Below are 56076 nucleotides of genomic sequence, written 5' to 3' on the forward strand. Positions count from 1 at the left end.
GTGTCCGGGGTCGCCGGGGAGGAGATGGAGGCCGAGGCGTACTCGGCCACCGCGTCGACGCCCACCGCCCGCAGGCGCAGCGCGGCGACCCCGGCGGCATACCGGGAACTGCCCATGCCGAGGAAGACCACCCGCCGGATCCCGGCCGGTATCCCGTCGAACGGGTCGTCTGTCTCCAGGGCGCTCGCCAGTCCGGCCAGTGCGGACGGCTTGGCCTCCAGATCGGCGAGGTACAGCTCGGGGTCCACTATCTCTCCTTGGATTCGGTCAGCGGTGATGAGGATCGGGCACGACCTCCCGGCGGACGGCGCGGTCACGGCGGCCGGGACGGTACGGCTACGGGTACCAGGACCGGAGGACGCCCATGGGGGCGTAACGCCAGCGGGGAAGGTGGCGGGCGGCGTAGATGAGCTCCCTGCACTCCTGCTCGATCTCGAACGGGCGCACCAGGGAACGGTCCAGCAGGGCGGTGTGACCGAGTTCGGCGAGACGGGCGAGGTAGGCGGACTCCAGGGCGTCGCGGGCGGTGACGGTCCACGCGGCGATCACCAGGGGATGGGCGTCCCGGCGCCTGACGGCGACCTGCCCGACGTGTTCGAGGCTGGTGATCAGCTGGGCGAGGTCGCGGGCGGCGGGCTGGAAGGGGTCGGCGCCGGTGACCGTCGGGTTGCCGTCGAAGTCGATCACCGCGTAACCGTCCCGCCAGCGGAGTATCTGACCCACGTGCAGGTCGCCGTGGATGCGGATCAGCGGGGTGGCGTCCGCCCAGCTCAGTGGGGTGAGCTCGGCGCGGAGCGCATCGGCGTGGGCCGCGAGCCAGTCGCCGTCCTCGCCGCCGGTCAGCGCGAGCGCCTCGTCCAGGGCCTCTCCGGCACGGACGGACCAGGCGGTCGCTCCGGCTGCCGGGACGGCGGGCGCCTGCCGCAGGGGGTCGGGGAAGGTCGTGGACGGGGTCGCCATCGCGGCGTGCAGGTCGGCGGCCAGGACGCCCAGGTCGGTGGCGAAGCCGACGTGACCGGAGACGGCCTCGTCCACGCACCACTCCCAGCCGTCCCGGGCATCGGGCAGATAGGCGGTGACCAGGGCGAGCAGCAGTCCGTCGCCGTCGTCGTCGTTGCGGGACACGGACGCGTACGGCGTGGCGGTGGCGGTGAAGCCGACCGAGGTCAGATGGGCGAATACGTCCGGGGTCGGCTGGGGGAGCGGCGCCGGTGGGGTCAGCCACTTGACGACCACGCTTTCGCCGACCACCACTGACCGGTTGGTCTGGTCGACGTCGAAGCCCCGTTCGGGTGCCGGTGAGACGCCTGCGGCGGCCGATAACAGTTGAACATCAGTTGAAAAGACGGAAGTCGATGTGCCGGGCAGCGGGTGGAAACGGCGGACCGTGAACAGGTCTGGAACATCGCAGCTCAGAGCGGTGACCAGTTCGCCGGTTCTGCCGTCGCCAGGGCTCGGTACAGTTCCGAGCCGATCCCATATTGAAGACGGATTCAACAGGCAAACCAAACTCTCGCGAGGTAATGTCCGGGCAAAGTCTTGCTCAAGTTATTCTTGGCTGCAACACTCCTGCTTTGGTCTGCCGTGTCCGTTACGGCCGGTCTACCCCAATTACACTTGAAATTTGAAGGAGCAGCGGCCGTGTCCCGTATCCGGTACACCCGTCGTCTTCCGGCTGCCGCCCTGGTCGCCGGTCTTGCAATCGCCGTTTCGGCCTGCGGCGGAGGGTCCACGGGCACCACCGCCGCCGCCCCGGCCGCGAGCGCCTCGTCCGCGCAGCTCGACCCGAACATGGACCTGTCGAAGCAGAGCATCACCATCTCGGTCTGGCCGGGCTACACGCCCGAGGACCTCCCCAAGAAGGTGAAGGACACGCTCAAGACCGACCTCAAGGTCAGCCTGCACGACACCAACGAGATCATCATGGGCAAGCTGACCGCCGGGGCCGACACCGATCTCGACGTCGCCTTCGTCTCCGGCCAGTACGCCCAGGCCCTCAACGAGGCCGGGCTGCTGGAGCCCATCCACCCGGAGCTGATCCCCAACCTGGCCAACCTCTACCCCGAGGCCAAGGAGCTCTCCTACGACAAGGGGAACGTCTTCTCGGTCCCCTACACCTGGGGCACCACGGGCATCTGCTACCGCACCGACCTGATGAAGACGCCGCCGACGAGCTGGAACGACATCCTGAGCCCGCCGGCCGAGGCGAAGAAGAAGGTCACCATGATGACCACCGAGCGCTGGCTGGCCCTGCCCGCCGCCAAGGCGCTCGGCAAGTCGGTCAACACCAAGAGCGACGAGGACCTCGCCGCGATCAAGGCGAAGCTGCTCGAGGCCAAGCCGAACGTGTTCTACGACGACGTCACCTTCGGCGACCGCCTCAAGACCGGTGAGACCGTGATGGCCGAGGCGTGGGACGGCTGGTGCCCGACCACGGAGAAGAACATCAAGTTCGTGGTGCCGAAGGAGGGCAGCGACCTCTGGGTGGACACGATGGTCGTGCTCAAGAGCTCCAAGAACAAGGAAGCCGCGCACGCGTTCATCAACTTCATCCTGGACCCGGAGATCCACAGCTGGGCCGCGGAGAACATCCTCTACAAGGTCCCCAACAAGGCCGCGATGGACGCCCTCCCCGCCAAGCTCAAGGAGGACAACGCGCCGCTGCAGATGACCCCGTCGCAGCTGCTCGCCGGCGAGTCCATCATCGACCTGGGTGAGGACTCCACCAAGTTCACCCGTCTGGCGACCGAGGTCAAGGCCGCGAAGTGACACGTTCCACCGTCTCCGGCGCGACCGCGAAATCGCGGTCGCGCCGGTCGCGGGTGCTCGGGCGGCTGGCCTTCCTGGGGCCCGGCCTGACCTATCTGATCGTGCTCCTGCTGATCCCGCTGGCCCTGGTCCTCAGCTACGCGTTCTTCCGCAGGGGCCGTTTCGGCGGCGTCATCTACGAGCTGACCGGGGAGAACTTCACCCGGCTGTTCGACCCGCTCTACCTCGACGTCCTGCTCGGCTCGCTGAAGCTGGCCACGGCCGCCACGCTGATCGCCCTGCTCTTCGGCTATCCGACGGCCTACCTCATCGCCCGGCTCCCCGCCAAGTGGAAGACGATCGCGCTGATCGCGATCGTGCTGCCCTTCTGGACGAACTTCCTGATCCGCATCTACGCCTGGATCGTCCTGCTCAGCGGCCCCGGACTCGTCAACACATTGCTGGGCAAGCTGGGCCTGGGGCCGTTCGAGTTCCTCTACAACGACGGCGCGATCGTCACCGGCCTGATCTACTCCTATCTTCCGCTGATGGTGCTCCCGCTCTACGCGGCGATCGAGAAGCTGGACCCGCAGCTCCACGAGGCCTCGGCCAACCTCGGCGCGAAGCCCGCCCGCACCTTCGTCTCGGTGACGCTGCCGCTGACCCTGCCCGGTGTGATCACCGGATGCATGTTCGTCTTCGTGCCGAGCTTCGGCAACTTCGTCATCCCCGAGCTGCTCGGCGGTGGGCGCTCGATCATGGTCGGTAACCTGATCAGGGACCAGTTCCTCACGGCCCGCGACTGGCCGTTCGGCGCCACCCTCGCGATGGCGCTGATCGCCGTGCTGATCGTCCTGCTGCTCCTGCAGTCCTGGAGTGCTCGTCGTGCGTAAATCGCGCCTGCTGTACGTCCCCTTCTGGGTGACCTACATATTCCTGTACACGCCCATCGTGGTGCTGGTCGCCATGTCGTTCAACGCGGGTAAGTCGCCCTACAACTTCGAGGGCCTCAGCCTGAAGTGGTACGGCAAGCTCGCCGGGAACGCCACCGTCCGGGAAGGCCTGGTCAACACGTTGATCGTGGCCGCCGGGTCCACGGTGCTGGCCACCGTGCTGGGCACCCTGCTGGCCGTGGGCCTGGCCCGCCACAGCAGGTCGCGGCTGCTGGACGGGCTCGGTGTGCTGCCGGCCATCCTGCCCGACCTGGTGCTGGCCATCGGCCTGCTGGTGTTCTACTCCACGGTCAAGGTGACCCTCGGCCTGCACTCGGTACTGCTGGCCCACACGGTGTTCGGCATGGCGTTCGTGACGGCGGTGGTCCGCACCCGGCTCACCCACAGCGACACCTCCCTGGAGGAGGCGTCCAGGGATCTCGGCGGGACACCGGTCACCACGTTCGTGCGCATCACGCTGCCCCAGCTCATGCCGGGCATCACGGCGGGCGCCCTGCTGGCGTTCACGCTCTCCATCGACGAGTTCGTGATCGCGTTCTTCACCGCGGCGCCGGCCACCCCCACCCTGCCCATCGTCATCTACTCAATGGTCCGCTTCGGGGTCACCCCAGAGATCAACGCGCTGGCGACGCTGCTGCTGGCCGTGAGCTTCACCGTGGTGATCGTGGCCCAGCGGATGACCCGACTGACGGAGTCGCTGTCCTAATGCTGAAGATCACAGGTGTCAGCCGCCGGTTCGGCGACGTCACGGCGCTCTCGGAGGTCTCCCTGGACATCCGGCAGGGCGAGTTCTTCGCGCTGCTGGGCCCCAGCGGGTGCGGCAAGACCACCCTCCTGCGCATTCTGGCGGGCTTCGAGGCCCCCGACTCGGGCACCGTCACGCTCGACGGCGACGACCTGCTCGGCCAGGCCGCGCACCGCCGCCCGGTCAACCTCATGTTCCAGTCCTACGCGCTGTTCCCGCACATGAGTGTGGCCAGGAACGTCGCCTACGGACTGGAGCGGGAGAGGCTGCCCAGGGCCGAGATCCGTGAGCGGGTCGGCGAGGTCCTGGAGAAGGTCGGCCTGGCCGAGATGGCCGGGCGCAGGCCGCAGCAGCTCTCCGGCGGCCAGCGGCAGCGGGTCGCGCTGGCGCGTGCGATCGTGAAGCGGCCGCGCCTGCTGTTGCTGGACGAGCCGCTGTCCGCGCTGGACAAGAAGGTCCGCGCGGAGATGCAGCTGGAGCTGAAGCGGCTCCAGAACGAGGTCGGCATCACCTTCGTCGTGGTCACCCACGACCAGGAGGAGGCCATGTCGCTGGCCGACCGGATCGCGGTCTTCAACGCGGGCCGGGTGGAGCAGGTGGACAAGCCGGCGGCGCTGTACGAGCGGCCCCGCACGCCGTTCGTCGCCGACTTCGTGGGCGCCAACAACCTCTTCGAGGGCAAGGTGTGCGCGGGGGGTCTGGAGAGCCCCGAGCTGGGTGTCCTGCCCGCGGTGTCCGAGCTGGCGGCCGGGACGCCCGCGCTGCTCGCCGTACGGCCGGAGCAGCTCAAGCTGAACAGCCTGAAGCGCGCGAAGCGGGTAAAGCGCCTTAACGGCATAAAAGGCCTGAACAGTCCGGAAGACGTGCTGCGCGGGAAGGTCGCCGACGTCAGCTTCTACGGCGGTGTCTCCCATGTCTCGGTCCTGGTGGACGGGCGCCAGACGCCGATCCTGGTGGCCACGCAGGGGACCACCCAGGTTCAGGCGGGCTCCTCGGTCGCCCTCACCTGGGGCGCCGAGGACGGGGTGCTGATCCCTCAATGAGACGTCTTGAGCGGGTTGCCCGTGGCGGTCCTGGCGTAGGCGAGGATCAGTTCCGCCGCCTCCTGCGGGCCGATCACCGGGTGGCGGGCCGTTATGCGATAACCGTACGCATCCTCGAGCGCGACCAGGTTGCGCGCGATGACAAGGGAGTCGCCGGCCAGCGTGAAGGTCCCCAGGGCGGACCCGGTCTCCAGAACGCTCTGGTACATGGAGACCTGCCGGTCGTAGAGCGTGGTGAGCAGGAGGGCGTACATCCGGTTGCGGGCGGCGGCGCCGCCGAGCTCGTTGAGCAGTCGCACGTCCGGGTCGTCCGGCCCGTGCGGCAGGCCCGAGCGGATGGTCACGACGAGCTTCTCGGCGGGGTCGCGCAGGCCGCTGATCCGCTTGAGACGCTGCTCGTAGAAGCGCTCCATCCCGGCGTGGTGGGCGTCCACCAGCAACTCGCCCAGGTTGGGGTAGTGGTAGAGGACGGCGCCGGAGGTCAGGCCGGCCTCCTCTGCGACGTGGTTGAGATGCACGCCATCGGTGCCGTGCCGGATGATCGCCCGATGTGCGGCTGCAATGAGATCCAGGCGACGATCCGCCCTCCCCTTGCGTGTCATAATCCCCCGCTCATTGAAAACCAGGCTCTGTGCCGGGGTCCATAGTGGCCCCTTTTCAGCACTTTAGCTAGATCTAAGAATTTAACCATTCTTCAAAACCGGAATTTCCTCTCAACTGGAGGCGCGGTGTCTCTCACGATCCTGTTCATGCCGGAGAGTGCCTACGGGCCGACGAACAACTGCATCGGCATCGGCGACATTCTCCTCAAGCGCGGCCATCGGGTTGTTTTCGCAGCTGAGGCCTCCTGGAAGGGGAAATTGGAGGCCCTTGGATTCGAAGAGGACCTTGTCGATCTCGCACCGCCCTCGGAAGAGGAGCAGGATGCGGGGCAGTTCTGGAAGGACTTCATCCGAGACACCGCGCCGGAATACCGGAAGTCGACCTCGGTGCAGCTTGAGACGGTGACCAGGCCGATCTGGGATGCGCTCATCGACGGCGTGAAGTACTGCGAGCCGCAGTTGAAGGCGATTATCGAACGGGTTCGGCCGGATGTGATCGTCGAGGACAACGTCATCACCTTCCCGGCGCTGCTCACCGCCGGCAAGCCCTTCGTCCGCATCGTCTCCTGCAACCCGCTGGAGGTACGCGGTGCGGACATCGCCCCGGTCTTCTCCGGCCTGCCCGCCGACGACCGGTCCGGGTGGGACGCCTTCCGCGCCGAGTACGACCGGACCCACCGCGAGGTCTGGAGCGCCTTCAACGAATGGTCCGTCGCCCAGGGGGCCTCGCCGCTGCCGGATCTCGACTTCATCCACGAGGGAGACCTCAACCTCTACGTCTTCCCCGAGATCGTCGACTACACCGACGCCCGGCCGCTGGGCGACTCCTGGCACCGCCTGGACTCCTCGGTCCGTGAGACCGACGGCGGCTTCGAGCTGCCCGCCTCGCTCGCCGGGCGGGACGGCGCACTGGTCTACTTCTCGCTCGGGTCGCTCGGTTCGGCGGACGTGGAGCTGATGCAGCGGGTCATCGACGTGCTGGGCGCCACCCCGTACCGCTTCATCGTCTCCATGGGACCCCTGCACGAGGAGATCAAGCTCGCCGACAACATGTGGGGCGCCGAGTTCGTCCCGCAGACCAAGATCATCCCCATGGTGGACCTGGTGATCACGCACGGCGGCAACAACACCACCACCGAGGCGCTGCACTTCGGCAAGCCGATGATCCTGCTGCCCCTGTTCTGGGACCAGTACGACAACGCGCAGCGGATCCACGAACTGGGCTACGGCGTCCGCCTGGCCACCTACACCTTCACCGACTCCGAGCTGACCGGCGCGCTGGAGCGCCTGATCGGTGACGCGGGGCTCCGCGAGCGTCTGGCCGCCGCCGGCGAGGAGATCCGCCGCCGTGACGGTCTGCGCAAGGCCGCCGACCTCATCGAGCGGGCCGGCGCCTGAAAGCCCCGGTACCACCATCACAAGGGACGTTCCATGGGTAAGTTGATCAACCCGGCAGACGGCGGGTCGCTGCGCGAGGTGCCGGACACGCCGGTAGCCGAGGTGGCGGCCGCCGTACGGCGGGCACGGGCGGCGTATGAGGAGTGGAACGGGGCCACCCCGGCCGAACGGGCCAAGGTGATGCTGCGCTTCGCCGACCTCGTCGAAGCCGACACCGAGGAGCTCACCCGGCTGGAGGTCGCCGAGACCGGTAAGCCCGCGACGGTGTTCCGCGACGGCGAGCTGCCGTTCGCGGCCGACAACCTCCGCTTCTTCGCCGGGGCGGCCCGCTCGCTGGACGGCACCGGGGCCGGGGTGCTCAGCTCCGGCTACACCTCGGTGCTGGTCCGCCGCCCGGTCGGCGTCGTCGGGTCGATCGCCCCGTGGAACTTCCCGCTCGTGATGGCGGTCTGGAAGCTCGGCCCCGCGCTGGCCGCGGGCAACGCGGTGGTCATCAAGCCCGCCCCGCAGACGCCGGGCACCACGCTCCGGCTGGCCGAGCTGTTCGCCGGGGCGGGAGCGCCCGAGGGCCTGCTCCAGGTGGTCCTCGGCGACGCCGAGGTGGGAGAGGCCCTGGTCACCGACCCGGGTGTGGACATGGTGAGCGTCACCGGTTCCACCGAGACCGGCCGCGCCGTCATGCGCGGAGCCGCCGGCTCGCTGAAACGGGTGCACCTGGAGCTCGGCGGCAAGGCTCCGGCGCTCGTCTTCGGCGACGCGGACCTGGCCGAGATGGCCAGGGGCGTGGCGATGGGCGCGACCTACAACACCGGGCAGGACTGCACGGCCGCGACCCGCGTCTACATCTCCCGCGAGGTGTACGGCGAGGCGGTCGAGGCGCTGCACGCGACACTGGCGCAGATCACGGTGGGCGACCCCTGGGACGCGACGACCGACATCGGCCCGCTGATCTCGGCCGGTCACCGGGCCCGCGTGCACGGCTACGTCGAGCGCGCCGTCGCCTCGGGCGCGTCGGTGCTCTGCGGTGGCGCCCCGCTGGACGGCCCCGGCTTCTACTACCCGCCGACGCTCATCGCCGGCGCCCGCCAGGACAGCGAGATCGTTCAGGGCGAACTGTTCGGCCCGGTTCTGGTCGCCCTGCCGTTCGACGGCGAGGACGAGGCCGTACGGCTGGCCAACGACACCCCCTACGGCCTCGCCTCCTCGGTCTGGTCCGGGGACGTGGCGAGGGCACTGCGCGTCTCGCACCGCCTCGACGTGGGGGTCACCTGGGTCAACGACCATCTGCCGATCGCCTCGGAGGCCCCGCACGGCGGGGTCAAGGGGAGCGGGTTCGGCAAGGACATGAGCCAGGAGGCCGTCCAGGAGTACTCCGTGACGCGCCACCTGATGATCAAACACCAGGCCCCTGAGGCGAGGGCATCTTTTCGGCCCGCCTGAAATTCAGGGCGATATATCCCTTTTGTGGTGATATGTCGGCACTTACTCCATTCGTAGTGACATAAAGGATGTGCTCAAATTGCTTTCGCCGCATCCGTACCCGGCGAGGGGTTAAAGCCAGTGATGACACAAGACCGCCGGAGCCATCGTGCATCAGGAGTCGGTAGCCGGCTCCTGCCGTCGAACTGGCGCGTCCGTCCTCGTCTGGTCGCGCTGATCCTGCTCCCCACCGCCGCGGCCGTGGGGCTGACCGGCCTCCAGCTCACCAACTCGCTGGCCAGCGCCGGGGAGTACCGCAAGATGACGGAGGTCGCCTCGCTCGTCGAGCAGCTCGGCACCCTCTCCCACGAGATGGCCGAGGAACGCGACCTCACCGCCTGGTACATCGCAGACCACCGCGGCCCCCGCCGGTTCGCCAAGGTCAAGCAGCAGCGCCAGGTGGTCGACCAGGCCAGTGAGCAGGTACAGAAGTCGATCGACGGTCTCGACCCCGGGCAGGCGGCCCGAGTTCTCGCCGAGACCTCCCAGGTGAGCAGATGGCTCAAGGGTCTGCCGGGTCTCCGCAAACCCATGGAGGGAAGCGTTCTCCCGCGTGCGGCCCTCGGGATCTACACGCGGATGATCGGCGACTTCATCACCCTCCACGACGACCTGGGCCGCAGCGGCGGCGACGAGCGCCTGATCGGCGACGCGCTCGCGCTGGGTGCGCTGACCCGGGCCAAGGAGCAGGTCGCCAGGCAGCGAGGCGTCCTGCTCGTCGGTCTGGAGGAGCGCAAGTTCGACTTCGACGACCCCGCCGAGTTCCTGGGTGCCTACAAGAGCCAGATCAGCGAGGTGGCCTCCTTCCGCGCGACCGCCTCTCCCGGTGACATCAAGAGCTTCGAGCAGGAGGTCAGCGGCCAGAACGTCGACCGGGCCGACTTGACGACCGCCCTCGTCAGGTCCCGCATGCGCGAGGCCCTGCCGCTGCCGCCCACGGGCCCCAAGGGGATCAACAACTGGTTCACCTCCTCCACAGCGGTCGTGGACGGCATGCGGACCGTCGAGCGCGCTCTGAGCGCCGCGGTGGTCGCCCGCAGCCAGGAGATGCAGAGCAACGAACAGCGCAGCGCCATCATCTCCGGCGCCGCGATCCTGATCCTGCTGATCCTGATCCTGCTGATCACCGCCTGGGTGGCCGGCACGCTGGTCCGGCCACTGCGCCGGCTGCGCAGCGAGGCCCTCGAAGTCGCCGACACCCGGCTGCCGGAGACCGTCCGGGTGCTGCGGGAGTCCGGTGAGCTCGCGCCGAACGTGGAGGTGCCCTCCATCGGTGTGGCCTCCCGAGACGAGATCGGGGAAGTGGCCCGGGCCTTCGACGAGGTCCACCGCGAGGCCATCCGGCTGGCGGGTGACGAGGCCCGGCTGCGGAACAACGTCAACGCCATGTTCGTCAACCTCTCCCGGCGCACCCAGTCGCTCGTGGAGCGGCAGATCGACCTCATCGACGACCTGGAGCAGGGCGAGCAGGACGACAATCGGCTGTCCAGCCTCTTCAAGCTGGACCACCTGGCCACCCGCATGCGCCGTAACTCCGAGAACCTCCTGGTCCTCGCCGGTCAGGAGCAGAGCCGCCGGTGGAGCGAGCCGGTACCGCTGAGCGACGTCGTACGCGCCTCGCTGTCGGAGGTCGAGAACTACGAGCGGGTGTCGCTCCGGGTGGAGTCCGGCACCTCGATCATCGGTTCGGCCGTCAACGACATCGTCCACCTGATCGCCGAGCTGGTCGAGAACGCCATCTTCTTCTCGCCGCAGGACACAAAGATCATAGTTAGCAGTAACGGCAACGAGACGGGCGCCATCATCCTGGCGGTCACCGACGCCGGCATCGGCATGAGCGACGAGGAACTGGCCGAGGCCAACCGGCGGCTGGCCGAGCCTCCCGCGGTGGACCTGTCGGTCTCCCGCAGGATGGGCCTGTTCGTGGTCGGCCGGCTGGCCATGCGTCATGGCATCCGCGTCCAGCTCCGTCGTCCGGAGGCCGGCGGCCTGAGTGCCGTCGTCCTGCTCCCGGTGCAGGTGGTCGCCCAGCTCCAGCCGGCCATGGCCGGTCAGGGCGCGTCCCAGCCGTCGCTCGGCATCGGGGCGCGCCCGGATCCGTTCGGCGCCGGCCCGGACCCGGACCCGTTCGGCACCTTCTCCGGCCGAGGGGGCGCAAGCCGGCCGTCCCCGGTCCAGGACGCTCCGGTCCCGGCTCCGGCGGCGGACCTCTGGTCGGCGCCGGTGGTGTCGGCCTCCGCGGTGGAGGACCTGTGGTCGTCACCCTTCACCTCGGTCTCGTCGCCCCCGCCTCCGGTGCCACCGGTTTCGCAGTCGTCGTTCCCGTCCTCCTGGCCGGAGGCCCCGCCGATCGATCCGTGGACGCCGCAGCGGCCGGAGACGGTAGAGAACCCGTGGGCGCCGCAGCGGCCGGAGGCTGCGGAGAACACCCAGAACATGCCCGTGGTCGAGGTGTCGTCGACGGAGCCGGAGCCGGACGAGTTCCTGCCGATCTTCGCGGCGGTGGGCTCCGACTGGTTCCGCAGCAGTTCCTCCACCGAATTTCCGCCCGAGCCCGGAGACGAGTCCGCACTCTCGTCTGATCCCGCCGGTCCCGCTGAGATCGCAGCCAGGCCCAAGCCGATGGAACAGCCGGTCCAGGAGGCCCAGCCACTGCCGGTCCGGAAGCCCCGGCAGGACCCGTCCGCCGAGAGGCAGCCGTGGAGCACCCCCGCAGACCAGGGCTGGGCCGCGGCCGAGGTGGCCAAGAAGCCCGTCGAGGGCGGCACCACCGGAGCGGGCCTGCCCAAGCGGGTCCCCAAGGCCAACCTCGTCCCCGGATCCGCCTCCGCGGCGCCGGCGGCACCGCCGCCCCCGATGCCTCCGATCTCGGCGGACCGGGTGCGCAGTCGTCTGTCCAGTTTCCAGCAAGGCGTACGGCAGGGCCGCGCTGAGATGAGTGAGCGGTCCAACGCCGTCGAGGGAGAGAAGCAGTGAACCACCAACTCAGTCAGGCCGCACGCGGCTTCAATTGGCTGATCACCGAGTTCGTCAAGGAGATGCCCGGAGTCGCCCACGCGGTGATCGTCTCCGCGGACGGTCTTCCACTGGCGTACTCGCAGGGCTTCCCGAGGGACCGCGCCGACCAGCTCGCTGCGATCACGGCCGGCCTGATCAGCCTGACCCAGGGGGCATCCCGGGTCTTCGAGGGCGGCCCCGTCGCCCAGACCGTGATCGAGATGCAGCGCGGCCTTCTGTTGACCATGTCGATCAGCGACGGTTCCGCGCTCGCCGTACTGGCCTCGCCGGACTGCGACATGGGCCTGGTGGCCTACCAGATGACTCTGCTTGCAGAGCGTGCCGGGCAGGCGCTCACGCCTGCACTCAGGGCCGAGCTGCAGTCAGCTCAGCGATAGGGAGGTGATATGGACGCACCGGGATGGCGTGGACCGGGGGAGGAAAACCCGAACACGTCTCAGGCCAAGAGCGGGCGAGATCGTTTGATTCGCCCCTACGCTGTTACCGGGGGAAGGACCGCCCCTCGGATGCAGCTCGCACTCGAGGCGCTGGTCTCCTCGGCGACGTTCGTGAGCGTGGATACGGGCACGCTCTCCACGGAGTATCAGGCCATCATCTCGTTGTCCCAGCAAGTGCGTTCGGTTGCGGAGCTCTCGGCTCTGCTGCGCATGCCGCTGGGCGTGACCCGGGTCCTGATCGCGGACATGGCGGCCGAGGGCCTGGTGCAGATCCACCAGCCGTCACTGGATGCCGGAAAGCCGGATCTCAACTTGCTTGAAAGGGTGCTCAGTGGGCTTCGCAGGCTCTGACGCCGGAATGACGTCGACGAAGATCGTTGTCGCCGGAGGATTCGGTGTCGGCAAGACGACCTTCGTCGGCGCGGTCTCCGAGATCATGCCGCTGACCACGGAAGCGGTGATGACAGAGGCCAGTGCGGAGGTCGACGACCTTTCGCACATCCCGACCAAGCGGACCACCACGGTGGCCATGGACTTCGGCCGGGTTTCGCTGGACCGTGACCTGATCCTGTACCTGTTCGGTACGCCTGGTCAGCATCGGTTCTGGTTCATGTGGGACGACCTCGTGAAGGGCGCGATCGGTGCGATCGTGCTGGTCGACACCCGGCGGCTGGCTGACAGCTTCCCGGCGATCGACTACTTCGAGGAGGCCGGCCTACCGTTCGTCGTGGCCCTCAACGGCTTCGGCGGCTCGCACATCCACGGTGAGGAGGAGGTGCGGGAGGCTCTGACGATCTCCCCGCACATTCCGATCGTCCGGACCGACGCCCGGTCCCGCGACGCCGTGAAGTCGACCTTGATCACATTGGTCGAGCACGTCCTCACCCTCCGGGTGTGACCCGCGGCGTGGGTCCACGGCCACCGAGCCTCATGGCTCGCCTCCGGCTGTGGGCCCACGCCGCGGCTCTCCGGAACGGCTGGTCTCGTCGTTCACGTCGCCTCCGGGGTGCTGCCGTCAGCCCTTCCCGCCGGCGCGGTGCCAGGCGAGCATGCGCCGCTCGAAGCTCAGGAAAGCGGTGTTCAGCACGAGCCCCAGCGTCCCGAGGAGCACGATGGCGGTCCACATGGACAGCACGTCCACCTGACTCTGGGCGATCAGCATGCGGTAACCGATCCCCTCGGTGCTGCCGACGTACTCCGAGACGATCATCATGATCAGGGCCAGCGCGACGCTGATCCTCAATCCGGCGAAGATCTTGGGGGACGCGGCGGGAAGGATGACCCGGATCAGCCGTTCCCTCCTGGACACGCCGAACACCTCGGCTGCCTCCAGGTACCGCCGGTCCACGTAGCGGGCGCCGTCCAGCGCGTTGAGGAGGACGGGCCAGGAGACACCGAAGACGATGGCCGTCAGCTGAAGCGGCGTGCCCACGCCCGTCATGGTCATGAAGATCGGGATCAGCAGGGGCGGCGGGACCGAGCGGAAGAAGTGGACCAGCGGGTTGACGACGTCGCACAGCACCGGCGACCGGCCCAGCGCGACCCCCGCCGCGATCGCGACGACGCAGGCGCCCGCCCAGCCCAGGACCAGGCGGCCCAGACTGGGCAGCAGGTGATCGAGCGCCTCCTGGGTCAGGAAGGCGTGGAGAAGCGGTCCGGAGAACCACAGTTCGTGCAGGCGCACCAGGATGGCCGAGGGCGGCGGGAAGTAGACGGCCCCGGCCGTCCTGGAGACCGCCTCCCACGCGAGGAGGGCGGCCGGCACGATCCACATCCAGGCGATCCGCAAGATGATCGCTCTCATGTCGCCTCCTCTCCGGCCTGGGTGCGGTGCCAGCGGAAGACCCGCCGTTCCGCTCCGGCCAGCACCGAGTTGACCGCCAGGCCGATCATCCCCGTCCACAGGGTGGCCGCGATCATCAGGTCGCGGCGGTTGCCCGCAGCGGCGCCGGTCACGAAGGTCCCGATGCCCTCCCCGCCCGCCACCAGCTCCACGCTCACCGCGACGATGAGGGCGACCGAGCTCGCGATCCGCACACCCGTGCCGATGAACGGCGCCGCACTCGGCAACGACACCAGGCGTACGACGGCATAGGGGCCGAAACCGAAGCCGCGCAGCGTCTCCTTGGCGAGAGGGTCGACGTCGTGCAGGCCGTACAGCGTGTTGATGAGCAGCGGCCAGCAGGACGTGTAGACGACGAGCGCGATCTTCCCCTGTTCTCCGGAGGAGAACAGGAACATGGCCAGGGGCAGCAGGGCGACCGAGGGGATCGGCCGCAGGAACTCCACCAGCGGCCGTACGGTGCGCTCGACCGTGGGCAGGGTGCCCATCACCACGCCGGACGGCACGGCCACCACGACGGCCAGCGCCAGACCGATCACGCAGGAGGAGAGGGTGACACCTACCGCGAGGAGGAACTCGCCGTCGGCGAGAAGACCGGCCGCGCCGACCAGGACGGTGGAGGGGAGCGGGACCAGATAGGGATCGACGGCTCCGGTCCTGCCCAGGACCTCCATGACGAGGAGGAGTCCCGCGACGCCCAGGGCGCCGCGGAGCGCCCTTCCGGCCGTCATCGCGGGGTGGCGGCCACGAGGGCGGTGGCGTCGATCTTCGACTTGGTGATCTGGAACTCGCTCAGCAGATCGGCCACACGCTGGATGCGGGCCGGGTCGAGCGAGGTGGAGAAGGTGCCCATGGTCATGGTCGAGGCGACCTCGGCGGGAATCCGGGTGAAGGTCGGGATGACCTTGTCGAGCTCCTGCCGGTCGGACGCGGCGATCTGCTGCGCCTTGCCGATCGCGCGCTGGAAGGCGGCGGCGGTCTTGGGATACTTCGACACCCAGTCCGCGGTGGTCGCCCAGCCGTCCAGCGGAAGTCCCTCGGCCGGGCCGGACAGGGTGTCGATCAGCAGGCGGCCGCCGAGGTCCTTCTTCGCGGCGGATATGTAGGGCTCGGTGAGCCATGCCGCGTCGACGGTGCCCGCCTTGAGTTGGTTGAGCTGTTCGGCGAAGGGCACCGGCACGAAGGTGACGTCACCCGGGGCCAGGCCCTCGGCCTTCAGCTGCGCGCGGACGGTCACCTCGCCCAGGGCCTTGAGCACGTTCACCGCGATCTTCTTGCCCTTGAGGTCCTTCGGTTCCCTGATCGGAGAGTCCTTGGTGACGACGACCCCGTTGACGCCCGGGGCGCCCTGCTGCGACTCCGCGAGCATCTTGAGCTTGGCCACGCCGGAGTCGCTGATCGTGATCAGTGACACGTAGCTGGTCAGGAACGCGTCGATGCCACCGTTGAGGATCCTCGGCATCACGGGCTGGGGGGCCTGGATGGTCTCCGTCTTGACGGTCAGGCCCTCGGCCTTGAAGAAGCCCTTCTCCTGTGCGATGAAGAGGGGAGCGGAGGAGGGCACCGGGACGACGCCGACGGTGAGCTCGGTCTTCTCCAGGCCTCCGGGGTTGGCGGGTCCGGCCGCCTCGGTTCCGGAACCGCCACAGGCGGCGAGCGTGAGGGCCGCCGTGAGGCCAATCAGGGAATTACGGACGACGCGTCTAGTCCTCATGGATTCTCCCGAGCTGAAGGAAACCGCGCTTCACCGGTATACGAGATCATCGGAGTCGTCGGGGAGGTCGCGGAACAACCGCGTGTCAGTTTAGCGGACAAAGATCGTCAGACCCAGTTATGCGGCTGGGAAGGCATATGCCGAATGGGACCTTGACAGCACTCCCTCATGTCCACTGAAATTGGAAATGTGGGAATTCCGATTACGATTCGAGTGCGATTCGAGTGCGATTCGGATGCGAGGAGTGTTGTTTTTCGGGAGTCCGGGCGCACCGTATTCGTCCGCGCCGGCCGGATTCCGCCGGAACGCGCGACCGGATGGGCGGCGGAGTGGTCGCGAATCGGTGGATTCGGGGGTGATGAGGATCACCGGGACCGCCGTTTCGTGAAATCGGCGGGAAATCTGAATTTTTCATCAGGAAAATCGCTCATGCACGAGACGCGCATGGCTTGAGCTGCGGTCCGGGGGCGTACGCCTCCGCCGCAGCTTTTGGATGACCGTTCAGATCGTCACGAGGTGACGGCCGCCTGGAACCCCCTGACCAGGCGCCCGACCTCGGCGCGGAGCCGGACGAACTCCGGATGCTCCCTGGTGGAGATCTGGTTACGGGGACCTGAGAGGTTCACGTCCAGGTCGCCGACGACCTTCGCGGGCGCCTTGGACAGCACGACGACCCGGTCCCCGACGTAGACGCTCTCGTCGATGTCGTGGGTGATCAGGACGATCGTCATCTTGTGGTGCTCCCTGACCTGCAGGACGAGATCCTCCAGGTCCTCCCTGGTCTGGGCGTCGACGGAGCCGAACGGCTCGTCCATCAGCATCAGCGCGGGGCGGTAGGCCAGCGCGCGGGCGATCGCCACGCGCTGCTGCATGCCGCCGGACAGCTCGAACGGATACTTGCCCGCGGCGGCGGGCAGGCCGACCTGTTCCAGTGCGTCCTGGGCGGCCTCCTTGCGCTGCTTGCGGTCCATGTTCCGCCGGCGCAGGGGCAGGGCGACGTTGTCGCCCACCGACATCCAGGGGAACAGGGAACGGCTGTAGTCCTGGAAGACGACGGCCAGGTTGTCGGGCGTCTGCCGTACCGGGACTCCGCCCACTTTGATGTCTCCGCTGGTCGGCTTGATGAGGCCGGCGATGGAGCGCAGCAGAGTGGACTTCCCGCAGCCTGAGGGGCCGACGATGCAGAGGAGTTCACCTTCGGCGACGCTCAGTTCGAGCCCGTCAATGGCCCGGTGCGCGTTCTCGCCACTGCCGTAGGTGTGGGTGAGGTTGGCGATCTCAAGCAAGGTGATTCCTAGGATGCGATCAGCTGGTGCGTGTGCGGGGACTCTAGCGGAGTTCAAATACCGCAGTCACGGTATGTCCAATTTGTGCCCGTGTGTCAATCGTTGCCGCTAATGACACTAAGTAGGAAATTTGGTACTGAAGTGTCAGAAGTCATTTCATGGACATGTATGTGCGCTACGATCCTCACCATTCCCTTCTCGAAGATCGTTTCTTCATGCTGTGCGGTCTTCTCTTGCTGTGCGGTCCTGGAGGATCCATGAAACTCCGCTCGTCAATCGTCGGGGTCCTGGCGTTGGCACTTATGGCGGTCGCCGGATGTGGTGGCGCCGGCGAGCCCACCAAGGCCTCCGCCGGTGGCTCCGGCCTGGAGAAAGCTAAGATCAATATCGGCATGATGCCGGTGGTCGACACTGCCCCGCTGCAGATCGCCATGGACAAGGGCCTGTTCAAGGCCGAGGGGCTCGACGTCTCGATGGTGAAGCTCGCGGGTGGCGCGGAGGCCATCCCGAAGCTCAAGGGCGGCAGCCTGGACATCAGCTTCGGCAACTACGTCTCCTTCTTCGCGGCCTCGGCCAAGGGAGTCATCGATCTGAAGATCGTTTCCGACGGCTTCCAGAGTGCGCCCAAGACTCATGTGGTCTTGGTTTCCAAGGACAGCAAGATCCAGACCATGGCCGACCTCGCGGGCAAGACCATCGCGATCAACACCAAGCGCAACGTCTCCTCGATGCTGGTCCGCGTCGCCGCCAAGGCGCACAACGTCGAGCTCGACGAGGACAAGAACTTCGTGGAGGCCCCCTTCCCGGAGATGGAGGGCCTGCTGAAGGCCGGTACGGTCGACGCCGCCCAGGTCGTCGAGCCGTTCGGCACCTTCATCGGCCAGAACATCGGCGCCCGCGTCATCTGGGACACCTCGCAGGGCCCGACCGCGGACTTCCCGATCGCCGGCTACGCGGCCACCTCGGAGTTCGCCAAGGCGAACCCCAACACCGTGGCGGCGTTCCAGCGGGCGATGTCCAAGGCCCAGGCGCTGGCGGCCGACCGGGCGCTCGTGGTCGCGGCCATTCCGAAGTACACGACGATCCCGGCCGCCGTGGCCGGCAGCCTCGCCATCGGCGGCTTCCCCACCACGCTTAACGCCACCCGGCTCCAGCGGGTCGCCGACAGCATGAAGGAGTACGGCCTCCTCGACGCGCCGCTGAACGTCCAGGACCTCATCGTCGCCGACAAATGAACAGAACCCGTGTCATCCGAGGGGTGATCGGCGTCTGCGCGGCGGTGGTGCTGGCCGAGGCGGTCGCCCGGCTGGGGATCATCGATCCGGAGATCGTTCCGCCGATCTCCGCCGTGCTGCTCCGATCCGTCACGCTGGTGGGGGACCCCGTGTTCCTCACCGGCGTGGCGGACACGGTTCTCGCTTGGCTGGTCGGGCTGGCGCTGGCCGCTGTCGCGGCGGTCGTCCTCGGCGTACTGCTCGGATCGGTCCCGTGGCTCAGCGCGCCGAGCCGGATGGTGGTGGAGTTCCTCCGCCCGATCCCCTCGGTGGCGCTGATCCCGCTGGCGATCCTGCTGTTCGGGTCGGAGATGGAGATGAAGGTGTCCCTCATCTTCTACGCGGCGATCTGGCCCATCCTGTTCAACACCCTGTACGCGCTCCGGGATGTGGACCCGGTGGCGAAGGACGCGATGCGCAGCTTCGGGTTCGGCCCCCTGGCCGTGCTCTGGCGGGTCTCCCTGCCGAGCGCCGCACCGTTCGTCGCCACCGGGGTGCGCGTCGCGGCGGGCGTGGCGCTGGTCGTGGTCGTGGGCGCCGAACTGCTCAGCGGCGGCCAGAGCGGCCTCGGCATCTTCCTCATCGACGCGGGCAGCGCCGGAGGCAACACCGACGTGACGCTGGCCGGCGCGGTCTGGGCGGGAGCTCTCGGCCTCATCGTCAACATGCTGCTGGTCCGGGTGGAGCGCAGCGCGTTCCGCTGGCACTTCGCGCGCACGGAGAGGATGCGATGATGAGCTGGACCGGTCCGATGGCGCGCGGCGTCCTCGCCGTGCTCTCCCGTCTGTGGCTGGCGGCCGTGCTGTTCGCGGCCTGGGAGGTGGTGGCCCGGATCATCCGGGAGAGCTACTTCCCGCCGCCGTCGGAGATCGTCGCGGCGATGCACGAGCTGTGGTTCTCCGGTCCGGCAGGCCGGCTGTTCCTCACCGACAGGGCGCTGGACGACTTCGGGCACAGCCTGTACAACCTCTTCGGCGGCTGGGTGCTCGCCTGCCTGGCCGGGATGGCCGTGGGCATCGCACTGGGCCTGTCGCGCACGCTGGCCGACTACGTGGAGCCGATGGTCCACTTCGGGCGGGCGATCCCGCCGCCCACCCTTCTCTCCTTCTACATCGCGGCGTTCCAGCTCGGGACGCCCATGCAGGTGGCGACCATCGTCTCCGGAGTCGTCTGGCCGGTGCTGCTCAACACCGTCGACGGTGTCCGTACGGTGGACCGGCTCCACCTGGAGAGCGCCGAGGTCTTCGGGGTGCGGGGGGTCCGCAGGCTGCTGTGGGTCGTCATCCCCGCCGCGTCTCCCAAGATCGTGGCCGGGGTCCGGATCAGCCTGGGCATCGCCCTGATCCTGATGGTCCTGTCCGAGCTCGTCGGGAGCACCGCGGGCATCGGCTCCCTTCTCATCGGCGCTCAGCGCAGCTTCGACCTGCCCCAGATGTGGGCGGGAATCGTGCTTCTGGGCCTGCTGGGATACCTGTTCAACGCCGTCTTCGTGACGGTGGAGAAGCGGGCGCTCAGGTGGCATCTGAACGCACGGGGCGCGTCATGAGCCTCCGGCAGACATCGAGGAAGTCATGAGAGTACTGATCATCGGCGGCGGCATCGGAGGGCTCACCACCGCGCTCAGCCTCCATGCCGCGGGCATCGACTGCGAGGTCGTGGAGTCGGTGGTGGAACCGCGCCCGCTCGGCGTGGGCATCAACCTGCAGCCCCATGCGGTCCGCGAGCTCACCGAGCTCGGCCTGGGGGAGGCGCTCGCCGAGATCGGCGTCCCGACGAGCCACCTGACCTACGCCGACAGGTTCGGTGGGGCGATCCTGTCGCTTCCCCGCGGGAGGTTCGCGGGGTACGACTGGCCCCAGTACTCCATCCACCGCGGCGAACTGCAGATGCTGCTCCTGGAGGCGGCGCGCGAGCGTCTCGGCACCGTCAGGACGGGGCTGTCTCTGGAGGACTTCGAGCAGGACGGGACCGGGGTCACGGTGTCACTGCGCGACGTGCGGACCGGTGAGCACCTGAAGGAGACGGCCGACGTCCTCGTGGGCGCGGACGGTATCCACTCGACTGTGCGCGCCCGGTTGCACCCCGACGACGGGCCGCTGCTCTGGAACGGGATCCGGATGTGGCGCGGGACGATGGAGGGGGAGCCCTTCCTCGACGGTGCCACGCTGATCGTCGCCGGCTCCAACCTGTCGGCCAAGTTCGTGGCCTATCCCATCTCGGCCCGGCTCCGGGCCCGCGGGCGAGCGCTGATCAACTGGGTGGCCGAGGTGACGGTCGCCGAACCGGGTCCCGTCCCGGTGGCCGACTGGTCCCGGCCCGGCCGCCTGGAGGACGTGCTGCCGCACTTCGACGGCTGGCGGTTCCCCTACCTGGACATACCCGCCCTCATCTCCGGCGCGGAACGGATCCTGGAGTACCCCATGGTGGACAAGGACCCGCTCCCCCGATGGGGGGACGGCCGGGTGACCCTGCTGGGTGACGCCGCGCATCCGATGTATCCGGTGGGCTCCAACGGCGGTTCGCAGGCCGTGCTGGACGCCCGAGTCCTGGCCAGGGAACTGGCCTGCGCGGCCGATCCGGTCGCGGGACTGGCCGCGTACGAAGAGGAGCGCAGGACCGCCACCACCGGCCTTGTGCTCGCCCATCGCGAACTGCCCATGGAGGAGACCATCGCGGTGGTCACGGAGCGAGCGCCCGACGGGTTCGACGACATCGCCGACGTGCTCACGCCGGAGGAACTGGCGAACATGGCCGCCGCCCAGCGGCGGACCACCGATATGGACATAAAGGCCCTTAATAGTCGTTCTTCCTGGAATGTTGCATATAAGGCGCAGCGGTGATGGGGCGTCGGATGGGCGGCATGGGCGCCGGAAGTCGCTGGCGAGGGAATTAAGCAGATATGGATATAAAGTCCGATTTGAGGGATTTAGAGGCATTGGCTGAACTCGTGGAGCTGTGCTCCAATAACCCTCACCCCATGGACGCGTCGGTGTCCCATACCGCCCAGGTGTGTGACGTGATCCTCTCCGCACCCGGCCGCCCGATGAGAGGCAGCGGATACCTATGAGGACATCATCACCGCGTGAGGACCCCGTCGCCGGTCCAGCCGAGACGCCGGCGCCCAGTGATCAGGACACGGAAGGAGCCGCCGGACACGGTGGCTCCCGCGCCCGGCGTGGCCGCAGGCTCGCGCTGCGCAACTGGCGCGTGCGGTCCAGGCTGATCGCCCTCGTCCTCATCCCGACCCTTGCCGGCGTCGTCCTCGGCGGCCTTCGGATCGTCTCCTCGGTGTCCAGCGCCGCCGACTACGGGCGTGCCGGGAAGATCGCCGAATTCGCCATCCACCTGAGCACCCTCACACACGAGCTCGCCCTGGAGCGGGACCTCTCCACGCGCTACATCGCCGAGCACCGCACCCCCAGTGGGCGCATGGCGGTGAAGAAGCAGCAGACGGTCGTCAACGCCGCCGCCGCCGAGGTCCGGTCGATGATCGACTCGGTCGAGCTGGCCAGCATGGACAGCGCGGGCGGACTGCGCGTCCGCGACGAGATCGCTCAGGTGCGCAGCCGGCTGGCGGAGCTGGCGGGTATGCGTCAGACCGTCGCGAACACCCAGCTGCTGGCCCAGCCCACCCTGGACATGTACTCCCGGGCGATCCAGGACCTGCACGCCATCCACGACGAGATCGGCCAGGACGTCACCAACGACGAGGCCCTCACCGGCAGCGTCTCCGCGTTCGCCGCGCTGACCCGCGCGAAGGAGCAGGTCTCCCGCGAGCGCGCCGCCCTTGCGATCGTCATCGCCTCCGGCCGCTTCAGCGGTGAGAGCTTCGACACCTTCGTCTCCGCCCGCGCGCAGCGCGACAGCGAGCTCGTCACCTTCCGGAGCGAGGCCTCGCTCGCCCAGCGCCAGGCCTACGACGACACGGTGAGCGGCCAGAAGAAGGACCGGGCCGAACTGTTCCGCATCCGCGCCCTGGTCTTCCCGACGCTGACGCTGAAGCCGGGCACCCCCTCCCTGATGCCTCCGTCGCAGGTCAACCGATGGTTCGACTCCGCCAGCGACGTCATCACGCGCATGCGTGACGTCCAGAAGAGCATCGGTGACTCGATCATCTTCCGGACCCAGGAACTCCAGAAGGCCGAGCAGCGCAGCGCGCTGATCGTCGGCGTGGTCGTCACGGTCCTGCTGCTCCTCGTTCTCGTCATCACCGTCCTGATGGCCCAGTCGCTGGTCCGGCCGCTGCGCACGCTGCGCACCGAGGCCCTGTCGATCGCCGGTCGCCGGCTCCCCGAGACCGTGCAGAAGCTGCGGGAGACCGGGGAGACGACCGAGCTCGATCAGATCCCTCCGATCGGGGTCAACTCCGACGACGAGATCGGGCAGGTGGCACGGGCCTTCGACGAGGTCCACCGCGAAGCCGTACGGCTGGCGGGCCAGGAGGCCACGCTGCGGAGCAACGTCAACGCGATGTTCGTCAACCTCTCCCGACGCAGCCAGACCCTGGTAGAGCGTCAGCTCTCCCTCATCGAGAGTCTGGAGCAGGGCGAGCAGGACGAGAACCGTCTTGGCAGCCTGTTCCGGCTCGACCACCTGGCCACCCGCATGCGCCGCAACAGCGAGAACCTCCTGGTCCTCGCCGGCCAGGAGCCCGCGCGCCGGTGGAGCCAGCCGATCGCGCTGATCGACGTGGTCCGTGCCTCGCTCTCGGAGGTCGAGAACTACGAGCGGGTGGACCTGCGGATCCCCGGCGGCGTGTCCGTGGCCGGCACCTCGGTCAACGACATCGTGCACCTGATCGCCGAGCTCGTGGAGAACGCGATCTCCTTCTCCCCCAGGGAGACCAAGGTCATCGTGTCCAGCAACCGCATCGACGGCGGCGGCCTGATGGTCTCGGTCACCGACATCGGCATCGGCATGACTCCCGAGGAGCTCGCCCAGGCGAACTGGCGGCTGGCCAACCCGCCGGTGGTGGACGTCTCGGTGTCCCGCCGCATGGGCCTGTTCGTGGTCGGCCGATTGGCGCTGCGGCACGGTATCCGTGTGCAGCTCCGCCAGCAGGACAGCGGCGGCCTGACCGCCATGGTGCTGCTCCCCGACTCGCTGCTCTCCGTGTCCAACGCCCCCGCGATGCCGGCCGGGCCGGCCATCGGCGACTGGGCCGGGTCCATGGCCCCGATGGACCGGTCGTCCGTGCTGGCCAGCCCCACCGGGCTTGGCCCGGCCCATCCGTCGTTCGCCTCCTTCGAGGCCGCCCATCCCTCGCTCGCCTCCCTCGACATGGGGCAGCGCTTCAACTCCTTCGAAGCGCCGCGGCCCTCCCCGGGAGACGGCGGCCACTTCGGCCAGGCGCCGGTCGACACCCCCTGGCCCGGCAACATGCCGCCGCCGGGCGCAGACCCCGGCTGGCCGAGCATGTCCCAGGCGGACACCGGAGTGTGGCCGGACCCGCCGTCGCGGGGTGGTGATTCCGGAGTGTGGCCGGACCCGCCGTCGCGGGGTGGTGACTCCGGGATGTGGTCGGACCCGCCATCCCGTGACCGGGACTCCCGGGGGTGGCCGTCCGCCGGAGATTCGGGGTCGTTCCAGCGGCGCCCCTTCGAAGCGGCCGACAACACCGGCCCGCTGCCCGTGGTCCGCGACTCCTCGCCCATGGAAGAGGCGAAGGAGGAGTTCCTGCCGATCTTCGCCGCGGTCGAGTCCGACTGGTTCAGGAAGGCCGAACCCGCGGTCCCCGACCAGGCGGCGGCCGAGGAGCCCACGGCCAAGGCGCCGGCACCGGCTCCGTCCCAGCCCGCATCGGCACCCGAGGCCTGGTCCTCACCCGCCGACGCCGGCTGGCAGGCGGCCCAGGCGGCGAGCGAACCCACGCTCGGCGGGATCACCGGCTCCGGCCTGCCCAAGCGTGTGCCCAAGGCGAACCTCGTGCCCGGCACGGCCGCGCCCGACCTGAGCGCGGCACCTCAGACCCCCGCTCCCCGGCCCGCCGTCTCTCCCGAGGCGGTACGCAACAGACTGGCGAGCTTCCAGCAGGGAGTACGGCAGGGCCGCGCCGCGGCCAAGGGCGAAGCCGGTGACGAGCAGGCATATCCCGACTTCGGCCGGGGCGTTGAAGGAAACAAGGAGGACCGGTGAGCGAGCTCATCATGGTCGCCAAGGAGGATGACACGTGCGCGAAATGAGCCAGGCCGCCCGGGGGGTCAATTGGCTGATCACCGACTTTGTGAACAACGTCCCAGGCGTGGCACACACGGTCGTGGTGTCGGCGGACGGTCTGCCGTTGGCGTATTCCGACGGATTCCCCCGCGACCGGGCGGACCAGCTGGCGGCGGTGGCGGCCGGTCTGATCAGCCTGACCCAGGGCGCCTCCCGGGTCTTCGAGGGCGGTGCCGTCACCCAGACGGTGGTGGAGATGCAGCGAGGGCTGCTCCTCATCATGTCGATCAGCGACGGCTCCTGCCTCGCCGTACTGGCAGCGGCCGACTGCGACATGGGTCTGGTGGCGTATCAGATGACCCTGCTCGTGGAACGGGCCGGTCAGGTGCTGACGCCCGCCGTCCGCGCCGAACTCCAGGCCTCCCACCCCCGGTGAGGACGATGACCCTAGGAGGATGCCGTGGCAGGCCGCGGCTGGGCTGGTGAAGGTGACCCGCTGGGCGGGTCGCCTTACCCATCGATGGACGACCCCTACCGACAACAGGGTGGTCCTTCACATCTCATGCAACCGGCACCGGCGGAACAGAGTTCCCTGGTCCGGCCATATGCCGTGACCGGGGGGCGGACCGCCCCCCGGACCCAGCTCGCCATGGAGGCGTTGGTCTCCTCGGCGACGTCCATACATCATGATCTATCCACCCGCACTCCGGAATATCAGGCGATCAGTGCCCTGTGCCGGCAAGTGCGTTCGGTCGCTGAGATCTCCGCGATGCTCCGCATCCCGCTCGGCGTGACCCGGATCCTGGTCGCGGACATGGCGGCCGAGAATCTGGTCCAGCTGCATCAGCCGCAGCTGGACGCGGGCAAGCCGGATCTCAACCTGCTGGAAAGGGTGCTCAGTGGACTTCGCAGACTCTAGCCGCGGCGGCGGCGGCCTGACATCGACGAAGATCGTCGTCGCCGGTGGATTCGGTGTGGGTAAGACCACGTTCGTGGGAGCGGTCTCGGAGATCCTGCCGCTGACCACGGAGGCGGTGATGACCGACGCCAGCGCCGGCATCGACGATCTCGGTCTCACGCCGAACAAGACCACCACCACGGTCGCGATGGACTTCGGCCGTGTGTCGCTGGACCGCGACCTGATCCTCTACCTGTTCGGAACGCCGGGCCAGCACCGCTTCTGGTTCATGTGGGACGACCTCGTCCGCGGCGCCATCGGCGCGATCGTGCTGGTCGACACCCGGCGGCTCGCCGACAGCTTCCCGGCGATCGACTACTTCGAGGAGGCCAAGCTCCCGTTCGTGGTCGCGGTCAACGGCTGGGACGGAACCTACCTGCACGGTGAGGAAGAGGTACGGGAGGCCCTGACGCTGGCGCCGCACATCCCGATCTCACGGACCGACGCGCGGTCACGGGACGCGGTGAAGGCCACGCTCATCACGCTGGTGGAGCACGCGCTGACCGTGCGGATGGCCGTTCCGGGATGGGGCCGCTGACCGCGCCGAGAGCCTTTTCCGGGTGGGATCGCCGACCACCGGGGCTTTAGTCATGCCTCCCAACGGATAGGCTGGGGGGTCGAGTCGCAGACCTGTAGCGCAGAGGCTGGCCAATCACGTGTTCGAGACGCTTTCCGACCGGCTCACATCGGTCTTCTCCTCCCTCCGTTCCAAGGGTCGGCTGTCCGAGGCCGACATCGACGCGACCTGCCGCGAGATCCGCATCGCGCTGCTCGAGGCCGACGTCGCGCTGCCCGTGGTCAGGACGTTCGTCGCCCAGGTCAAGGAGCGCGCCCGCGGCGTCGAGGTCTCCCAGGCGCTGAATCCCGCGCAGCAGGTCGTCAAGATCGTCAATGACGAGCTGATCGAGATCCTCGGCGGCGAGACCCGGCGGCTTCGCTACGCGAAGAACCCGCCGACCGTCATCATGCTCGCGGGCCTCCAGGGTGCCGGTAAGACCACCCTGGCGGGCAAGCTCGCCCGCTGGCTGCGGGAGCAGAACCACACGCCCATGCTGGTCGCCGCCGACCTCCAACGGCCGAACGCGGTCCAGCAGCTCCAGGTCATGGCGGAGCGCGCGGGGGTCGCGGTCTACGCGCCCGAGCCCGGCAACGGCGTCGGCGACCCGATCGCCGTCGCGCGACAGTCGATCGACCACGCCAGGCGGCAGCAGCACGACATCGTCATCATCGACACCGCCGGCCGCCTGGGCATCGACCAGGAGCTGATGAAGCAGGCGGCGGACATCCGCGACGCGGTCTCGCCCGACGAGGTCCTGTTCGTCGTCGACGCCATGATCGGTCAGGACGCCGTCTCCACGGCTCAGGCCTTCATGGAGGGCGTCGGCTTCGACGGCGTCGTGCTCACCAAGCTCGACGGCGACGCCCGCGGCGGCGCCGCCCTGTCGGTCCGCCATATCACCGGCAAGCCGATCATGTTCGCGTCCACCGGTGAGAAGCTGGAGGACTTCGACGCCTTCCACCCGGACCGGATGGCCTCCCGCATCCTCGACATGGGTGACATCCTCACCCTGATCGAGCAGGCCCAGAAGACCTTTGACGAGGCTGAGGCCGTCAAGATGGCGGGCAAGCTCACCTCGGGTGAGGGCTTCACGCTGGAGGACTTCCTCGAGCAGATGATGATGGTCCAGAAGATGGGCCCCATCAAGAACCTGCTCGGCATGATGCCCGGCATGGGGCAGATGCGCGAGCAGCTCAACCAGGTCGACGACCGCGACCTGGACCGCATCGCCGCCATCATCCGCTCGATGACCCCGGGCGAGCGCCAGAACCCCAAGATGATCGACGGCTCCCGGCGGGCCCGCATCGCCAAGGGGTCCGGCGTGACGGTGACCGAGGTGAACGGCCTGGTCACCCGGTTCTTCGACGCGCAGAAGATGATGAAGAAGATGGCCGGCGGGATGGGCATCCCGGGCATGCCCGGCGGACGCAAGGCGGGCAAGGCCGCGCAGAAGAAGGCGGCCAAGGGACGGCGGGTCAGCGGTGACCCGCGCAAGGCGGCACTCGGCAAGGGCGCTTCCGACACGGTCGGTGCCCCCGGTGGCGCCGCAGGCCCGGGTGGCGCCCTCGGCAGGCTGGGCGCGGGTCAGCTCCCGCCCGGCCTCGAACTGCCCCCGGGCTTCGACCCCTCGAAGTTCAAGCTTCCCGGCCAGAAGTAAGTGGGCGACAACGGGTTCCACGGGCGGGCCCGGTGGATCTGGCTGGCCATCGTGGTGGGATTCATCGCCGTGGCGACGCTGGAGCTGCTGGGAGTGCGGCCCAAGTAGGACCGGGGGACGGGGGTGGCGGAGAGATCCGTCACCCCCGTCGTCCAGCCCGCTCCTTTCCGAGGCCCGGACCGTCGGCGGGGCGGTCATGCCGAAGGGCGTCAACAGCCGGCCGGCGCGGTCAGCGCGGTCAGCAGCGATTCCACGGACGGCGGCATGCCGTCCGGAGCCCCCGCGTCCCCTCTCGTGATCTGCCGGTCCGCGGACGGCGCCCAGGACGGCCGGAGGCTCGGCGTGGGAACGGACGTCAGGACGGAAGCGGATCTCGGTGCCGGGACGGTCACCGGGGCGGGGTCCGGCGAGGGCGTCGCGGTGGCGCCGGGACATCGGACGTCTCCGGTCCGGGCGGACTCACCGGTGGTCGCCCTCATGGCCAGTACGGCGCCCAGCACGGCGACGGATCCGATCGCGGTCAGCAGCAGCGATCTCAGGGTGGTTGCCACGGCGGTCAGTTATCGCAGCGGAGCGGGCCGCCCGATACCTCGAACACGCGTGGATTACCGAGATTTGCCCTCCGCCGGCCGTACGGGATGGGCCCTGTTTGGCTGGGCACTCCCGTACGTCTGGCACAATGACATGTTGGAACATCGTGACCACGTGGGTGCCCTCTCACCCCCGCGTGCCACGCCTGTCCCTACGAACGGTTCTCTCCTCGTGCCCCACTCGATGAGACGCCGCTCACCCACGCTCTAATGCAGGAGAGACCACACCAGTGGCAGTCAAGATCAAGCTCAAGCGGCTCGGTATGATCCGCAACCCGCAGTACCGCATCGTCATCGCCGACAGCCGCACCAAGCGTGACGGCCGGGCGATCGAGGAGATCGGCCTGTACCACCCGAAGGAGAACCCCTCGCGCATCGAGGTCGACTCCGAGCGGGCGGCTTACTGGCTGGGTGTCGGCGCGCAGCCGACCGAGCCCGTGCTCAAGCTCCTCAAGCTCACCGGTGACTGGCAGAAGTTCAAGGGCGAGCCGGCTCCGGCTCCGCTCAAGGTCGCCGAGCCCAAGGCCGACCGGCACGCCGTCTACGAGGCCGCGGCCAAGGAGGCGCTGTCCCTGGACGCCGCCGCCACCACGCCGAAGAAGCCGGCCAAGAAGGCTGTGAAGGCCGACGAGCCCGTCGCTGAGACCCCGGCTGAGCCGGTCGCGGAGGAGAAGCCGGAAGGCGAGGCCTGAGGTGCTCGAGGAGGCCCTCGAGCACCTGGTGAAGGGCATCGTCGAACATCCCGACGAGGTCCAGGTTCACGCTCGCCGCATCCGCAGCGGGCGTGTGCTTGAGGTCCGGGTCCACCCCGAGGACCTCGGCAAGGTCATCGGCCGTGGTGGCCGTACGGCCAAGGCGTTGCGCACTGTCGTGAACGCCCTGGGCGACGGCAAATACGTTCGGGTCGATCTACTCGACCTGAACGAGGCCCGCTAGCCGACACGAGATCCATCGAGTGAACGGGTCACCCACCCAGCGTGGGTGGCCCGTTTGCTTTCTGCGACACACGACCATTTTGGGAGGCGGGCGTGCAGCTTGTCATCGGCCGGATCGGCCGCCCGCACGGACTCCGCGGCGACGTGTCCGTGGAGGTGCGCACCGACGACCCGGAGAGGCGTTTCGCCCCGGGTACGGCCATCGTCACCGACCCCGCGTCGACCGGTCCGCTCGTCGTCGAGTCCCGGCGCTGGCACTCCGGCGTCCTGCTGGTCAGGTTCGAGGGCGTCAACGACCGTAACCGTGCCGAGGAGATCCGTGGCACCACGCTCGTCATCGACTCGGCGGACATCCCGCCGCCGGACGACCCCGACGAGTTCTACGACCACCAGCTCATCGGCCTCGCCGTCGTCACCCCCGACGGGGAGCGGGTCGGCGAGGTCTCCGACGTCCTGCATCATGGTCAGGACCTGCTCGTCGTGCGCCGGGGCGGCACCGAGGTCTACGTGCCGTTCGTGAAGGCGATCGTCCCGGTGATCGACCTGAAGGCGGGCACGCTCGTGGTGGACGGGCCCGCGGGGCTGCTCGATCCGGACACGATCGTCTGACATGCGCATCGACGTCATCTCGATCTTCCCCGAGTACTTCGCCCCGCTCGACGTCTCCCTCATCGGCAAGGCCCGTGAGCGCGGCATCCTCGACATCCGCCTCCATCAGCTCCGCGACTGGGCCCACGACGTGCACCACACGGTGGACGACACCCCCTACGGCGGCGGCCCCGGCATGGTCATGAAGCCGGGTCCCTGGGGGGAGGCCATCGACGCCGTCCTCGCCACCGATCCCGCCGCGCAGCCCAGGATCATCGTGCCGACCCCCAGCGGGGTGCCTTTCACCCAGAAGCTGGCCATGGAGTACGCCTCCGAACCGTGGCTGCTGTTCACCCCCGCCCGTTACGAGGGCATCGACTCCCGGGTCATGGCCGAGTACGGCTCACGCGTGCGGGTGGACGAGGTCGGCATCGGTGACTACGTGCTCGCCGGCGGGGAGGTGGCGGTGCTGGTGATGGTCGAGGCCGTCGGGCGGCTGCTGCCCGGCGTGCTCGGCAACGCCAACTCGGCTGTGGACGACTCGTTCGCGCCCGGCGCGATGGAGAACCTCCTCGAGGGGCCGGTCTACACCAAGCCGCCGGAGTGGCGGGGGCACGAGGTTCCGGAGATCCTGCTCTCCGGCCATCACGGCAAGGTCGCCCGGTGGCGGCGTGACGAGGCGCTCCGCCGTACCGCGAAGAACCGTCCCGAACTGCTGGCCGCGCTCGATCCGGAGGGCCTGGACAAGCAGGACCGGCAGATCCTCTCCGAGTTCGGCCTTCCCGGCTGACCATGACGTCACAGCCCGCCGCCCGAGGATCGCGGCGACGAGCTGTGACGGGTTGATTTCCGGTCGGTCGCGAAAATATGGCACACTGAACCGTTGCCGCCGACTGTCCACTGGCCGGTGCGCGCCGTCGGGCAGATGGGCCTGACTCCCAAGACACCGTCCAATTCAGCACGCGTGTCCATCGCGACGCCGCCCCATCGCGGCCGGGTGGACCTCCGGGTGCTCGCGTAAATGAGGTACCACTGCCATGCACACGCTGATCACCGAGCTTGAGAAGGCCACGCTCCGCAGCGATGTCCCGGACTTCCGTCCCGGTGACACGCTCGAAGTTCACGTCCGCGTGATCGAGGGCACCCGCTCCCGTGTCCAGGTCTTCAAGGGCTTCGTCCTGCGCCGCCAGGGCAGTGGCGCCCGCGAGACCTTCACCGTCCGCAAGGTCAGCTACAGCGTCGGTGTCGAGCGCACCTTCCCGGTGCACAGCCCGGTCATCGAGAAGATCGCCGTGGTGACCCGTGGCGACGTCCGCCGCGCCAAGCTCTACTACATGCGTGACCTGCGCGGCAAGGCCGCCCGCATCCGCGAGAAGCGCGTCGCCCGCTAGGTTCCGCCGCCTTCTGTCCTGGCCCGTCCCCCGCAGGGGGTGCGGGCCAGTGCCATGCAAGGAGGTTTGACCTCCTATGGGTAAGACGCATAGCCATGCCCAACCGGCAGGAGACGAGCCGATGTCGGTCATCATCTAGGCTCGTCCACGATGACTAGCGAAGACCGGGAGTACGGCGCAGCCTCGCGTCGACCTGTCGAGGACGAGGTGGACGTGGTCGCCGAAGACACCCAGAAGACCGCCGACGGCGGCAAGGACAAGAAGAAGGGCTCCTTCTGGAAGGAGCTCCCCGTTCTGATCGCCGTCGCCCTGGTCCTCGCATTCGTGATCAAGAGCTTTGTGATCCAGGCGTTCTACATCCCGTCGGAGTCGATGGAGAACACCCTCCTGACGAACGACCGGGTCCTGGTGAACAAGCTGGTCTACCACACCCGCGCCATCGAGCGCGGTGACATCGTGGTCTTCTCCGGTGTGGACTCCTGGGACGGCGAGGTGTCGTTGGAGGAGCCGTCCAACCCGGTCTCCGCGTTCTTCCGCTGGATCGGCACCGCCTTCGGCGTGGTCCCCGGCGAGAAGGACTACATCAAGCGCGTCATCGGTGTCGGCGGTGACACCGTGAAGTGCTGTGACGTCCAGGGGCGCGTCACGGTCAACGGCGTTCCCCTCGCCGAGAAGTCCTACCTCTACCCCGGTGACGTGCCGTCCCGGGACCCCTTCGAGGTCAAGGTCCCGCAGGGCCGCCTCTGGGTCATGGGCGACCACCGCTCGGTCTCCCTCGACTCCCGCTCCCACATGGGCGATCCCGGCGGCGGGACCATCCCGGTGGACAAGGTGATCGGCCGGGCCTTCGTGATCGTGTGGCCGTTCTCCAGGGCGAAAATCCTCCCCATCCCCGAAACTTTCCAGCAGCCCGCCCTCAAGGCGGCCGCCGCCCTCGGAGAGGCCGCCCCGCTTCTCCTGGGTCTCGCGGGGGCCGCGCCGCTGGTGCTGTGGCGTCGGCGCTGGATCTCAAGGCGGTAGCCGTACCCCATGACTGTGGAACCCGACAGCACGTCCGCTGAGCCCGAGAAGGAGCCCGCGAAGGAGCCCGAGAAGGCGAAGGGGAAGCCGTCCCGCAGGAGCAGCCTGCGCGAGACGCTGACCCTGATCGTGTCCGGTGTGGTGGCGGCGCTGCTGCTGCAGGCCTTCGTTCTCCAGAATTTCAAAATCCCCTCGGAGTCGATGGAGAACACCCTCAAGAACGGCGACCGCGTGGTCGTCAACCGGCTGCACGGGGAGACCGAGCGCGGCGACGTGGTCGTCTTCAAGGGATGGCCGGGCGGAGACACCATCAAGAGGGTCATCGCGGTCGGCGGTGACACCGTGAAATGCTGTGACGCCCAGAAGCGGATCACCGTCAACGGGGTCCCGCTCGACGAGAAGGCCTACCTGCACCCCGATGACTTCCCCTCGGCCGACAAGTTCGAGAAGGTCGTGCCCCAGGGGCGCCTGTGGGTGATGGGCGATCATCGCTCCGCCTCCAACGACTCGCGCAACCACGAGGAGATGGAGGGGGACGGCACGATCTCCGAGGACGACGTCATCGGCCGGGCCTTCGCGATCTACTGGCCGCTCTCCCGCGTGGCGGTCCTCTCGACCCCGGACATCTTCGCCAGGCCGGAGGCCTTCGCCCCGTCGAAGTAGCCGGAGACCTTCACCGGGGAGAGGCCTGCCACTCCGGGAGGCGATAGCGGTACCGAACGGCCCGGATGGGGCGTACTCTCGGCTCATGGTCGCTGTGTCTGCCGTGGTGCCATGACAGTTGCGTTCCGTCCCGCGCCGAGCGTGGTCCGGCGGGATGTGGGCCTGTACGGCTATGAGCGGGCTCTCACACGCCGCGGGCTGGGGCCCGTGGCCGGGGTCGACGAGGCCGGTAGAGGGGCCTGCGCGGGGCCGCTGGTGGTCGCCGCGGTGGTGCTCGGCCGCCGGATCGACGGCCTGAACGACTCCAAGCTGCTCACGGCCTCCCGGCGTGAATCGTTGTACAGCCTGATCACGACGGCCGCGGAGGCGGTCAGCGTGGTGGTGATCCCCCCGGCCGAGATCGACGTGCGCGGCCTGCACAGGTCCAACATCGAGGGAATGCGCCGCGCCGTCGCGCGGTTGCCCTGTGACCTCGGCTACGTGCTCACCGACGGCTTCCCCGTGCCGGGTCTGCCCGTGCCGTCGCTTGGTGTGTGGAAGGGTGACCGGGTGGCGGCCTGCGTCGCGGCGGCCTCGATCGTGGCGAAGGTGACGCGAGACAGGATGATGGCCACGCTGGACGGGCACCATCCCGAGTACGGTTTCGCGGTGCACAAGGGGTATGGCACCGTGAGTCATCGAAGGGCACTTGAAACTCACGGTCCGTGTCCGGCCCATCGTTTCTCGTTCGCGACGGTGGCGCGGTTCGGGCCGGGCGGGGTGATGGGTGAGAATGAAGTGGGGGCCGGTTCTGCCTGATCGGGTGGGCCGGGAAGGCGTGCAACAGGAGGACCGGTATGAGCGCAGAGGATCTCGAGAAGTACGAAACCGAGATGGAGCTGCAGCTTTACCGTGAATACCGCGACGTCGTCGGGCTGTTCAGCTACGTCGTGGAGACGGAGCGGCGTTTCTATCTGACCAACTCCGTCGACCTGGACGTCCGGACGGCTGAGAACGGTGACGTGTTCTTCGACGTGAAGATGCAGGACGCCTGGGTCTGGGACATGTACCGGCCGGCGAGATTCGTGAAGAACGTCCGTGTGGTCACCTTCAAGGACGTCAACGTCGAGGAGCTCGCCAAGCCCGATCTGGAGATGCCCAAGGAGGGCTTCTCCAGCTGAGGCTTTCTCCACAGACGCGGCCTGTGCCTGACCGGGTATCCACAGAATCGGATTCGGCCCGCTGAGGGCGGACCGGGCTGAGCCAAGGTCGGGGACCGGAGGTGGTTCCATGGCCGCGAAGGACGAGCTCGGCAGGCACGGTGAACAGGTCGCCGTCGACTATCTGCTGGCTCAGGGCATGCAGATCCTGGATCGCAACTGGCGATGCCCGGACGGAGAGATCGACGTGGTCGCCCGTGATGGGCGATCCCTCGTCGTGGTGGAGGTGAAGACCCGGTCGGGCCGCACCCACGGCACCGCCTTCGAGGCGGTGACCGAGGTGAAGCTCGCCCGTCTGCGCAGGCTCTCCGGCAGGTGGCTGGCCACGCAGTGCGAGCGATTCGACTCGATCCGCGTCGACGTCATCGCCCTGGAGCGGTTCGCCGGAGACATCGCCATCCGTCACGAGCGGGGGGTGTGCTAGATGTCCTCCGGACCGATGGCCCCCGGGCTGTCCTGGATCGCCCGCCGGGTCAGGGGGGTGGCGTGAGTGGCCGTCGCACGCACCCGCTGCATCGCGCTGATCGGGGTGACCGGCCATCCCGTCGATGTCGAGGCCGATGTCGGCAGCGGCATGGCCGGCCTGCACCTCATCGGAATGCTGGACACCGCGCTGAGCGAGGCACGGGATCGGGTCCGGTCAGCCGTGGTCAACAGCCGCTACGGGTGGCCCGACGCGCGGATCACCGTCAGCCTGTTCCCCGCCAGCCTCCCCAAACGCGGAAGCGTTTTCGATCTCGCGATCGCGGTGGCCCTGCTCGCGGCGGCCGGGGTCGTGCCCCGTGCCAGGGTCGTCGAGCCGTTCTTCCTGGGCGAGCTCGGCCTCGACGGTTCGGTGAGACCCGTGCGTGGTGTGCTCCCGGCCGTGCTGGCGGCGGCCGGAGCCGGTGCCGGCACCGTCGTGGTCCCCGTGCACAACGCCGCCGAGGCCGGTCTCGTGCCGGATGTGACCGTGATCCCCGCCGCGAACCTCGGTGAGCTGGTGAGCTGGCTGCGCAGCGACGATCCCGTCACCGTGCCCGTGCCCGTGGCCGGGAGCGCTCCGCGCACCGAGCCGCCCCACCTCGGCGGCGGGCCGGGCGGCGCGCGGTCGTCCTCTCCGGACGATCCAGGTGAGGTCGTCCCCGACCTGGGTGACGTGGCAGGCCAGCCCTTCGCCCGCCGTGCCTTGGAAGTCTGCGCCGCGGGAGGCCACAACTTCTGGATGCTGGGTCAGCCGGGCACCGGCAAGACGATGCTCGCCGAGCGGCTGCCCACCCTGCTCCCGCCCCTGGGGCGGGACGAGGCACTTGAGGTCACCGCGATCCACTCCGTCGCCGGGGCGCTGCCCACGGACCGCCCGCTGCTGACCCGTCCGCCGTTCGTGGCACCCCACCACACCGCGACCGTCGCGGCCGTGATCGGCGGAGGGAGCGGGATGATCCGCCCGGGGGCGGTGTCGCTCGCCCACAGGGGCGTCCTGTTCATGGATGAGGCTCCGGAGTATTCGAGGACCGTCCTCGACTCGCTCAGGCAGCCGCTCGAATCGGGCAGGGTGACGGTCTCCCGGGCGCTGGGCTCGGTCACGTTCCCCGCCCGGTTCATGCTGGTGCTGGCGGCCAACCAGTGTCCCTGCGCGCGACCGTCCGGCTCCGACGATCCCTGCCGCTGTGCTCCCGCGGCCCGCCGCCGCTACCTGGCCAGGCTCTCCGGCCCGCTGCTCGACCGGATCGACGTCAAGGCCACCCTGTACCGGTCGACCAGGCGAGAGCTCCTCGCCGACCGCCGGTTCATCGAGCCCAGCCAGGTGGTGGCCGAGCGGGTGCTCATCGCCCGTGAACGTGCCGCCAGACGGTTCGCAGGCAGGCCATGGCGGTGCAACGCGGAGATGCCGACCCGTGCCCTCCACACCGACCACCGTCCGCCGCCGAAGGCGATGTCGCCCCTGCTCCGGTGCCTGGACAGCGGCGAGCTGAGCGCCCGGGGCCTGGACCGCGTGATCAGAGTGGCCTGGACACTGGCCGACCTCGGCGGCAGGGACAGGCCCGAGATCGAGGAGACCAACGCCGCACTCGGACTGTGGCTGGGGGAAGAACGGTGAACGACCGGCTCGCGCGGGTCACGCTGATGCGGTTGGCCGAGCCGGGCGACGTCGTCATGAGCAGGCTCGTCGCCTCACAGGGCCCGGAGGCCGCCGTCGGACAGATCCGGGAGGGCCATCCGGAGCCCGAGTTCGCCCGATGGTTCGCCGCCTCCCACCGCCGTGACCCGTCCGGGGCGCAGCGGGAACGGCTCACGGTCAGGCTTGAGCGGATGTTCGTCTCCTGGGCGGCCCGGCTGGAGACGGCCGAGCCCGCCCGCGACCTGGCAGAAGGGGAGCGGGCCGGGGCCCGGCTGGTGGTTCCCGGCGACTGCGAGTGGCCGACCCAGCTCGACGACCTGGGCGACTCCCGTCCCCATGCCCTCTGGCTCCACGGCGAGGCCGACCTGCGCTTCTCCTGCCTGCGGTCCGTCGCCGTCGTCGGTTCCCGGGCCGCCACACCGTACGGCACGCATGTCGCGGCGGAGTTCGGAGCCGGGCTGAGCGGACGGGAATGGGCCGTCGTCTCAGGAGGCGCGTACGGCGTGGACGGGGCGGCTCACCGCGGTGCCCTCGCCGGTGGGACGCCGACCGTCGCCGTGCTGGCCTGTGGCACCGACATCGCCTATCCCAGCGCCCATCATTCGCTGTTCGCCGCCGTGCGTTCCCAGGGTCTGCTGGTGAGCGAGTGCCCGATGGGCGCCCACCCGACCCGGCCGCGTTTCCTGGTCCGCAACCGGCTCATCGCCGCGCTGTCGCGGGGCACCGTGGTGATCGAGGCGGCCCTGCGGAGCGGAGCACTCAACACCGCGGGGCACGCGATCTCGCTCAACCGGAATCTGGCCGCCGTGCCGGGGCCGGTGACCTCGGAGACCTCGGCGGGCTGTCACCGGTTGATCCGTCAGGGGACGGCCACCTGCGTGACCACCCCCGAGGAGATGATCGAGCTCGTCGGTGCGATGGGCGATGATCTGGCTCCCGAGCCACGCGGCCCGCTGCTCCCACGCGACCGGTTGGATCCCGAGACCCGCGCGGTCCTCGAAGCGGTGCCCGCCCGTGCCGGGGCAGGCCCGGCGACGATAGCGCTGGCCGCGGGTGTCGGCCTGGAGACCGTGCTGTCCTGCCTCGGTGGCCTGGCCGCGGCCGGATACGTCGAGCGCGTCCCCCGGGGCTGGCGCCTGCGTCCCGGCAGACCCGACAGGTAGGGATTCCCGGGCCGGGCGGACGGCTCCTCCCGGCCCTCGCCTCTCCCCTCACTGCCGCGACCGAGCCTTGGCCACGGACTCCGGGTCCGGGCGTGCGGTCAAGCCGGTGACAGGTGATCTCTTCAGGGCGCCGTCTGGGCAGCCGCAGTAGAAGACTCCGTCTGGGCAACCGCAGTAGGTGGAAATATCAATAAAACGTGCATTAGTCCCGGCCCGTGGGCCAAAGGGGCAGAAGGCGGACCTGGCCCCGCCCCAGGAGGAGCAGCGGATCGAGATACAGGCGGTCGCGGAGCAGGCCCCAGTGCACGCAGGCGGCCGGGCAGTGCCCGGGAACGTCCTGGACGACGCCGATCACCTCACCCCGTTCGACCCTCTGGCCGCGCCGTACCGTCGGCTGGAGCGGCAGGTAGGTCGTCCGCAGGCCACCGGTGTGAAGCACGCTCACCACCCCCCGTTCCGCGAGCGGCCCGGCGTAGCCGACCGTTCCGGCTCCGGCCGCGCGGACCTGCTCGCCGGGTGTCGCGGCGAGATCGACTCCCCGGTGACCGGCCAGCCACGGTCGGGCAGGGGGCGCGAAACCGCGGAGCACCCGTGGACGCCCGGTGAGAGGCCAATCCCAGCGGACCGGGGGCTCCGAGACTCTGCTCGGGGCGATCCGGCCGGCTGCGCCGTGCGCGCCCGCGACCTCCGGTGTGGTGAGCAGCAGCGCGGACAGCAGGGTGGCGAGCGAGGACTGCGCCCCGAGGGCGCGGAAGCGATTCATCTTCCCGAGGATGAAAGATCCGTGCGGAGTTCAGGCGTGCCGAGCGGGATTCTGTGGACAGGGGACGCGGGGCTGTGGACAGGTGCCCTCTGCAGGAGCGGCACTCATCCGACGGTCGGAGGCCGCCATAGCCTCGGACAAGGGGCTCGCGTGGAAGAACACGACGTGTGAGGACGGGCCGTCCTGTGCCGTACGCTCCCGTCCCGGGACCTGGTCGTCTACGGTCTGCTGCTCATCGGGCCGCCGGCTCCGGTGTCCGCCCACGCGTCGGCCGGGCTGGGAGGCGGCGCCGGGTTCCTGGCGGGCTGGCCGGTGATGCTCGACCACCTGCTCATCCCCAGCGTGGCGTACCTCTTCTGCTGATGCCGGTCGCCGGCGGGCTGGTCGCGATCTGGATCGTCATTCTGGCCGGCCCCCTCGCCAAGCTCGTCGATCTGGTCTGGTCTGGCCGGCAGCCGGGATCATCCTGCTTGCTGTGCGGAGGTACGGCGGAGCGGGGAGAGCCAGATCCACGGGATCGTGAGCATGATGCCCGCCGCGCAGATCCACAGCACCGGGCGCAGCCCCAGCAACTCGCCGAGCAGGCCGCCGGCCAGTCCGCCGAGGGCGAGGACCCCCTGGATCGTGAAGGTCATCGTGGCGTTGATCCGGCCGAGCAGGTCGGCGGGGCCCTCGCGGAGGACGACGGCGCCGAAGCAGACGGAGAAGGCCACGATGGCCATGCCGGTGATCAGCGTGCTGGCGGACATGAGGAGGAACTTGGCCCACACCGGGCCGGAGGCCAGCGCCGCGGCCACGAAGTCGATCGGGAAGAGCAGCACCGCGTAGACCAGCAGCCGGTTCTCGCCGAACCGCCTGACCAGCCGCGGAGTGATCGCGGCGCCGAGCAGTCCGCCCACCCCGGCGAAGGCGGTGAGCGCGCCGAGCAGCCCGCCGGGCAGGCCGAGCACGTTGAGCGCGTAGATCACGAACAGCGCGAGGTAGGCCGAGGCGAAGAAGTTGATGGTCATTCCACAGCCGGCGAGTGCGCGTAGCGTCGGCTGCTCCAGCACGGCGCGCAGGCCCTCGCGGATCTCGGTCCACATGCCGCGCGGGGGAGCGGGGGTGTGGGCCTCCGGCGCCTTGATCGACCGGATCAGGAACGCCGAGGCCAGGAACGACGCCGCGTTGACGATGATCGCGAAGGGTGCCGTGATCAGCTGGACGAGTAGCCCGGCGAGCCCCGGTCCGCTGACCGTGGCCAGGGAGTAGGCCGACTGGAAGCCCGCGAGCGCCTCGGTCCGCTGGCTCTCGTGCACCACCGCGGTCATGTGCGGGAAGTTCATCGCGCGGAAGATCACCGCGCAGCTGCCGACGATGAACGCCACCGCGATCAGCCAGGCCACGTTCAGCAGCCCGGTGATCCAGGCCAGCGGGATGGTGGCCATGGCCACGGCCGAGATCACCTCGCAGCCCACCATGACGGGCCGGTGCCGTTTCATCCGGTCGGCGACCGCGCCCGCCTGCAGCCCGATCAGCAGATAGGGCAGCGAGGTGGCGGCGGCGAGCACGCCCATCTGGGCGGGGGAGGCGCCGAGCAGGGTGGCGGCGGTCAGCGGCACGGCCAACCGGGAGACCTCGGTGCCGGTCTCGGAGACGGCTCGGGCGGACAGCAGCAGCCGGTAGTCGCGCTGCCTGCGCAGGGGGAGGGGCTGCAACACGGGGATCACGCCGCTTTCTGAAGGGAACGCTTCACATCTATGAAGATAGTCCTTCATAGATGTGAAGGCAATCCTTCAGAGCAAAAATGGGTACGGTTTGCACATGACCGAGGCACGGAGGCCGCTCACCGATCCCACGGCGATGCGCGCGCTCGCCCATCCCGCGCGGCTCGCCATCCTGAACCGGCTCCAGGCGGAGGGGCCCGCCACCGCGACCGACGTCGCCGAGGTCGTCGGCGTCACGCCGAGCGCGGCGAGCTACCACCTGCGCATGCTCGCCAAGTACGGCTTCGCCGAGGACGCTCCGGCGCGCGGCGACGGCAGGGAGCGACTGTGGCAGGTCGCCTCCGGCGGCAGTCTGACCGTCACCCCCGAGCCGGATGACCGACCCGAGGTCCGGGCGGCGAAGGATCTGCTGATCAAGGCCGTGCGCGACCAGGCGGCTGACGAGGTGACCCGGGTCATGGGCAACTTCGACCGCGAGTCTCCCGAGTGGCGGGCGGCCTCGGTGTTCAACCGGACCCTCCTGCTGGTGGACGCCGAGGAGTTGAAGCGGCTGAACGAACAGATCGACGAGTTGCTCACCCCCTACCGGGCCGCCACCCGGGACCGGGCGCACGCTCCGGCCGGAGCCCGGATCTCCGAGGCGCAGGTGAGCCTCTTTCCGCGCGTCGAGCGGCGGCCGCACGGAATCCCCCGCGAGTGATCCAAACGGCGATGCCGGCCGGAAGACCCTCCCGGAATGATCAGGAATGATCAGGGTGGCCTTGACGCGCTGAGGTCAGGGTGAGGTGCGGTTGCGGGTACACTTTTCGATGGCCTGTCACTCACAGGCCGACTTCGCATGCCCCGTCAAGAATCGTTCCCTCGGTCCGGGTGAGAGCCCGGGAGGAGCCGGTTCGGGGTATCAGGGCGACAGTCGCAGGCTGCCGCGTCAACCGAGAACAGCGCCCGTCCAGGCGCTCCGACCTGGAGGACAATCACATGTCCACCCCCGTCGTCACCATGCGACAGCTGCTTGAGAGCGGCGTCCACTTCGGTCACCAGACCCGTCGCTGGAACCCGAAGATGAAGCGCTTCATCTTCACCGAGCGCAACGGCATCTACATCATCGACCTGCAGAAGTCGCTGGCCTTCATCGACCGGGCCTACGACTTCGTCAAGGAGACCGTCGCGCACGGCGGCACGATCATGTTCATCGGCACGAAGAAGCAGGCCCAGGAGGCCATCGCCGAGCAGGCCGCGCGCGTCGGCATGCCGTACGTCAACCAGCGCTGGCTGGGTGGCATGCTCACCAACTTCTCCACCGTGCACAAGAGGCTTCAGCGTCTGAAGGAGCTCGAGGAGCTCGACTTCGACAACGTCGCCGCGTCGGGGCTCACCAAGAAGGAGCTCCTCATGCGCCGTCGTGAGAAGGAGAAGCTGGAGCGCACCCTCGGCGGTATCCGCGACATGTCCCGCGTTCCCAGCGCGGTGTGGGTCGTCGACACCAAGAAGGAGCACATCGGGATCAGCGAGGCCCGCAAGCTCAACATCCCGGTCGTCGCGATCCTCGACACCAACTGCGACCCGGACGAGGTCGACTACCCGATCCCGGGTAACGACGACGCCATCCGCGCCGTCGGCCTGCTGACCCGCGTCGTCGCCGACGCCGTCGCCGCCGGCCTCATGGCCCGCGCCGGCGCCAACCGCGGCGACGACAAGCCGGCCGTCGCCGGTGGCGCCGAGCCGCTGGCCGAGTGGGAGCAGGAGCTGCTCTCCGGCGCCGAGGCCGCTCCGGCCGCAGCCGAGGCCGCTCCGGTCGCCGAGGCCGCTCCGGTCGCTGAGGAGGCTCCGGTCGCCGAGGCCGAGGCCGCTCCGGTCGCCGACGAGGCCCCGGCCGCTCCGGTCGCCGAGAACGACGCCGACGCCGAGAAGCAGGCCTAGGTCCTTTCCGTACGGCCCGGCCGTACGACCCGCAAGGCCCTTTCCGGGTGGGTGCGCTCAGCCGAGCGCACCCACCCGATCCACGACGATTCCCACGAGGAAAGACAATGGCTTCCGTGAACATGGCCGACGTCAAGCGGCTTCGTGAGCTGACCGCCGCCGGCATGATGGACTGCAAGAAGGCTCTTGAGGAGTCCGAGGGCGACTTCGACCGCGCCGTCGAGCTCCTGCGTCTCAAGGGCGCCAAGGACGTCGGCAAGCGTGAGGCCCGCACCGCCTCCAACGGCCTGGTCGCTCTGAAGCAGGCCGGCGACTCCGCCGCCGCGCTGCTCGAGCTCAACTGCGAGACCGACTTCGTCGCCAAGGGTGAGCGCTTCCAGGAGCTCGCAACCCAGGTCGTCGCGCACATCCTGGCCACCAAGCCGGCCGACGTGCCCTCCCTGCTCGAGTCCGGCCTCGACGGCAAGTCCGTCAAGGCGCACCTGGACGAGGCCAACGCCGCGCTCGGCGAGAAGATCGAGATCCGTCGTTTCGCGGTGCTCGAGGGGGCTTTCGTCGGCTCCTACATGCACAAGACCGACCCGCAGCTTCCGCCCACGGTCGGCGTGCTCGTGCAGCTCGACTCCGCCAACCCGCAGGTCGCCAAGGACATCGCGCAGCACGCCGCCGCGATGGCTCCGAAGTACCTCAACCCCGACGCCGTCCCCGCCGACGTCATCGAGAAGGAGCGCGCGCTCTTCGAGGAGATGACCCGCGAGGAGGGCAAGCCCGAGGCCGCCATCGGCAAGATCGTCGACGGTCGCGTCAACGGCTGGTACAAGGACTTCACCCTGCTGGAGCAGGCCTTCGTGAAGGACAACAAGAAGTCCATCGCGAAGTTCGCCGATGAGAACGGTGTCAAGGTCGAGGCTTTTGTCCGCTTCAAGGTCGGGCAGGCTTAGTCTTAACCCAGCTTCTCTCAGTAGCAGCAGCGCACCAAAACGAGGAGGCCGTCGCCGTGCCGGAGAATCCAGAACCCGCTACGTCGGCGGTTTCGTCGTATTCGGGCCCGCTCCGTTGGAAGCGGGTCATGTTGAAGCTGTCGGGCGAGGCGTTCGCCGGCCGGGAGCCGCTGGGAATCGATCCCCTCGTCGTCGGCCATCTCGCCGACTCGATCGCCGAGGCCGTCCGCGAGGGCGTGCAGGTGGCGGTCGTCGTCGGTGGCGGAAACATGTTCCGCGGCGCGGCCCTGTCCGAACGTGGCATGGACCGCGCCAGGGCCGACTACATGGGCATGCTCGGCACGGTGATCAACTGCCTGGCCCTTCAGGACTTCCTGGAGAAGCGGGGCATCGACACCCGCGTCCAGACCGCCATCACCATGCAGCAGGTCGCCGAGCCCTTCCTGCCCCGCCGTGCCATCCGCCACCTGGAGAAGGGGCGCGTGGTCATCTTCGGGGCCGGGCTCGGTTCGCCGTTCTTCTCCACCGACACCTGCGCCGCACAGCGCGCGCTGGAGATCGGTGCCGAGGCGCTGCTCAAGGGCACCCAGGTGGACGGCGTCTACGACGCCGACCCCCGGAAGAACCCCGACGCCGTCCGGTTCGACCACCTCGAATATGGTGAGGTGCTGACCCGCGGTCTCGGTGTGATGGACGCCACCGCCATCAGCCTGTGCATGGACAACGGTCTGCCCATCGTCGTCTTCGACCTCATGGGCGAGGGCAACATCCTGCGGGCGGTGCGTGGTGAAAAGATCGGCACGCTGGTGAGTCCGGCAGGGAAATAGGGAGCCGCTGTGATCGACGAAACCCTCCTCGAAGCCGAGGAAAAGATGGACAAGGCCGTGTCGGTGGCGAAGGACGACTTCGCGGGCATCCGCACGGGCCGCGTCACCCCGTCGATGTTCAACAAGATCAGCGCTGAGTACTACGGGACACCCACCCCCATTCAGCAGCTGGCCTCGTTCCACGTCCCCGAGGCTCGCATGGTCATCATCCAGCCCTTCGACAAGGGCTCGATGGCCGCGATCGAGAAGGCGATCCGTAACTCCGATCTCGGCGTCAACCCCGGCAACGACGGCCAGGTCATCCGTGTGGCCTTCCCGGAGCTGTCGGAGGAGCGTCGCAAGGAGTACATCAAGGTCGCCCGGAGCAAGGCGGAGCATTCCAGGATCTCCATCCGCAACATCCGCCGCAGCGCCAAGGAGACCCTTGACAAGATGGTCAAGGACAGCGAGGCCGGTGAGGATGAGGTGCGTCGCGCGGAGAAGGAGCTCGACGACCTCACCCAGAAGCACGTAGCCAAGATCGACGAGCTGCTCAAGCACAAGGAAGCCGAGCTGCTCGAAGTCTGATCCCGGGAATCCTTGTCTCGCGTGGGCCTCCCGCGCGGGACAAGGATTTTGTGTATGAGAGTAGGACCCCCTTGGAACCTGCGGCGGGCGGTAGCCGTACCGGCCGGAATCTTCCCGTCGCGATCGCGGTGGGTGCCGGTCTGGGAGCCGTGATCATCGGCTCTCTCTACTTCGTCAAGGTGCTCTTCCTCGCCGTGGTGATCGCGGCCGTGGGCATCGGCGTGACGGAACTGGTCAAGTCGTTCGCGGCCAGGGACATCAACATCCCGTTGATCCCCGTCCTCGTCGGCATGGCCGCCATGATCGGCGGCGCCTACCAGGGCGGCCCGGCGTGGCTGCTCGGAATCTTCGCCATGACCGTGCTCGTCCTGATGATCTGGCGGATGTTCCAGGGCACCGACGGCTATGTCCGCGACACCACCGCCACCATCCTGGTCACGGTCTACCCCGCACTGCTCGCCGGGTTCGTGGCGCTGCTGCTCAGAGCTCCGCTCGACGGTCCCGACCGGGTGGTCGTCTTCATCGCCACCACGGTCGCCAGCGACATCGGTGGATACTTCGCGGGGATCTCGCTCGGCAGGCACAGGATGTCCCCACTGATCAGCCCGAAGAAGACCTGGGAGGGTTTCGCCGGGTCGGCGCTGGCGTGCATGGCCGTGGGCGGGTGGCTGGTGGCGTGGCTGCTGGACGACGCCGTCTGGAAGGGCGTGCTGATCGGTGCCGTCGTGGTGGTCTTCGCCACGCTCGGCGACCTGGTGGAGTCGGTGATCAAGCGTGACCTCGGTGTCAAGGACATGGGCAGCGTACTGCCCGGCCACGGCGGTCTGATGGATCGGCTCGACTCCCTCGTCGCCGCGCTGATCCCGGTCTGGGTGCTGCTCACCCTGCTCGTCTGAGCCGCCGCCCTCACGCCGCCGCGGCGTTCACCCCACAGAGGCGGGCGGCGTGATCACTCCGCCCGGGTGAGCCGCTCGGCCGACAGGTGGGGGAGCAGCGCCCGGTAGCCGTTCTCCGCGACCAGACGCAGCTCGTCGGCGGTGATCGGGACCAGCCAGAGCCACCGCACGGCGTCTCCGCCGAAGGTGAAGCCCGACAGGTCGGGCAGGCCCGGTAGCCCGCTCAGCAGGATGACACCGCTGTAGGCGGAGCCCAGCGGGAACGTCTCCGGCCGGTGATACCACTTCGCGGTGTGGCCGTGGCCGAGCCAGGTGACCGAGTGCCATGGATACTGGCCCAGCCACAGGAAGAGCCGGGCCGCGTCCCGGGCGTCGCCGGCGGTGGCGACGGCGAGCTCCACCCGCGCGTAGGCGTCAGGCCGGTCGATGTACTGCTCCACGGTGGGCATCCGCTGGCAGCTCATCCCCACGGTCGACAGGATCGTGTGCTCCCGGTCCCGTTCCGGTGGCCGCTCGGTGATGCCGACGGTCGGCAACCGTTCGCCGCCGGCGTCCCAGAACCGGCCGGGGTTTCCGGCCGTCCGGTCCAGATGGCCCATCACGAACTGCTGGAAGGAGGCCCAGGCGCCGTCGCTGCCCCGCCAGTCCCAGTAGGACCGGGCCTTGGCCAGTTGGAGGGCCAGTCCCTCATGGGCATCCTCCAGCGACCAGGCGAACGGCGACTCACCCACCGCGTCGCGGGAGTAGCCCGGCATGCCCCTGCTCATGTCGGCCCAGCCAGGAATGACCGCGAGTAGCTCGTCGTTCTCGTACAGGGCGACGCCGTCGCCCTCCTCGAACCACAGCGGTCGCAGCGTGCCCAGCGGCGCCCTGCCGTCGGGGTGCCGGGTGTTCGCCCGGGGCGCCGCCGGAGGCAGTTCGGAGTTCAGGCGGCTCAGGTCGATCGCCGCCGGAGCGGGGCCGTGATTGGCCAGCCATACCGCTCCGTGCACCGTCCCTCCGGGTCCGCACAGGTAAGCTACCGAGGAAGTCTCGTCGCGTTCGACCACCAGGGTGCGGCTCCCATAGGGATTGACGTCGGTGAGCACGACCTCGACGCCACCTCCCCGCTCGCCTGAAGGCCGGATTGTCGCCATACCTCCGGACTCTAGATCAGAGTCGAGTACCGCTTCGAGTAACCGTCGAGAGAAGGCGTTGGACTTGTCGACTGTCAGCCCGCCCGGGGCCCCCGAACCCGGCCAGCTCACCTTCGTGGCCCCCCGCAGGGCGAAGCCCGCGCGCCACCTGGCCGACCTGACCATGGCCGAGCGCCGGGCGGCGGTGGCCGAGCTGGGGGAGAAGCCATTCCGCGCCGACCAGCTCTCCCGGCACTACTTCGAGAAGCTCAACGGCGACCCCGAGCTCATGACGGATCTGCCGGCCGCGGCCAGGGAGAAGTTCGCCTCCGCGCTCTTCCCCAAGCTGCTGACCCCGGTCCGGGAGATGACGACCGACGCCGGCACCACCCGCAAGACGCTGTGGCGGCTGTTCGACGGTGCGCTGGTCGAGTCGGTCCTCATGCGCTACACCGACCGCACCACCATGTGTGTGTCCTCCCAGGCGGGCTGCGGTATGAACTGCCCGTTCTGCGCCACCGGCCAGGCCGGTCTGACGCGTAACATGACCACCGCCGAGATCGTCGAGCAGGTCGTCGCCGGAGCGCGGGCCCTGTCCGCCGGTGAGGTCCCCGGTGGCCCCGGCCGGGTCAGCAACGTGGTCTTCATGGGCATGGGCGAACCGCTGGCCAACTACAAGGCCGTGATCGGCGCCGTGCGCCGGATGGTCGAGCCGGCACCCGACGGCCTGGGCATCTCCGCGCGGGGCGTCACGGTCTCCACCGTCGGCCTGGTCCCCGCGATCGGCAAGCTCGCCGGCGAGGGACTGCCGGTGACGCTGGCCCTCTCCCTGCACGCGCCCGACGACGAGCTCCGCGACACCCTCGTGCCGATCAACACCCGGTGGAAGGTCGCCGAGGTCCTCGACGCCGCCTGGAACTACGCGGCCGTCACCAAGCGCCGTGTCTCCATCGAGTACGCGCTGATCAAGGACATCAACGACCAGGAGTGGCGGGCCGACCTGCTCGGCAAGCTCATCAAGAACAAGCTGGTCCACGTCAACCTGATCCCGCTCAACCCGACTCCGGGCTCGAAGTGGACGGCCTCCCGCCCGGAGGACGAGCGGGCCTTCGTCCGCCGCCTGGAGTTCCACGGCGTCCCGGTGACCGTCCGCGACACCCGGGGCCGCGAGATCGACGGCGCCTGCGGCCAGCTCGCCGCCGCCGAGTGACTCCCCCCACCGGGCGCGCGGACCGCCCGCCCGGTGGAGGGACCGTTACGGCGTCAGGCGGTGCAGGTCCCGGGGGAACAGCGTGGTCTGCCTGATGTTGGCGGCCCCCGTCAGCCGCGAGGTCCAGCGCTCCAGGCCGATCGCGAAGCCGCCGTGCGGAGGCATGCCGTGAGCGAAGGCGGCCAGATAGCCCTCATACGCCTGCGGGTCCTCGCCTGACGTAGAGAAACTCCGAGCCGTGCTCGCGCAACGCCCACTCGCCCAGCCAGCGCTCGTGCGCGGGGGCGAGGTCGGGCTCCCCGCTCGGGTCCTCACCGGTGTGCCGGGCCGGCAACTCCTGCGCGTCGGCGAAGTGGATGGCCGGGATCTCGCCCGGGACTTCGGGCAGTTCGATCTCCAGCAGTCGCAGAGCCGCGGCGGCGCGCTCGGCCGCCGCCGCGTGCATGCCCGCCAGGGCCTCTCGCAGCACCGCCATCACGTCGCGGTGGTCACGGACGAAGCCCAGTTCGGCGTCCAGACTGGTGTACTGCGCGAGGTGCCTGGCGGTGTCGTGCGGTCCGGCCCGGAAGACCGGACCGACCTCGTAGACCCGTTCGAAGACCCCGACCAGCGCCTGCTTGAAGAACTGCGGCGACTGGGCGAGGAAGGCAGGGCGGCCGAAGTAGTCGATGCCGAAGACGTTCGCCCCCGACCCGGTGGCGGTTCCGACGATCTTCGGAGTCTGGCTCTCGAGGAACCCGAGACCGTCCAGCGCCGCCCGGAACCCGGCGACCCCGGCTGCGGCGATCTCAAAAGGCGCCCGTAGCCGGGGATGGCGGAGCACGACCTGGGCGAGGCCGGAGCGGTCACGGATCACGAGAAAGGAGACGGACTTCAGCTCGCGGCGGCGGTGCAGCCATCCGGCGAGACGGACATGGCGGCCGACGTGCCGGGGCAGGTCGGCGGCGAGAACCCGATGGATCATCACATTCCCTCACGGAGCATGAACTGATCCCTTGGGAGTGCGGGCGAGAAGGGAACTCGCGGTGCCACCGCACCTTCGCCACCGCCGCTCGGTGGATCCGGTGAGGCCGCGGCCTCGCTCTGGCCCGGTGACGGGGACCGGCCGGCGGGGCATTGGGTCCGGCCGACATGCGGCGGGCCGTTCCTCCCCGCGCTCGGGAGTGTCTTCGCCCGGGGGTGCGGGGCCACCTTCGCAGCTACCGGTGGCTCTCTGACCCGCGCTGTTCCCGGACTACTCGTCTCCGTCGACGCGTTGGCAGCAGCTTAGGTTCTCCCGTGCCGGGACCACAACCGCGTTTGTGCGTACGCTCATCCAGCCAATCGGGAACGGAGTACCGCTCCGCCGAGGCTCCACCATGCGACCAGAACGTCAGCAACCCAGCGACCAATCTGTCAGCAACCCAGCGACCAATCTGTCAGCCGACCACCGACTGTGCCATCCTGAACCAATGGTCGGCAGCACACAGACTCCTCTCGGCAAGGTTCTGCCACGGCGCGCCGGAACAGCCGTGGAAGAGGCTCTGTCCGACACACGCGTGACCCTCGTCACGGGGGCCCGCCAGTGTGGCAAGAGCACCCTGGTCCGGCTTCTCGCCAAGGGGCGTGCGGGGGAATGGCGTGACCTCGACACTCCGGCCGTCCGGCAGGCCGCGATCGCGGATCCCGCCGGCTTCGTGGCGTTCCCCGAGCTCATGGTGATCGACGAGATCCAGCGCGCCCCCGAACTGCTGCTCGCCATCAAGGAGCAGGTGGACTCCGATCCGAGACCGGGTCGCTACCTTCTGACCGGTTCGGCCCGGATCCTCGGGCTCCGGGCCCTTCCCGATGCGCTGCCCGGCCGGATGGAGACCATCGAGCTGTGGCCGTTCTCGCAGGGCGAGATCGACGGCGCGGCCGACGGATTCGTGGACGCGATCTTCGCTGAAGGCGAGAACCTCCACCACACGTCGGCGGTCAGCCGCGCCGAGTATGCGGAGCGGATCGTCCGGGGTGGATTTCCCGAGGCGGTCGCGCGGACCAACGTCCGCAGACGGGAGCGGTTTCTTGACTCTTATGTGGCGGATCTCATCGCACGTGATGTGAGTCAGCTGGCGGAGATCGAGCGGACAACGGAGATGCGGGCTCTGATCCGGCTGCTGGCCGCCCGGTCAGGCCAGTTACTGGTCGCCGCGTCCTTGGGCAACGGGATCGGGCTTTCCGCGAGCACGGTGCATCGCTACCTGAGCCTGCTGGAAGAGGTGTTTCTGATCAAGCGGATCCCCGCCTGGTCACGCAACCTCAGTAGCCGCGCGGTCGGAACGCCCAAGATCGCCTTCGTCGATTCGGGAATCGCGGCGAACCTCCTGGGTGCGGACTCCAGGAGTCTGCTCCGTCCCGACGGCGCCTTCGGCCCGCTCCTGGAGGGCTTCGTCCTCATGGAACTGGCTCGCCAGCTCACCTGGTCCGACGGACGCGTGGAGCTGTTCCACTATCGCACCAAGGACAAGGTGGAGGTCGACGCCGTTCTGGAGAACCGCCAGGGACGTGTGGTCGGCATCGAGGTGAAGGCGTCGTCGACGGTACGGCCGGATGATTTCCGAGGACTACGACATCTCGCCGGCCGTCTCGGTGACGACTTCGCGGTGGGGGTGGTCCTTTACACCGGGACACAGACGCTCCCGTTCGGGGAGCGTATGCGCGCCATGCCGGTGAGCGCTCTCTGGGAGGTGGCCGCGCCTCGATAGGGACTCTGGTGCGGTGGCCGTCTGGTAGAGCCCGTACGCCGTCCGGTGAGGGGCCCCGTTCAGGGGCGGGTGCGGCGGAGCCGTAGGTAGGCGACCAGGCCCGCCGCGGTCCAGAAGAGTGCCGCGGCGGAGAGTGTGGGCAGGGCACCGTCGAGCGTGCCGGCGTTGGCGGCGCGCATCCAGAGCATGATCGGCACCGTGAAACGGCCCACCGGGGTGATGCCGACCAGCAGCAGCACCAGGTAGCCGCCGAACAGGACCAGCATCGAGACGGCGGGGGAGGGCAGGATCGGCCTGCTGGTCAGCGCGCCCAGTGCCGTCCCGACGCTCAGACCGAGCAGATGCAGCACGACGCCCTGTGCCAGGTCGCCGGCCGTGGGCGTGGCGGTGAAGCCGATGACCAGGGGCAGCACGACCGCGAACGCCGCCATGCCGAGGTTGACGACAAGCGCGGCGAGCAGCCCCGCACCGGTCTCCCGGCCGGGCCGGCCGGCCGCCGTCATCGAGATCAGCCGCTGGGTCGCGGGCTCGGTGTCGAGCAGTCCCCGGGTGGCCCAGGCGAAGACGAGAATGAGCAGCCCGGCCGAGTCGGCGTAGGAGGACAGCTCCTTGCCCGGCGGGACCGGGGCCGAGAAGAAGACGCCCAGCATCACCAGCAGCCCGATCATGGGCTGGAACAGCCGGTGGGACCGGGTGTAGGCGGCCAGCTTGAACCGGACGAGGGAGGCCGTCACGAGATCCTCCTGGTGGTGTGGCCGTCGGCACGGAGTTTCTGTTCGACCTCGTCGGCCTCCGCGGCGTCGACGATCACCTCGATGACCGCCTGCCTCGGCCGCTCGCCGGACTGGACGGAGACCGCTCCGCCGTCGACCAGCCAGTGGTCGGCGCCGGGGAAGTCCTGGAGTTGGTTCTGGTGGTCGCTGACCACGACCGTCCCGCCACTCGCGGCGATCTCGCCGATGATCACGGGGAGTTCGGCGCGGGTCTGCTCGTCCAGGCCCGCGAACGGCTCGTCCAGGATCAGCAGGTCGGGCGGGGCCAGCAGCGCCTGGATCAGTCCGGCCTTCTGCGCGCTGCCCTTGGACAGGTCGCCGAGCGGCTGGTCCAGCAGGTGCGTCGCGTTCAGCCGCCCGGCCGGCTCCCGAGCCCCGGCAGGGGAGACGCCCCGGATCCGGGCCATGTGGGTGAGGTAGGCGATGACGGTGAACGGCTGGTCCACGGGGAAGACGTCGGGGGCGTAGCCGACGACGCGAGGCCGGTCGGCGATCGAGCCTCTGGACGGCGGGATGATCCCGGCGAGCAGGCGGAGCAGGGTGGACTTGCCCGCGCCGTTACGCCCGGTGACCTCGATGACGGACCCCGCGCGGAGTGTGAGATCGACGTCCCGCAGGACCCAGGGACCGCGACGCGAGTATCTGAAGGACACATCGGAGAGCCGCATAGATCCGCAACACTACCGCGATCACTCGCTTTACCGATTCTGCCGGATCAGAATGGAGAACATCGGAACGGAGGGAAGGGTCTGGGGTTGAATCGTTTTCCGCGGGTGCTGGCGGTGCGTGCCGGATATGACCCCGATCAGGTTGACGCTCTGGTCCGCCGGATCGAAGGCGCCCTCGGCAGGGGCGCCCCGGACGGGGAGCCGATCACCGCCGACGAGATCCGCGCCGCGCGGTTCCGGACAAAACTCGGCGGTTACCACGAGGTGGCCGTGGACTTCGCGCTACAGGCGTTCATCGTCGCGGTCGAGAACCGGTCCGCCGAGGGCGGCGGGCCGGTGGCCTCCCGCGCGGAGCCGAGCGCCGAGGAGCACGCGGCCAGGATCGAACGGGCCGCCTTCCGGGCCGGGCGGCTGGGCATGGGCTATGACGAGGATCAGGTGGACACCTTCCTCGACCGGGTCGTCGCCACCCTGCGCGGTACCACCGACCGGCCTGTCACCCCCGGCGACGTGCGGTCGGCCAGGTTCGCCACGGTGATCCTCAAGCCCGGCTACGCCGTCAGAGAGGTGGACACGTTCCTCGCCGACCTCGCCGGCGTCCTGGAGACGCGCCTCGGCCGATGACATCCGAGCCGTGCTGTCGCGCCCGCCGGCCCCGGCCGGTGAGGTCCGAGCCGTGCGGTCACGTCTCAGGCGGTGAGGCCGAGCTGCCCCGCCGCCCGGACCGCCAGCCACACCTCGGTGAACGCGCCGGTGGACGACAGATCACGGCCGGTCAGCGCGGTGAACCGGCGCAGCCGGTAGGCCAGGGTGTTGGGATGGACATGCAGCGCCGCGGCCGCGTCCTCGGTGCGCCTGTCCCGCTCCATCCAGGTGCGGACGGAGGTCAGGAGCTGGGAGTCGTGGGCGGCGTCGTAGCGGAGCACCTCGCCGAGCACGTGTTCCACCAGCGCGGCCAGCACCGACGGGTCGTCGGGCAGCCATCTCCCCGCGGTGTCGTCGCCGTAGCGGATCAGCGGCTGTCCTGACTCGGCGGCCCGGGACGCCGCCCACACCGCTTCCCGCCGGGCGACCCGGAGCGACGTCCCGGCCGGGAACGGCCTGCTCATTCCGGCGGCGGCCGAGGGCAGCGCGGCGATCGCCGTACCCAGTTCCGCCGAGCCGAGCACGTAGCGGTCGTCGCCCCGGCGGAGCAGGAGGCAGGGGTGGTCGTCGAGGGCACGGAGCAGCGCGTCGTCGGGCACACCGCGGACCGTCAGCAGGACGAGCTCCTCGGCCGGCAGCCCCAGCCGGATCAGCCGCCGCCGGGCCGTGGCCGGGTCGAGCACGTCCTGGAGCAGTTCGGCCAGGATCTCGGCGCCCTCCCGCCGGAGCGTCTCGCGTCCGTGGCGGACCATCGCGACGCGTAGCGCGGCGACGGTGGCGATGTGTTGCACCACCGCCAGCCCGGCCGGGCGGGCGCCCTCCCGCTCGAAGGCCACCAGGAACCCGGCGGGACCACCCGGTGCGGGCACGGGTAGCGCGAAACCGCCGGGGATCGTCGGGGGCGCGTCGGCCGACCTCGGCAGAACCCCGGGATCGGGGGCCGGGACGCCGGGCAGCAGCGGGCGCCCCTGTGGCGTGCAGAGATACACCTCGTAGCCGGACAGGCGCTCCAGGCGGCGGAACAGCGCGGGGGTGTCCAGATCCTCTGAGGCCAGCCAGCGCAGCGCGCCGAACACCTGTAGCTGTGCGCCGAGCCGCTGGCCGGGATCCTCCTGTACGGCCGCCGCCACCTCCTGGGCGATCGCGATGAACGGCACCGCCAGTGGCACTTCCAGTACCGGCATGCCCCGCTCCTCGGCCGCCGCGAAGAACGCCTCGTGCAGCGGCGGCACGTGGAGCTGGGCGGAGAGGGCCAGCGCGGACACCCCGGCGTCGTCGAGCCGTTCGAGGTAGGCCCGTTGCCGCGTCGCCGAGCGGGGGATCGCCATGCCCGTCGTCATGATGACCTCGGCGCCGAGCAGCCAGGGCGTGGGGTCGTCGAGCTCGCTGACGTGTGCCCAGGACACCGAGCGGGTCAGGCCGGCCTCGCCGGCCATGACGCGTAGCTGGAGAGCGGGAAACCTGGTCAGGTCCTCGACGGTGAGCTTGTGTTCGGCCACAAGAAACACCGTACTGCTCTGTTGCTCACACAGTTGCACATAGTGGGCGGAACATCGCAGAATTGCCAAAACATCTCTCTGAACTGGTATTTCCTGAAAGGACCGCGCCGCATGACCGAGCCCCGAGGCCCCGTCGACTCCTCGCGCGTCCCGCGCTTCGCGGGCCCCGCGACCTTCGCGCGGCTGCCACGACTGGACGAGGTCGGCCGCTGCGACGTGGCCGTGGTAGGGGTGCCGTTCGACAGCGGGGTCTCCTACCGGCCCGGTGCCCGGTTCGGCCCCTCGGCGGTCCGTGAGGCCAGTCGCCTGCTCCGGCCGTACCACCCGGGTCTGGACGTCTCGCCGTTCGCCACGCTGCAGGTGGCCGACGCCGGCGACATCGCCTGCAACCCGTTCGACATCGGCGAGGCGGTCGAGACGATCGAGCACGCCGCCACCGAGCTCCAGGACGGCGGGACCCGGCTGGTCACGATCGGCGGCGACCACACGATCGCGCTGCCGCTGCTGCGCTCGCTGGCCCGGCGTCACGGTCCGGTGGCACTGCTCCACTTCGACGCCCACCTCGACACCTGGGACACCTACTTCGGCGCCGAGTACACCCACGGCACGCCGTTCCGCCGGGCCGTCGAGGAGGGCATCCTCGACACCGAGGCGGTCGGCCATGTCGGCACACGCGGGCCGCTGTACGGCAAGAAGGACCTCGAAGACGACCGGCGCATGGGCTTCGGCATCGTGACCTCGGCCGATGTGATGCGCCGGGGCGTGGACGAGGTCGTGGACGCGCTCCGGCAGCGGATCGGCGCCCGTCCGCTGTACGTCTCCATCGACATCGACGTGCTCGACCCGGCACACGCCCCCGGCACCGGCACCCCGGAGGCGGGCGGCCTGACCAGCCGCGAGCTGCTGGAGATCCTGCGCGGTCTGGCCGGGGCCAACCTGGTCGGTGCCGACGTGGTCGAGGTCGCCCCCGCCTACGACCACGCCGAGATCACCTCGGTCGCCGCCTCCCATGTCGCCTACGACCTGGTCAGCCTGCTGGCCCTGTCCGCCCCCCTTCCGGAGCAGAGCCCATGAGCCGTCCCCCCTCCGTCACCGAGATCTAGCGGTACGGTGTCGAGCGCATCCCGGACGCCGACCGCACGGCCCGCCCGCTCGACCTGTTCCGCCTGACCTTCGGCGGGGCGAACACCTTCGCCACCTGCGTGCTCGGCCCGGTGAACGGCACCAACAACGCCGTCTCCTCTTCGGCCCATCTGGGCGTGCACGGCCGCGCCCGCCGTACGGCGCCGGTCCGGATACGGGTCAGCGGGTTCCCCAGGAGTAGGTCTGCTTGTGGAGCTTGAGGTAGACGAAGGTCTCCGTGGCGCGCACGGTGGGGATGGCGCGGATCTTGCCGAGGATCTCCAGGAGGTGCTGGTCGCTCTCGCAGACGACCTCGACCATGATGTCCAGGGATCCGGCGGTCAGGACGACGTAGTCGATCTCCTGGATGGCCGACAGTTCGTCGGCCACCATCTCCAGGTCGCCCTCGCACTTGATGCCGATCATGGCCTGGCGGGGGAACCCCAGGATCAGTGGGTCGGTGACGGCGACGATCTGCATGACTCCGGCGTCGAGCAGGCGCTGGACCCGCTGGCGGACGGCGGCCTCGGACAGCCCCACGGCCTTCCCTATGGCGGCGTACGGCTTGCGCCCGTCGCTCTGCAACTGTTCGATGATCTGCTTGGAGATCTCGTCGAGGACCACGGGACCCGGCCTGGCGTCGTTTTCGCGGCGTACCTTGGGCGGCGTCGTCATCCGCGCTCCCTGGCGTCATGTTGCGGGGCTGTTGCCGACATGTTGCGGCTCCGATGCGACATGGTGTCAGTTCTGGCGGTTCTGTCAAGCGAATTCGTAGCAATTTGGTATCTTCACAACGAAATCCCTTGTCGCGAGGCACCTACTCTGTAAGAGTCGCGACAACTCGGCCCCACTGCGCAAGGAGGTCAACGTTGACCACCCCGGTTGAGAACAATGAGCCCACCCGTCTGCGGAACTACGTTAACGGTGAATATGTCGACGGCAGAAGCGGTCGGTTCTCCGACGTCATCGATCCCTGCACCGGAGAGGCCTATCTTCAGGCGCCGATCTCCGGCCAGCAGGATGTGGACGACGCCTACGCCGCCGCGGCCGCCGCGTTCGAGTCGTGGAGCCAGCTCACGCCCGGCGAGCGGGCCAACCTGCTGCTCAAGGTGGCCGACGCCATCGACGCGCGGGCCGATGAGCTGAACGAGGCCGAGTGCCGCAACACCGGCAAGCCG

Annotated in this window: 59 protein-coding genes and 1 pseudogene (2 of these 60 only partly in view); 43 read left to right on the top strand and 17 right to left on the bottom strand. The window is 69.1% G+C overall.

Translation table 11 applies throughout. The annotated features are described in order from the left end of the window. On the bottom strand, positions 1-248 hold the 5' portion of the coding sequence (locus tag FHR32_RS22770; protein ID WP_184756153.1) for an SIS domain-containing protein. The gene continues 760 nt to the left of window position 1, outside the view; 248 of the gene's 1008 nt are visible here — the first part of the coding sequence; it begins with the start codon at positions 246-248; the stop codon falls past the left edge of the window. Between the two features lie 88 nt (positions 249-336). After that, positions 337-1254, bottom strand: coding sequence for an aminoglycoside phosphotransferase (locus tag FHR32_RS22775; RefSeq protein ID WP_184756154.1), 918 nt, complete (start codon positions 1252-1254; stop codon positions 337-339). Between the two features lie 387 nt (positions 1255-1641). Here FHR32_RS22775 and FHR32_RS22780 point away from each other — a divergent pair, with 387 nt between their 5' ends. The 4 genes from FHR32_RS22780 to FHR32_RS22795 are packed head-to-tail and all read left to right on the top strand — an operon-like array spanning position 1642 to position 5489. After that, a complete protein-coding gene (locus tag FHR32_RS22780) occupies positions 1642-2769 on the top strand; it encodes a polyamine ABC transporter substrate-binding protein (protein ID WP_184756155.1) in 1128 nt (375 codons plus the stop codon). Further along, complete coding sequence (locus tag FHR32_RS22785; RefSeq protein ID WP_312882611.1) at positions 2766-3641, top strand: ABC transporter permease; 876 nt, start codon at positions 2766-2768, stop codon at positions 3639-3641. Before FHR32_RS22780 ends, FHR32_RS22785 begins: the two co-directional genes overlap by 4 nt. Beyond that, a complete protein-coding gene (locus FHR32_RS22790) occupies positions 3634-4407 on the top strand; it encodes an ABC transporter permease (RefSeq protein ID WP_184756156.1) in 774 nt (257 codons plus the stop codon). Before FHR32_RS22785 ends, FHR32_RS22790 begins: the two co-directional genes overlap by 8 nt. Continuing rightward, on the top strand, positions 4407-5489 hold the full coding sequence (locus tag FHR32_RS22795) for an ABC transporter ATP-binding protein (RefSeq protein ID WP_184756157.1): 1083 nt from the start codon (positions 4407-4409) through the stop codon (positions 5487-5489). Before FHR32_RS22790 ends, FHR32_RS22795 begins: the two co-directional genes overlap by 1 nt. Here the strand turns inward: FHR32_RS22795 and FHR32_RS22800 are convergent. Then, on the bottom strand, positions 5483-6091 hold the full coding sequence (locus tag FHR32_RS22800) for a TetR/AcrR family transcriptional regulator (protein ID WP_184756158.1): 609 nt from the start codon (positions 6089-6091) through the stop codon (positions 5483-5485). The two genes, FHR32_RS22795 and FHR32_RS22800, sit on opposite strands and share 7 nt — an antisense overlap. 126 nt (positions 6092-6217) lie before the next feature. On the opposite strand from FHR32_RS22800, the gene FHR32_RS22805 reads away from it, so the two are divergent. From FHR32_RS22805 to FHR32_RS22830, 6 genes are all read left to right on the top strand, one after another. Then, positions 6218-7489, top strand: a complete 1272-nt coding sequence (locus FHR32_RS22805) for a glycosyltransferase (RefSeq protein WP_184756159.1) — start codon at positions 6218-6220, stop codon at positions 7487-7489. A gap of 33 nt (positions 7490-7522) precedes the next feature. Further along, complete coding sequence (locus FHR32_RS22810; RefSeq protein ID WP_184756160.1) at positions 7523-8929, top strand: aminobutyraldehyde dehydrogenase; 1407 nt, start codon at positions 7523-7525, stop codon at positions 8927-8929. A 123-nt stretch (positions 8930-9052) separates the two neighbouring features. Continuing rightward, a complete protein-coding gene (locus tag FHR32_RS22815) occupies positions 9053-11944 on the top strand; it encodes a sensor histidine kinase (protein WP_184756161.1) in 2892 nt (963 codons plus the stop codon). Continuing rightward, on the top strand, positions 11941-12363 hold the full coding sequence (locus tag FHR32_RS22820) for a roadblock/LC7 domain-containing protein (protein ID WP_184756162.1): 423 nt from the start codon (positions 11941-11943) through the stop codon (positions 12361-12363). Before FHR32_RS22815 ends, FHR32_RS22820 begins: the two co-directional genes overlap by 4 nt. A 129-nt stretch (positions 12364-12492) precedes the next feature. Beyond that, complete coding sequence (locus tag FHR32_RS22825) at positions 12493-12774, top strand: DUF742 domain-containing protein (RefSeq protein WP_031158898.1); 282 nt, start codon at positions 12493-12495, stop codon at positions 12772-12774. 7 nt (positions 12775-12781) lie between these two features. Next, positions 12782-13321 carry a GTP-binding protein gene (locus FHR32_RS22830; protein ID WP_184756164.1) on the top strand — a complete coding sequence of 180 codons (540 nt, stop codon included), beginning with the start codon at positions 12782-12784 and terminating at the stop codon, positions 13319-13321. 117 nt (positions 13322-13438) lie between these two features. On the opposite strand, the gene FHR32_RS22835 is transcribed toward FHR32_RS22830, so the two are convergent. The 4 genes from FHR32_RS22835 to FHR32_RS22850 all read right to left on the bottom strand — a co-directional run bounded on the left by FHR32_RS22835 (position 13439) and on the right by FHR32_RS22850 (position 17266). Then, entirely contained in the window at positions 13439-14227 is a 789-nt protein-coding gene (locus FHR32_RS22835; protein WP_184756165.1) for an ABC transporter permease, read from the bottom strand. Further along, complete coding sequence (locus FHR32_RS22840; protein ID WP_184756166.1) at positions 14224-14997, bottom strand: ABC transporter permease; 774 nt, start codon at positions 14995-14997, stop codon at positions 14224-14226. The genes FHR32_RS22835 and FHR32_RS22840 overlap by 4 nt, the downstream gene beginning before the upstream one ends. Beyond that, positions 14994-15980, bottom strand: coding sequence for an ABC transporter substrate-binding protein (locus FHR32_RS22845; RefSeq protein ID WP_184756167.1), 987 nt, complete (start codon positions 15978-15980; stop codon positions 14994-14996). The genes FHR32_RS22840 and FHR32_RS22845 overlap by 4 nt, the downstream gene beginning before the upstream one ends. A 509-nt stretch (positions 15981-16489) precedes the next feature. After that, a complete protein-coding gene (locus FHR32_RS22850) occupies positions 16490-17266 on the bottom strand; it encodes an ABC transporter ATP-binding protein (protein WP_184756168.1) in 777 nt (258 codons plus the stop codon). A gap of 257 nt (positions 17267-17523) precedes the next feature. Between FHR32_RS22850 and FHR32_RS22855 the strand changes: the two genes are divergently transcribed. The 9 genes from FHR32_RS22855 (at position 17524) to ffh (ending at position 27870) form a co-directional block, all read left to right on the top strand. After that, entirely contained in the window at positions 17524-18501 is a 978-nt protein-coding gene (locus FHR32_RS22855; protein ID WP_184756169.1) for an ABC transporter substrate-binding protein, read from the top strand. After that, positions 18498-19274, top strand: coding sequence for an ABC transporter permease (locus tag FHR32_RS22860; RefSeq protein ID WP_184756170.1), 777 nt, complete (start codon positions 18498-18500; stop codon positions 19272-19274). Before FHR32_RS22855 ends, FHR32_RS22860 begins: the two co-directional genes overlap by 4 nt. Continuing rightward, positions 19271-20086, top strand: a complete 816-nt coding sequence (locus FHR32_RS22865) for an ABC transporter permease (protein WP_246466278.1) — start codon at positions 19271-19273, stop codon at positions 20084-20086. The genes FHR32_RS22860 and FHR32_RS22865 overlap by 4 nt, the downstream gene beginning before the upstream one ends. Before the next feature lie 25 nt (positions 20087-20111). Beyond that, on the top strand, positions 20112-21380 hold the full coding sequence (locus tag FHR32_RS22870; RefSeq protein ID WP_184756171.1) for a flavin-dependent oxidoreductase: 1269 nt from the start codon (positions 20112-20114) through the stop codon (positions 21378-21380). A gap of 223 nt (positions 21381-21603) precedes the next feature. Further along, entirely contained in the window at positions 21604-24675 is a 3072-nt protein-coding gene (locus FHR32_RS22875) for a sensor histidine kinase (protein ID WP_184756172.1), read from the top strand. A 43-nt stretch (positions 24676-24718) separates the two neighbouring features. Beyond that, positions 24719-25132 carry a roadblock/LC7 domain-containing protein gene (locus FHR32_RS22880; RefSeq protein WP_197048434.1) on the top strand — a complete coding sequence of 138 codons (414 nt, stop codon included), beginning with the start codon at positions 24719-24721 and terminating at the stop codon, positions 25130-25132. 84 nt (positions 25133-25216) lie between these two features. Beyond that, entirely contained in the window at positions 25217-25615 is a 399-nt protein-coding gene (locus FHR32_RS22885; RefSeq protein ID WP_221465515.1) for a DUF742 domain-containing protein, read from the top strand. Beyond that, positions 25596-26192, top strand: coding sequence for a GTP-binding protein (locus FHR32_RS22890; protein ID WP_312882618.1), 597 nt, complete (start codon positions 25596-25598; stop codon positions 26190-26192). The genes FHR32_RS22885 and FHR32_RS22890 overlap by 20 nt, the downstream gene beginning before the upstream one ends. Positions 26193-26310: 118 nt before the next feature. Continuing rightward, the gene (ffh, locus tag FHR32_RS22895) at positions 26311-27870 is read left to right on the top strand and encodes a signal recognition particle protein (RefSeq protein ID WP_184756174.1); all 1560 of its coding nucleotides are present in this window, start codon (positions 26311-26313) and stop codon (positions 27868-27870) included. Positions 27871-28079: 209 nt separating this feature from the next. On the opposite strand, the gene FHR32_RS22900 is transcribed toward ffh, so the two are convergent. Beyond that, the gene (locus tag FHR32_RS22900) at positions 28080-28421 is read right to left on the bottom strand and encodes a hypothetical protein (protein ID WP_184756175.1); all 342 of its coding nucleotides are present in this window, start codon (positions 28419-28421) and stop codon (positions 28080-28082) included. A gap of 269 nt (positions 28422-28690) precedes the next feature. Between FHR32_RS22900 and rpsP the strand changes: the two genes are divergently transcribed. The 12 genes from rpsP to dprA all read left to right on the top strand — a co-directional run bounded on the left by rpsP (position 28691) and on the right by dprA (position 37520). Then, positions 28691-29152, top strand: a complete 462-nt coding sequence (gene rpsP, locus FHR32_RS22905; RefSeq protein WP_184756176.1) for a 30S ribosomal protein S16 — start codon at positions 28691-28693, stop codon at positions 29150-29152. Position 29153: 1 nt separating this feature from the next. Beyond that, positions 29154-29396 (top strand): RNA-binding protein, encoded by a 243-nt coding sequence (locus FHR32_RS22910; protein WP_012888562.1) that lies wholly within the window; start codon positions 29154-29156, stop codon positions 29394-29396. 92 nt (positions 29397-29488) lie between these two features. Further along, entirely contained in the window at positions 29489-30004 is a 516-nt protein-coding gene (rimM, locus tag FHR32_RS22915) for a ribosome maturation factor RimM (protein WP_184756177.1), read from the top strand. 1 nt (position 30005) lies between these two features. Beyond that, positions 30006-30773, top strand: coding sequence for a tRNA (guanosine(37)-N1)-methyltransferase TrmD (trmD, locus tag FHR32_RS22920; RefSeq protein ID WP_184756178.1), 768 nt, complete (start codon positions 30006-30008; stop codon positions 30771-30773). Between the two features lie 247 nt (positions 30774-31020). Next, entirely contained in the window at positions 31021-31374 is a 354-nt protein-coding gene (rplS, locus tag FHR32_RS22925; protein WP_184756179.1) for a 50S ribosomal protein L19, read from the top strand. A 150-nt stretch (positions 31375-31524) separates the two neighbouring features. After that, entirely contained in the window at positions 31525-32394 is an 870-nt protein-coding gene (lepB, locus tag FHR32_RS22930; RefSeq protein ID WP_184756180.1) for a signal peptidase I, read from the top strand. Positions 32395-32403: 9 nt separating this feature from the next. After that, the gene (lepB, locus tag FHR32_RS22935) at positions 32404-33057 is read left to right on the top strand and encodes a signal peptidase I (RefSeq protein ID WP_184756181.1); all 654 of its coding nucleotides are present in this window, start codon (positions 32404-32406) and stop codon (positions 33055-33057) included. Positions 33058-33168: 111 nt separating this feature from the next. Next, entirely contained in the window at positions 33169-33855 is a 687-nt protein-coding gene (locus FHR32_RS22940; protein ID WP_184756182.1) for a ribonuclease HII, read from the top strand. Positions 33856-33893: 38 nt separating this feature from the next. After that, positions 33894-34217, top strand: coding sequence for a DUF2469 domain-containing protein (locus tag FHR32_RS22945; RefSeq protein WP_184756183.1), 324 nt, complete (start codon positions 33894-33896; stop codon positions 34215-34217). A 109-nt stretch (positions 34218-34326) separates the two neighbouring features. Next, on the top strand, positions 34327-34680 hold the full coding sequence (locus FHR32_RS22950; protein ID WP_184756184.1) for a YraN family protein: 354 nt from the start codon (positions 34327-34329) through the stop codon (positions 34678-34680). Between the two features lie 66 nt (positions 34681-34746). Next, positions 34747-36336 carry a YifB family Mg chelatase-like AAA ATPase gene (locus FHR32_RS22955; RefSeq protein WP_184756185.1) on the top strand — a complete coding sequence of 530 codons (1590 nt, stop codon included), beginning with the start codon at positions 34747-34749 and terminating at the stop codon, positions 36334-36336. Next, positions 36333-37520 (top strand): DNA-processing protein DprA, encoded by a 1188-nt coding sequence (gene dprA / locus FHR32_RS22960; protein WP_312882620.1) that lies wholly within the window; start codon positions 36333-36335, stop codon positions 37518-37520. Before FHR32_RS22955 ends, dprA begins: the two co-directional genes overlap by 4 nt. A gap of 202 nt (positions 37521-37722) precedes the next feature. Here dprA and FHR32_RS22965 read toward each other — a convergent pair whose 3' ends face one another. Together FHR32_RS22965 and FHR32_RS22975 are read right to left on the bottom strand one after the other, a co-directional pair. Then, positions 37723-38283: a murein hydrolase activator EnvC family protein gene (locus FHR32_RS22965; protein ID WP_184756186.1), complete on the bottom strand. Its 561-nt coding sequence runs from the start codon at positions 38281-38283 to the stop codon at positions 37723-37725. A gap of 461 nt (positions 38284-38744) precedes the next feature. Next, on the bottom strand, positions 38745-39992 hold the full coding sequence (locus tag FHR32_RS22975) for an MFS transporter (protein ID WP_312882621.1): 1248 nt from the start codon (positions 39990-39992) through the stop codon (positions 38745-38747). 94 nt (positions 39993-40086) lie between these two features. Between FHR32_RS22975 and FHR32_RS22980 the strand changes: the two genes are divergently transcribed. From FHR32_RS22980 to FHR32_RS23005, 6 genes are all read left to right on the top strand, one after another. Next, positions 40087-40689 (top strand): ArsR/SmtB family transcription factor, encoded by a 603-nt coding sequence (locus tag FHR32_RS22980; protein WP_221465517.1) that lies wholly within the window; start codon positions 40087-40089, stop codon positions 40687-40689. Positions 40690-40967: 278 nt separating this feature from the next. Next, positions 40968-41909 carry a 30S ribosomal protein S2 gene (rpsB, locus tag FHR32_RS22985; protein ID WP_184756188.1) on the top strand — a complete coding sequence of 314 codons (942 nt, stop codon included), beginning with the start codon at positions 40968-40970 and terminating at the stop codon, positions 41907-41909. A 107-nt stretch (positions 41910-42016) separates the two neighbouring features. Then, positions 42017-42850: a translation elongation factor Ts gene (gene tsf / locus FHR32_RS22990; RefSeq protein ID WP_184756189.1), complete on the top strand. Its 834-nt coding sequence runs from the start codon at positions 42017-42019 to the stop codon at positions 42848-42850. Positions 42851-42978: 128 nt separating this feature from the next. Further along, positions 42979-43677: a UMP kinase gene (gene pyrH / locus FHR32_RS22995; RefSeq protein WP_221465518.1), complete on the top strand. Its 699-nt coding sequence runs from the start codon at positions 42979-42981 to the stop codon at positions 43675-43677. 9 nt (positions 43678-43686) lie between these two features. Beyond that, complete coding sequence (gene frr / locus FHR32_RS23000) at positions 43687-44244, top strand: ribosome recycling factor (protein ID WP_184756191.1); 558 nt, start codon at positions 43687-43689, stop codon at positions 44242-44244. A gap of 50 nt (positions 44245-44294) precedes the next feature. Further along, complete coding sequence (locus FHR32_RS23005) at positions 44295-45140, top strand: phosphatidate cytidylyltransferase (RefSeq protein WP_184756192.1); 846 nt, start codon at positions 44295-44297, stop codon at positions 45138-45140. Positions 45141-45193: 53 nt separating this feature from the next. On the opposite strand, the gene FHR32_RS23010 is transcribed toward FHR32_RS23005, so the two are convergent. Then, positions 45194-46276, bottom strand: coding sequence for a suppressor of fused domain protein (locus FHR32_RS23010; RefSeq protein ID WP_184756193.1), 1083 nt, complete (start codon positions 46274-46276; stop codon positions 45194-45196). A 64-nt stretch (positions 46277-46340) separates the two neighbouring features. Between FHR32_RS23010 and rlmN the strand changes: the two genes are divergently transcribed. After that, the gene (rlmN, locus tag FHR32_RS23015; protein ID WP_184756194.1) at positions 46341-47465 is read left to right on the top strand and encodes a dual-specificity RNA methyltransferase RlmN; all 1125 of its coding nucleotides are present in this window, start codon (positions 46341-46343) and stop codon (positions 47463-47465) included. A 45-nt stretch (positions 47466-47510) separates the two neighbouring features. On the opposite strand, the gene FHR32_RS44640 is transcribed toward rlmN, so the two are convergent. Together FHR32_RS44640 and FHR32_RS23020 are read right to left on the bottom strand one after the other, a co-directional pair. After that, a complete protein-coding gene (locus FHR32_RS44640; protein ID WP_246466282.1) occupies positions 47511-47630 on the bottom strand; it encodes an amino acid--tRNA ligase-related protein in 120 nt (39 codons plus the stop codon). A 28-nt stretch (positions 47631-47658) separates the two neighbouring features. Continuing rightward, positions 47659-48429 (bottom strand): amino acid--tRNA ligase-related protein, encoded by a 771-nt coding sequence (locus FHR32_RS23020; RefSeq protein WP_246466283.1) that lies wholly within the window; start codon positions 48427-48429, stop codon positions 47659-47661. 574 nt (positions 48430-49003) lie between these two features. Between FHR32_RS23020 and FHR32_RS23025 the strand changes: the two genes are divergently transcribed. Beyond that, positions 49004-50191 (top strand): ATP-binding protein, encoded by a 1188-nt coding sequence (locus tag FHR32_RS23025; protein WP_312882622.1) that lies wholly within the window; start codon positions 49004-49006, stop codon positions 50189-50191. 59 nt (positions 50192-50250) lie between these two features. On the opposite strand, the gene FHR32_RS23030 is transcribed toward FHR32_RS23025, so the two are convergent. Next, on the bottom strand, positions 50251-50925 hold the full coding sequence (locus FHR32_RS23030; RefSeq protein ID WP_184756196.1) for a hypothetical protein: 675 nt from the start codon (positions 50923-50925) through the stop codon (positions 50251-50253). After that, the gene (locus tag FHR32_RS23035; RefSeq protein WP_312882623.1) at positions 50922-51617 is read right to left on the bottom strand and encodes an ATP-binding cassette domain-containing protein; all 696 of its coding nucleotides are present in this window, start codon (positions 51615-51617) and stop codon (positions 50922-50924) included. The genes FHR32_RS23030 and FHR32_RS23035 overlap by 4 nt, the downstream gene beginning before the upstream one ends. A 102-nt stretch (positions 51618-51719) precedes the next feature. Between FHR32_RS23035 and FHR32_RS23040 the strand changes: the two genes are divergently transcribed. Then, positions 51720-52256, top strand: a complete 537-nt coding sequence (locus FHR32_RS23040) for a DivIVA domain-containing protein (RefSeq protein WP_184756198.1) — start codon at positions 51720-51722, stop codon at positions 52254-52256. A 65-nt stretch (positions 52257-52321) separates the two neighbouring features. Here the strand turns inward: FHR32_RS23040 and FHR32_RS23045 are convergent, their stop codons facing one another. Beyond that, a complete protein-coding gene (locus FHR32_RS23045) occupies positions 52322-53776 on the bottom strand; it encodes a PucR family transcriptional regulator (RefSeq protein ID WP_184756199.1) in 1455 nt (484 codons plus the stop codon). Between the two features lie 111 nt (positions 53777-53887). Here FHR32_RS23045 and speB point away from each other — a divergent pair, with 111 nt between their 5' ends. Together speB and FHR32_RS44645 are read left to right on the top strand one after the other, a co-directional pair. Further along, positions 53888-54850, top strand: a complete 963-nt coding sequence (gene speB / locus FHR32_RS23050; RefSeq protein WP_184756200.1) for an agmatinase — start codon at positions 53888-53890, stop codon at positions 54848-54850. Between the two features lie 47 nt (positions 54851-54897). Then, a pseudogene (locus FHR32_RS44645) lies at positions 54898-55047 on the top strand (cytosine permease); the annotation flags it as partial. 31 nt (positions 55048-55078) lie between these two features. Here FHR32_RS44645 and FHR32_RS23055 read toward each other — a convergent pair. Further along, positions 55079-55573 carry an Lrp/AsnC family transcriptional regulator gene (locus FHR32_RS23055; protein ID WP_184756201.1) on the bottom strand — a complete coding sequence of 165 codons (495 nt, stop codon included), beginning with the start codon at positions 55571-55573 and terminating at the stop codon, positions 55079-55081. Between the two features lie 194 nt (positions 55574-55767). Between FHR32_RS23055 and FHR32_RS23060 the strand changes: the two genes are divergently transcribed. Beyond that, a protein-coding gene (locus FHR32_RS23060) for a gamma-aminobutyraldehyde dehydrogenase (protein ID WP_184756202.1) crosses the window boundary here: on the top strand, positions 55768-56076 show its 5' end (the start). Its footprint extends 1149 nt past the window's final position; the window shows 309 of its 1458 coding nt (coding positions 1-309); its start codon is at positions 55768-55770; the stop codon falls past the right edge of the window.

It is taken from the genome of Streptosporangium album (genome assembly GCF_014203795.1).
In the GTDB taxonomy this organism is placed as follows: domain Bacteria; phylum Actinomycetota; class Actinomycetes; order Streptosporangiales; family Streptosporangiaceae; genus Streptosporangium; species Streptosporangium album.

Coding starts and splice junctions, on each gene's coding strand:
- FHR32_RS22870 (WP_184756171.1), top strand. CDS start 20,112: ATGAGAGTACTGATCATCGGCGGCGGCATCGGAGGGCTCACCACCGCG.
- FHR32_RS22965 (WP_184756186.1), bottom strand. CDS start 38,283: ATGAATCGCTTCCGCGCCCTCGGGGCGCAGTCCTCGCTCGCCACCCTG.
- FHR32_RS22940 (WP_184756182.1), top strand. CDS start 33,169: ATGACAGTTGCGTTCCGTCCCGCGCCGAGCGTGGTCCGGCGGGATGTG.
- FHR32_RS22825 (WP_031158898.1), top strand. CDS start 12,493: ATGCAGCTCGCACTCGAGGCGCTGGTCTCCTCGGCGACGTTCGTGAGC.
- FHR32_RS22885 (WP_221465515.1), top strand. CDS start 25,217: ATGGACGACCCCTACCGACAACAGGGTGGTCCTTCACATCTCATGCAA.
- FHR32_RS22865 (WP_246466278.1), top strand. CDS start 19,271: ATGATGAGCTGGACCGGTCCGATGGCGCGCGGCGTCCTCGCCGTGCTC.
- FHR32_RS22845 (WP_184756167.1), bottom strand. CDS start 15,980: ATGAGGACTAGACGCGTCGTCCGTAATTCCCTGATTGGCCTCACGGCG.
- tsf (WP_184756189.1), top strand. CDS start 42,017: ATGGCTTCCGTGAACATGGCCGACGTCAAGCGGCTTCGTGAGCTGACC.
- lepB (WP_184756181.1), top strand. CDS start 32,404: ATGACTGTGGAACCCGACAGCACGTCCGCTGAGCCCGAGAAGGAGCCC.
- FHR32_RS22840 (WP_184756166.1), bottom strand. CDS start 14,997: ATGACGGCCGGAAGGGCGCTCCGCGGCGCCCTGGGCGTCGCGGGACTC.
- speB (WP_184756200.1), top strand. CDS start 53,888: ATGACCGAGCCCCGAGGCCCCGTCGACTCCTCGCGCGTCCCGCGCTTC.
- FHR32_RS23020 (WP_246466283.1), bottom strand. CDS start 48,429: ATGATCCATCGGGTTCTCGCCGCCGACCTGCCCCGGCACGTCGGCCGC.
- FHR32_RS22980 (WP_221465517.1), top strand. CDS start 40,087: ATGACCGAGGCACGGAGGCCGCTCACCGATCCCACGGCGATGCGCGCG.
- trmD (WP_184756178.1), top strand. CDS start 30,006: ATGCGCATCGACGTCATCTCGATCTTCCCCGAGTACTTCGCCCCGCTC.
- FHR32_RS22945 (WP_184756183.1), top strand. CDS start 33,894: ATGAGCGCAGAGGATCTCGAGAAGTACGAAACCGAGATGGAGCTGCAG.
- FHR32_RS22855 (WP_184756169.1), top strand. CDS start 17,524: ATGAAACTCCGCTCGTCAATCGTCGGGGTCCTGGCGTTGGCACTTATG.
- FHR32_RS22950 (WP_184756184.1), top strand. CDS start 34,327: ATGGCCGCGAAGGACGAGCTCGGCAGGCACGGTGAACAGGTCGCCGTC.
- FHR32_RS22835 (WP_184756165.1), bottom strand. CDS start 14,227: ATGAGAGCGATCATCTTGCGGATCGCCTGGATGTGGATCGTGCCGGCC.
- pyrH (WP_221465518.1), top strand. CDS start 42,979: ATGTTGAAGCTGTCGGGCGAGGCGTTCGCCGGCCGGGAGCCGCTGGGA.
- lepB (WP_184756180.1), top strand. CDS start 31,525: ATGACTAGCGAAGACCGGGAGTACGGCGCAGCCTCGCGTCGACCTGTC.
- FHR32_RS23010 (WP_184756193.1), bottom strand. CDS start 46,276: ATGGCGACAATCCGGCCTTCAGGCGAGCGGGGAGGTGGCGTCGAGGTC.
- FHR32_RS22810 (WP_184756160.1), top strand. CDS start 7,523: ATGGGTAAGTTGATCAACCCGGCAGACGGCGGGTCGCTGCGCGAGGTG.
- FHR32_RS44640 (WP_246466282.1), bottom strand. CDS start 47,630: ATGCCTCCGCACGGCGGCTTCGCGATCGGCCTGGAGCGCTGGACCTCG.
- FHR32_RS22800 (WP_184756158.1), bottom strand. CDS start 6,091: ATGACACGCAAGGGGAGGGCGGATCGTCGCCTGGATCTCATTGCAGCC.
- FHR32_RS22795 (WP_184756157.1), top strand. CDS start 4,407: ATGCTGAAGATCACAGGTGTCAGCCGCCGGTTCGGCGACGTCACGGCG.
- FHR32_RS22875 (WP_184756172.1), top strand. CDS start 21,604: ATGAGGACATCATCACCGCGTGAGGACCCCGTCGCCGGTCCAGCCGAG.
- FHR32_RS22860 (WP_184756170.1), top strand. CDS start 18,498: ATGAACAGAACCCGTGTCATCCGAGGGGTGATCGGCGTCTGCGCGGCG.
- rplS (WP_184756179.1), top strand. CDS start 31,021: ATGCACACGCTGATCACCGAGCTTGAGAAGGCCACGCTCCGCAGCGAT.
- FHR32_RS22830 (WP_184756164.1), top strand. CDS start 12,782: ATGACGTCGACGAAGATCGTTGTCGCCGGAGGATTCGGTGTCGGCAAG.
- FHR32_RS22880 (WP_197048434.1), top strand. CDS start 24,719: ATGAGCCAGGCCGCCCGGGGGGTCAATTGGCTGATCACCGACTTTGTG.
- rpsB (WP_184756188.1), top strand. CDS start 40,968: ATGTCCACCCCCGTCGTCACCATGCGACAGCTGCTTGAGAGCGGCGTC.
- FHR32_RS22815 (WP_184756161.1), top strand. CDS start 9,053: ATGACACAAGACCGCCGGAGCCATCGTGCATCAGGAGTCGGTAGCCGG.
- FHR32_RS23055 (WP_184756201.1), bottom strand. CDS start 55,573: ATGACGACGCCGCCCAAGGTACGCCGCGAAAACGACGCCAGGCCGGGT.